The organism is Empedobacter sp. UBA1574, from assembly GCF_002322895.1.
GTDB lineage: Bacteria > Bacteroidota > Bacteroidia > Flavobacteriales > Weeksellaceae > Empedobacter > Empedobacter falsenii_B.
In genome coordinates this window covers 1-44,031 of the sequence record NZ_DCOI01000016.1, presented here as the reverse complement: position 1 = coordinate 44,031, position 44,031 = coordinate 1, and the positions used below count along the sequence as shown (strand labels likewise).

At 32.9% G+C, this 44,031-nt stretch carries 33 protein-coding genes; 16 read left to right on the top strand and 17 right to left on the bottom strand.

What is annotated here, in order from left to right; translation table 11 throughout:
* Positions 1 to 288: 288 nt before the first annotated feature.
* Positions 289 to 1,386 (top strand): hypothetical protein, encoded by a 1,098-nt coding sequence (locus B3578_RS03450; protein ID WP_291047058.1) that lies wholly within the window; start codon positions 289 to 291, stop codon positions 1,384 to 1,386.
* 1,324 nt (positions 1,387 to 2,710) lie between these two features.
* On the opposite strand, the gene B3578_RS03445 is transcribed toward B3578_RS03450, so the two are convergent.
* The 3 genes from B3578_RS03445 to B3578_RS14365 all read right to left on the bottom strand — a co-directional run bounded on the left by B3578_RS03445 (position 2,711) and on the right by B3578_RS14365 (position 8,764).
* Positions 2,711 to 3,955, bottom strand: coding sequence for an efflux RND transporter periplasmic adaptor subunit (locus tag B3578_RS03445; RefSeq protein WP_180906104.1), 1,245 nt, complete (start codon positions 3,953 to 3,955; stop codon positions 2,711 to 2,713).
* 1 nt (position 3,956) lies between these two features.
* On the bottom strand, positions 3,957 to 8,318 hold the full coding sequence (locus B3578_RS03440) for a CusA/CzcA family heavy metal efflux RND transporter (protein WP_291047061.1): 4,362 nt from the start codon (positions 8,316 to 8,318) through the stop codon (positions 3,957 to 3,959).
* A 125-nt stretch (positions 8,319 to 8,443) separates the two neighbouring features.
* A complete protein-coding gene (locus B3578_RS14365) occupies positions 8,444 to 8,764 on the bottom strand; it encodes a DUF6660 family protein (protein ID WP_280061562.1) in 321 nt (106 codons plus the stop codon).
* A 340-nt stretch (positions 8,765 to 9,104) separates the two neighbouring features.
* Here B3578_RS14365 and katG point away from each other — a divergent pair, with 340 nt between their 5' ends.
* The gene (katG, locus tag B3578_RS03435) at positions 9,105 to 11,324 is read left to right on the top strand and encodes a catalase/peroxidase HPI (RefSeq protein ID WP_286474491.1); all 2,220 of its coding nucleotides are present in this window, start codon (positions 9,105 to 9,107) and stop codon (positions 11,322 to 11,324) included.
* 72 nt (positions 11,325 to 11,396) lie between these two features.
* Here the strand turns inward: katG and B3578_RS03430 are convergent, their stop codons facing one another.
* The 4 genes from B3578_RS03430 to B3578_RS03415 form a co-directional block, all read right to left on the bottom strand.
* A complete protein-coding gene (locus B3578_RS03430; protein ID WP_291047055.1) occupies positions 11,397 to 13,745 on the bottom strand; it encodes a BamA/TamA family outer membrane protein in 2,349 nt (782 codons plus the stop codon).
* Positions 13,742 to 18,790, bottom strand: a complete 5,049-nt coding sequence (locus tag B3578_RS03425) for a translocation/assembly module TamB domain-containing protein (protein WP_291047053.1) — start codon at positions 18,788 to 18,790, stop codon at positions 13,742 to 13,744. Before B3578_RS03425 ends, B3578_RS03430 begins: the two co-directional genes overlap by 4 nt.
* Before the next feature lie 300 nt (positions 18,791 to 19,090).
* Positions 19,091 to 19,417, bottom strand: coding sequence for a serine hydrolase (locus tag B3578_RS03420; protein WP_291047051.1), 327 nt, complete (start codon positions 19,415 to 19,417; stop codon positions 19,091 to 19,093).
* Positions 19,414 to 20,127 (bottom strand): serine hydrolase domain-containing protein, encoded by a 714-nt coding sequence (locus B3578_RS03415; protein ID WP_291047049.1) that lies wholly within the window; start codon positions 20,125 to 20,127, stop codon positions 19,414 to 19,416. Before B3578_RS03415 ends, B3578_RS03420 begins: the two co-directional genes overlap by 4 nt.
* Positions 20,128 to 20,266: 139 nt before the next feature.
* Here B3578_RS03415 and B3578_RS03410 point away from each other — a divergent pair, with 139 nt between their 5' ends.
* Positions 20,267 to 20,593, top strand: coding sequence for a hypothetical protein (locus B3578_RS03410; protein ID WP_125349744.1), 327 nt, complete (start codon positions 20,267 to 20,269; stop codon positions 20,591 to 20,593).
* A gap of 40 nt (positions 20,594 to 20,633) precedes the next feature.
* On the opposite strand, the gene B3578_RS03405 is transcribed toward B3578_RS03410, so the two are convergent.
* The gene (locus tag B3578_RS03405) at positions 20,634 to 21,701 is read right to left on the bottom strand and encodes a patatin-like phospholipase family protein (RefSeq protein WP_291047046.1); all 1,068 of its coding nucleotides are present in this window, start codon (positions 21,699 to 21,701) and stop codon (positions 20,634 to 20,636) included.
* Between the two features lie 78 nt (positions 21,702 to 21,779).
* Here B3578_RS03405 and B3578_RS03400 point away from each other — a divergent pair, with 78 nt between their 5' ends.
* Positions 21,780 to 22,661: an AraC family transcriptional regulator gene (locus tag B3578_RS03400; RefSeq protein WP_291047045.1), complete on the top strand. Its 882-nt coding sequence runs from the start codon at positions 21,780 to 21,782 to the stop codon at positions 22,659 to 22,661.
* On the opposite strand, the gene B3578_RS03395 is transcribed toward B3578_RS03400, so the two are convergent.
* Entirely contained in the window at positions 22,662 to 23,096 is a 435-nt protein-coding gene (locus B3578_RS03395) for a hypothetical protein (RefSeq protein WP_291047044.1), read from the bottom strand.
* 144 nt (positions 23,097 to 23,240) lie between these two features.
* Between B3578_RS03395 and ccoG the strand changes: the two genes are divergently transcribed.
* The gene (gene ccoG / locus B3578_RS03390; RefSeq protein WP_291047043.1) at positions 23,241 to 24,695 is read left to right on the top strand and encodes a cytochrome c oxidase accessory protein CcoG; all 1,455 of its coding nucleotides are present in this window, start codon (positions 23,241 to 23,243) and stop codon (positions 24,693 to 24,695) included.
* A gap of 58 nt (positions 24,696 to 24,753) precedes the next feature.
* Here the strand turns inward: ccoG and B3578_RS03385 are convergent, their stop codons facing one another.
* The gene (locus tag B3578_RS03385; protein WP_291047042.1) at positions 24,754 to 25,959 is read right to left on the bottom strand and encodes an IS256 family transposase; all 1,206 of its coding nucleotides are present in this window, start codon (positions 25,957 to 25,959) and stop codon (positions 24,754 to 24,756) included.
* Positions 25,960 to 26,121: 162 nt separating this feature from the next.
* Positions 26,122 to 26,445 (bottom strand): HopJ type III effector protein, encoded by a 324-nt coding sequence (locus B3578_RS03380; RefSeq protein WP_180906117.1) that lies wholly within the window; start codon positions 26,443 to 26,445, stop codon positions 26,122 to 26,124.
* A 157-nt stretch (positions 26,446 to 26,602) separates the two neighbouring features.
* On the opposite strand from B3578_RS03380, the gene B3578_RS03375 reads away from it, so the two are divergent.
* Positions 26,603 to 26,923 carry a hypothetical protein gene (locus B3578_RS03375; RefSeq protein ID WP_291047041.1) on the top strand — a complete coding sequence of 107 codons (321 nt, stop codon included), beginning with the start codon at positions 26,603 to 26,605 and terminating at the stop codon, positions 26,921 to 26,923.
* A gap of 117 nt (positions 26,924 to 27,040) precedes the next feature.
* Here the strand turns inward: B3578_RS03375 and B3578_RS03370 are convergent, their stop codons facing one another.
* Entirely contained in the window at positions 27,041 to 27,232 is a 192-nt protein-coding gene (locus tag B3578_RS03370; RefSeq protein ID WP_291047040.1) for a hypothetical protein, read from the bottom strand.
* Positions 27,233 to 27,250: 18 nt separating this feature from the next.
* Positions 27,251 to 27,739, bottom strand: a complete 489-nt coding sequence (locus B3578_RS03365) for an SPOR domain-containing protein (protein WP_291047039.1) — start codon at positions 27,737 to 27,739, stop codon at positions 27,251 to 27,253.
* Positions 27,740 to 28,153: 414 nt separating this feature from the next.
* Here B3578_RS03365 and B3578_RS03360 point away from each other — a divergent pair, with 414 nt between their 5' ends.
* The 6 genes from B3578_RS03360 to B3578_RS03335 are packed head-to-tail and all read left to right on the top strand — an operon-like array spanning position 28,154 to position 36,780.
* Complete coding sequence (locus B3578_RS03360; RefSeq protein WP_291047038.1) at positions 28,154 to 29,572, top strand: c-type cytochrome; 1,419 nt, start codon at positions 28,154 to 28,156, stop codon at positions 29,570 to 29,572.
* A gap of 22 nt (positions 29,573 to 29,594) precedes the next feature.
* The gene (locus tag B3578_RS03355) at positions 29,595 to 32,756 is read left to right on the top strand and encodes a TAT-variant-translocated molybdopterin oxidoreductase (protein WP_038336918.1); all 3,162 of its coding nucleotides are present in this window, start codon (positions 29,595 to 29,597) and stop codon (positions 32,754 to 32,756) included.
* Positions 32,757 to 32,790: 34 nt separating this feature from the next.
* A complete protein-coding gene (nrfD, locus tag B3578_RS03350; protein WP_038336919.1) occupies positions 32,791 to 34,194 on the top strand; it encodes an NrfD/PsrC family molybdoenzyme membrane anchor subunit in 1,404 nt (467 codons plus the stop codon).
* Positions 34,175 to 34,744, top strand: a complete 570-nt coding sequence (locus B3578_RS03345) for a DUF3341 domain-containing protein (RefSeq protein ID WP_221627898.1) — start codon at positions 34,175 to 34,177, stop codon at positions 34,742 to 34,744. The genes nrfD and B3578_RS03345 overlap by 20 nt, the downstream gene beginning before the upstream one ends.
* On the top strand, positions 34,744 to 35,424 hold the full coding sequence (locus B3578_RS03340; RefSeq protein ID WP_219035261.1) for a c-type cytochrome: 681 nt from the start codon (positions 34,744 to 34,746) through the stop codon (positions 35,422 to 35,424). Before B3578_RS03345 ends, B3578_RS03340 begins: the two co-directional genes overlap by 1 nt.
* Before the next feature lie 18 nt (positions 35,425 to 35,442).
* On the top strand, positions 35,443 to 36,780 hold the full coding sequence (locus B3578_RS03335; RefSeq protein WP_286496026.1) for a hypothetical protein: 1,338 nt from the start codon (positions 35,443 to 35,445) through the stop codon (positions 36,778 to 36,780).
* A gap of 79 nt (positions 36,781 to 36,859) precedes the next feature.
* On the opposite strand, the gene B3578_RS03330 is transcribed toward B3578_RS03335, so the two are convergent.
* Positions 36,860 to 37,171, bottom strand: coding sequence for a hypothetical protein (locus B3578_RS03330; protein ID WP_180906125.1), 312 nt, complete (start codon positions 37,169 to 37,171; stop codon positions 36,860 to 36,862).
* 124 nt (positions 37,172 to 37,295) lie between these two features.
* On the opposite strand from B3578_RS03330, the gene B3578_RS03325 reads away from it, so the two are divergent.
* The gene (locus B3578_RS03325; protein ID WP_260509629.1) at positions 37,296 to 37,601 is read left to right on the top strand and encodes a hypothetical protein; all 306 of its coding nucleotides are present in this window, start codon (positions 37,296 to 37,298) and stop codon (positions 37,599 to 37,601) included.
* Positions 37,602 to 37,654: 53 nt separating this feature from the next.
* Here the strand turns inward: B3578_RS03325 and B3578_RS03320 are convergent, their stop codons facing one another.
* A complete protein-coding gene (locus B3578_RS03320; RefSeq protein WP_219035263.1) occupies positions 37,655 to 38,146 on the bottom strand; it encodes a septal ring lytic transglycosylase RlpA family protein in 492 nt (163 codons plus the stop codon).
* Between the two features lie 247 nt (positions 38,147 to 38,393).
* Entirely contained in the window at positions 38,394 to 40,340 is a 1,947-nt protein-coding gene (dnaG, locus tag B3578_RS03315; RefSeq protein WP_291047035.1) for a DNA primase, read from the bottom strand.
* Between the two features lie 165 nt (positions 40,341 to 40,505).
* Between dnaG and B3578_RS03310 the strand changes: the two genes are divergently transcribed.
* The 3 genes from B3578_RS03310 to sucD all read left to right on the top strand — a co-directional run bounded on the left by B3578_RS03310 (position 40,506) and on the right by sucD (position 43,340).
* A complete protein-coding gene (locus tag B3578_RS03310; protein ID WP_291047033.1) occupies positions 40,506 to 41,288 on the top strand; it encodes an META domain-containing protein in 783 nt (260 codons plus the stop codon).
* 88 nt (positions 41,289 to 41,376) lie between these two features.
* Entirely contained in the window at positions 41,377 to 42,303 is a 927-nt protein-coding gene (locus B3578_RS03305) for a UDP-3-O-(3-hydroxymyristoyl)glucosamine N-acyltransferase (RefSeq protein WP_114999484.1), read from the top strand.
* A 167-nt stretch (positions 42,304 to 42,470) separates the two neighbouring features.
* Positions 42,471 to 43,340 carry a succinate--CoA ligase subunit alpha gene (gene sucD / locus B3578_RS03300; RefSeq protein ID WP_280035736.1) on the top strand — a complete coding sequence of 290 codons (870 nt, stop codon included), beginning with the start codon at positions 42,471 to 42,473 and terminating at the stop codon, positions 43,338 to 43,340.
* A gap of 106 nt (positions 43,341 to 43,446) precedes the next feature.
* On the opposite strand, the gene B3578_RS03295 is transcribed toward sucD, so the two are convergent.
* Complete coding sequence (locus B3578_RS03295; protein ID WP_291047031.1) at positions 43,447 to 43,923, bottom strand: hypothetical protein; 477 nt, start codon at positions 43,921 to 43,923, stop codon at positions 43,447 to 43,449.
* Positions 43,924 to 44,031 lie beyond the last annotated feature (108 nt).

Genomic DNA, 44,031 nt, shown 5'->3' with positions numbered 1-44,031 from the left:
ACTATATTTTTAAACGTTCCGGTTTTTAGGGAAGATTACAGATGTTAAGAACCTTATAAATAGTCATGATGTATTCGTGTCTAAAAAGAAAACAGTTTCCGAGGAAAAGGCACCAAATCAAATGACCGAAAAACAATCGTTGATTTTAAAGCTTCGATTCGAAATGAAACAATCGTTTACAACCATTGCCAAGACATTAGAACTTTCTCAGAAAGAAGTGCACAATGAATTTGTCGTCGCTTATAAATTGACTCAACAAAACAAGTTTAAACCCCTAAATAACTAAATATGGAAAATTCTACAGTTTTTTTAACACGTAAAATACAGTTAATTGCTGATTTACCGACTCAAGAAGAACGAAAAGAAGTTGTGAGTACGCTTTATAAATGGCAAAATAGATGTTTTATAGCGGCTAATATGATTGTTTCTCATTTGTATGTGCAAGAAATGGTGAAAGATTTTTTTTATTTCTCTGAAGGAATCAAATACAAATTAGCAGACGAAAACAAAGATGATGCTGGTATACTCAAATGGTCACGGTCGACTATAATTTATCGTGTGCTCTCAAAACGTTTTAAGGACGAAATTCCGATGTATATATTGTCTAGTTTGATCAATACGTTATACCTGTCCTTCAAGAAGGATTGTGTCAAGTATTGGAAAGGGGAACTTTCATTAAAAATTTTTAAACGAGATATAGCAATTCCTTTTAACATAGCGAGAATAAGTAAATTCTCGTATGATAAAGATAAAAAATACATTTATTTTAAACTTTATAAAATTCCTTTTAAAACGTATCTTGGAAGAGACTATATTGATAATTATAAGCTATTGGAGCAAATAGTAAGCAAAGAAATTAGAATTTGTAGATCACATATTAAATTAGAAAAAAATAAAATATTTTGGGTATTCACGGTAGAAATTGAAAAAGAAAAAAATCAATTACAACCCGATATTATTGCAGAAGTTTCTTTGTCATTAGAATATCCGTTGGTTGTAAAAATAGGTAGATCTCAGCTTACCATTGGTAGCAAAGAAGAATTTCTATATAGAAGATTAGCCATACAAGCTTCTCGTAAAAGAATACTAGAAGGAGTGCCCTTTTGCAAAGGAGGGAAAGGAAAAGCAAGAAAATTAAAAATAGCAAAAAAATTAAAAAATACAGAGAGTAAATATATTCATCATCGGCTACATGTCTACAGTAGAATGTTAATTGATTTTTGTGTGGAAAAAAAAGCAGGAACGATAGTTATTGTAGATCAAGAAGAAAAAATACAAATTGCCAAAGAAGAAAGATTTGTCTTAAGAAACTGGAGTTATTATGAGCTCATACATAAAATAAAATACAAAGCTGATAAAGCAGGTATTGAGCTTATAACAGCTTAAACCATAATTTTGGAGGGTGATTTGTACACCCGTAGGGTGGGGTGATTGTTAACGCTCATCAAATGTGAAAAACATATACAAAGGGGGATTTTTAGGTTTTATTGAAACACGTTAGATGGTCCCAAGTTAAAGGCAGGATAAAGGCAGGATAAAGGCAACATAGTGGCAGTAGGGTGGCAGTAGAATGTATGTATAAGATTTTTGATAAGGGATTTACGATGTAAAATGTTTTTATGAACAATTAGATATGAGATTCTTTGAAAGTTCTGAATGACAAGGAATTTGAATATTGAAAAAGAATTAGAAAAATCCGGCATTAAAACTCTCAGGTTAAGAAAATGGTTGAATGCAGCGTTAAAAAGTTTTTAGCCCGTAGGGTTTGTAAAATCTTTAGTGGAATGAGAACATTTTTAGTAGAGAGGTTTACGGCCAAGTCTTTTTTCGTTAGTTTTTTTGACTATTCCCCGAAGGGCATATGAATACCTATAATTAAAATAGATAAGCTATGAATAAAAAAATGAAAGTAATAGATTTCTCGATACCTCAAATTAACAACGAGTTGAGGTTCTGAACATAATTACGTGAATAAGAGAATAATTAGTAGTTCTTTATTTATTACTTTTTGCTTGATCAAAAAGTAATCAAAAAATCAAGTCCGTGCTTACAAGTCGGTCAATAATGGCTATTCGCTAAATGCTTTAAATCATTCACATAAAAATGTGAACTGTAAATCATTTTTAACGCTCTTTACGCCGAATTGACGCTCGACTTTTCAGCAATAACAGTTTATAAATTCTTTGTTGAAAGTGGATTTGAATATTGAAAAAGGATGAAAACCCGGCATTAAAACTCACACGTTAAGAAAATGGTTGAATAAAACGTAAAAAAGGTTTTAGCCCGTAGGGTTTTTAAAATCTTTAGTGAAATGAGAACATTTTTAGTAGAGAGGTTTACGGCCAAGTCTTTTTTCGTTAGTTTTTTTGACGAAAAAAAGTGACATAAAAGAAAAGGAATACCTGAGCCATACCATGGCTCCTCCTCTTAATCTCAAATTCTTTATTTCAAATATTTTTTTAAATGACAACGATTCGTCAAGTTGAATTTATTTCAGCTTCTCAGTATCGCGTCAGTCTGAGTGACGTTTGTAAAACGTTGTATCGAAGAATTAGACGATGATAACGAATTATTAAAAAGTATTTGAGATTTTTGAATTACGAATTAAATAGTTACTTATTTATTACAACTATAAAAAGTCCAATAAACATATTGTTTATCGGACTTTTTATTGGAAGTTAGGGAACAACTCAATTTATTTGAATTGTTTTTAATGTCCGTGATCGCCAGAATTACTTAATTTAGCATTAACGAAAAAGGCTCCTTTTACAACAATCTGTGTAGTTGGATCAATTTCATTTACGGTTGTAATAGCTGTGTAACCCATATCTGAAGAACCTTTTACAACTTCGATTTTTTCAAAGTTCATCAATTTTTCATTTTTATGTTCTTTGTTCTTTTCGTTCGGATCTTTACTTTCTTCGTCTGTATGCTCTTCTACTTTTTTGTTTGTTTTGACAAAGATGTAAAATTTACCATCCGCTTCTACAATTGCTTCATTGGGAACAGCAGGTGTAGAGGAATTACTTAAGCTTACGGCTCCTGTAATATTCATTCCATTTATCAATCCAGATTTATTTCCTCGTACTTTGCTATGTACTGCAATGGTTTTACTTTCATTTTCGAAAGAAGAACCAATACTGTACACGACTGCTTCGTAACTGTTTCCTGGATTGTTTGTTAATTCAAATTGAATGACTTGACCAACTTTCATTTTAGGTAAATCTTTCTCGAAAACTTGCAAATCTAAGTGAATAGAACTATTATCAATGATTTCAGCGACGGGAGATGAGACATCTACATAACTTCCTATTTGCGCAATAATTTTACTTACTGTTCCACTAATTGGTGCTGTAATTACCATTCCATTTCTCAAATTTGCATTGGTTACTTTAGAAGGATTAATTCCCATCATTTGAAGTTGACGAGATAAAGATGCTTTTTGAGAACGTAATGTTTTCAATTCGGCAGAAGAGTTCTGAAGATTCTTTTTTGCACCAGCATCGTTATCAAACAATTCTTTTTGTCGTCTAAATTCTTGCTCTGCATAGGTAATTCGACTCAAAACAGTTAAGTATTGCTCTTGTGTAATAATAAATTCTGGGTTTGAAATTGTCGCAATTACTTGTCCTTTTTTGACATACGAACCTTCCTGAATTGGCAATGTTTGTATTACTCCACCAAACATAGATGCAACACTTGCCATATTGCTATTCGGAACATTCAAAAGTCCATTTGCTTTAATCATAGCCGTTAGCTCCTTTACTTCAATAGTTCCCAGTTTTACACCAACAGCCTTCATTTGTTCTTCTGTTAGCGTAGCAACTGTTTGTGGCGCTTCTTCGTGCTCAGCTTTTTTTTCCTCGATTGGTTGTTCCGTTTTTGTTTCTTTGGTACAACTACTTAGAAATAATATGGCTAACACGCTATAGATAATGATCTTTATTTTTTTCATTTTATTGATTGATGATAGAATTAATATTGACAACAGTTTGATTGACTTGTTGTATCGATTCAAGATATTTTAATTGAATATCCGTTGCGGTTTGTAAGGCAAAAAGATATTCGACATACGAAATTTCACCAGTTTTATAACCCAATTGAGCTGCTTTTACAATTTTTTCTGCATTTGGAATGGCTTGGTTTACATAATACTCATATTGTTCCCAATCTTGTTGATATTGATTAATTGAATTATCAAGTTGAATCGTTAACTGTTGTTTTTGAAAATTGGCTGTTTCTTGAATGGCTTGTTTATCATATTCCAAAGCTTTGATTTTTGCCTTTGTAGCACCAAACGTTAATGGAATTGCAACACCAAGGTTTACAGAAGTAAAACGATCAAGGCCATTGTAATACCTTTGTACTCCATTTTTTTCGTGCATTCCAATCATCGATAAACTGTTTACACCAAGTGAAAATTCTGGTAAACCTTCGGCTTTTACGACTTCTTTGTTTCGTTCTGTAATTTCCATCTGTTGGTAAAAAGCTTTGAGAGTAGGATTATTATCAATTGTAGAACCGTCTAAAATTCCACTCAATTTTAATGGAATATAATTTGTCTCTTTGGTAATTGTAAAATTCTCTTCGGTATTCAATAATACGTTTAGATTTTTGTACGCATTTGCTAAATACACTTTGTTTTGTTTCAGCAACAAATTGATTTCTCCTTGTTGTGTTTCTGCTGTATTAATTTCGATTTTCTTAATATCACCTGCATTAAATCGAACCGAAGCAATTCGAATAAATTCTAAATAAAGTTTATTTAATTGTTCGAGTTGATCATGGTTATATTCTAAATATTCGATCTGATAGAAATAGGTTCTCACTTGTTTCAACAATTCGTTTGTTGTCACTTCCTTTTGTATCTTCTTGTTATTCACTTCTGATTCTAACACTGCCTTTCGGTGTTTAAAAATCGTTGGAAATGGAATACTTTGAGAAATAGATAAACCATAATCAAATTTTGGACTCGCATATTGCCCAAGTTGTGCTTCCACATTTAATTTTGGTAATTCATTTGCGGTTCCTTTTAAAGCTTCACTTGATGAAATACTTCGTTCATTTGCTTTGATTAATGGATTATTTTCAATTGCAATTTGTTGAGCTTCTTGAATATTAATTGAACGAGTTTGCGCTTGAATAGATTGTCCCATCAAAAACATTCCGATGACAAGGAATGGAAGTGAATTTTTTGAATTCAATTTTATTTTCGGAAGTTTTGAATTAAATATTAAATATAACATTGGTAATACAAATAAGGTTAAAAAAGTAGCTGTGATTAATCCTCCAATGACAACTGTTGCTAAAGGTTTTTGAACCTCGGCACCTGCGCCTGTGGAAATTGCCATCGGTAAAAATCCTAACGATGCAACTGTTGCTGTCATTAATACTGGTCGTAATCGGATATTGGTTCCTTCCATTATTCGTTTTAGAATATTTTTTTCTCCTTCTTTTTCTAATTGATTGAATGTTCCAATTAAAACAATCCCGTTTAAAACAGCTACTCCGAACAAAGCAATAAAACCAATTCCGGCACTAATACTAAATGGCATATCGCGAATAATTAATGCAAAAATACCTCCGATTGCACTCATTGGAATTGCTGTGAAAATTAATGCTGCTTGTTTGAATGAATGAAATGTGAAATACAATAACATAAAAATTAATAATAAGGAGATTGGTACAGCAATCATCAAACGTTGACTAGCTGCTTGCAGATTTTCGAACTGCCCTCCATAGGTGAAATAATAGCCAGAAGGTAATTTGATTTCATTGTCTAATTTTGTCTGAATATCTTTTACAACCGATTGTACATCGCGATCTTTTACGTTGAAACCAATTACAATTCTTCGTTTTCCTTCTTCGCGACTAATTTGTGAAGCGCCTAATTTATAACTCACATTTGCCACCTGAGAGATCGGAATTTGATTACCAGAACTTGTAGGAATCATTAAATTGTTAATGTCATCAATGCTTTTTCGATGCGCACTATCCAATCGAACAACCAAATCAAAGCGTCGTTCATTCTCGAAAACTTGTCCAGCTGTTTTTCCAGCAAATGCTGTACTCAACATATCATTTACATCTTGAATGTTTAATCCATAATTTGCCATTCGGATTCGGTCATATTCAACATTAATCTGAGGCAAACCACTTACGCGTTCCACTTGTGGCGCTGTAACACCTTCAACAGATTGAATTGCTTTTGAGGTTTTATCTGCATAATAAGAGAGAGAATCTAAATTTTCGCCAAAAATTTTGACAGCTACATCTTGTCGAATTCCTGTCATCAATTCATTAAAACGCATTTGGATTGGTTGATTTTTTTCAAAGAAAACACCAGGAATAACCTCTAGTTTTTCCATCATTTCATCACCTAATTCTTCATAAGAAATGTTACGTTTCCATTCGTCCTTTGGTTTTAGAACCACAATCATATCTGTTGCTTCAGGAGGCATAGGATCTGTAGGAACCTCAGCGGAACCTGTTTTACCAACGACCATTTTTACTTCATCAAATTCTTTTAAAATTCGAGAAGCTTGCATGGATGTTTCTAAACTTTGGGTTAAGGAACTTCCTTGTGGTAAAATACAGTGAAAAGCAAAATCACCTTCTTGTAATTGTGGAATAAATTCGCCACCCATATTTCTGAATTGAATAATTGATACTGCAAAAATTGCAACAGTAATACCAACTAACCAATATTTGATTCGGATTGCTTTTTCTAATAATGGTTCATAAACTTTATGGATTTTCACCATCATTTTATCTGAAAAAGAAGCTTTGAGAGTAGGCTTTTTTGATAAAAATAAAGCACTCATCATTGGGATGTACGTTAACGAAAGAATCAATGCGCCTAGAATTGCAAAGCCAACTGTTTTAGCCATTGGTGTAAACATTTTTCCTTCTACACCAACCAAAGTAAGAATAGGAATGTAGACAATAAGTATGATGATTTCCCCGAATGCGGCTGAATTTCTAATTTTTGAAGCTGAAAGAAAAACCTCTTCATCCATTTCTTTTTGGGTTAATCGATGCGTTGATTTTCTAAGCCCTAGATGATGTAAAGTCGCTTCTACAATAATAACTGCTCCATCGACTATCAATCCAAAATCAATAGCTCCTAAACTCATTAAATTCGCACTCACACCAAAAACATTCATCATTCCTAATGCAAATAATAAGGATAGAGGAATGGCAGATGCAACGATTAAACCAGCTCTTAGATTACCAAGAAAAATAACCAATACAAAAATGACAATTAATGCACCTTCGATCAGATTTTTTTCTACTGTTTTAATTGCACGATTTACTAAATTCGTTCGATCAAGGAAAGGCTCGATGACGATATCATCTGGTAACGATTTTTGAATTGTTGGTATTTTTTCTTTAATTAGATTAACTACTTCATTAGAATTCGCACCTTTTAACATCATCACAACACCACCAACAGCATCTACTTCACCATTGTAAGTCATTGCTCCGTATCGTATGGCATGTCCTAGTCTTACATCAGCTACATCTTTTATAAAAATAGGAACAGTTCCCGTCGCATTTTTTATAGGAATTAATTTTACATCATCTAAAGAAGTTACCATTCCAATTCCTCGAATAAAGTAAGCATTTGGCTTCTTATCGATGTAAGCTCCTCCAGTATTTTGATTATTTTTTTCTAAGGCATCAAAAATATCCGATACACTAATTCCCATTGCGCGCAATCTATTCGGATCTAAAGCAACTTCGTATTCCTTCAATTCTCCACCGAAACTATTGATCTCAGCAACACCAGGCGTTCCGTTTAATTGTCTACGAACAATCCAATCTTGCATTTCGCGCAATTGTTTTGAATTGTATTTTTTCTCACTTCCCTTTTTAGGATGTAAAATATATTGATAGACTTCTCCAAGACCAGTACTCACAGGTGATAATTCGGGAATGCCAACACCTTGCGGAATGTCTTCTTGTGCTTCTTTTAATTTTTCGTTGACTAATTGACGCGCAAAATAAATATCTACATCTTCTTTAAACACTACCGTAATCACAGATAAACCAAAACGAGAAATACTTCTTGTTTCTTCGATATCAGGAATATTCGCAATACTTTGCTCAATTGGAAAAGTGACCAATTGTTCTACTTCTTGACCAGCTAGAGTAGGGCTGACCGTAATAATTTGGACTTGATTGTTGGTAATATCGGGTACCGCATCTATTGGCAATTTTGTTGCGCTCCATACGCCCCAGATAATCCACAATACAGTCATAATTCCAATAACAATTTTGTTTTGGATACTAAATTTTATGATTTTATCTAACACAGATAATTTGATTAATTGTATTAACATTACCCACTTATTATCAAAATAAATGAGCACAGAAAAGTGTTGACTTCAATTTTATATCAATTGAAATCAATGTGTAGACGAAAAAAGAAATCGTCTCGTTAAGCAATATTTATTTTAGGAGGTTGCCAGATATCGGCATACAATTGGTTTTGAATTGTATTCTTTTTGAATTGTATTTTCTTGGAAGTATTTGGTTCAAAAACTTTAGGAGTTTTTAGTAATCGTGTAAATTTCATTGATGAAATTGTAATTTGACAACAATTACAAACGCACAAAGGACTACATTGATCTTTATGATCTGAATTATCTTTCTCACTATGCACCATAGAAACTTGCGTTCTATTAGTATTTGTGTCTTGACATGGCACAAATGATAGAACATTAACATATAATGCAATTATGAGAATTATAAATTTCATTGTTACAAATGTATAAACATTTTTTTGACTATAATAATTTTACGATGTTAAGATATATTGAAGTTAAGATTGAAAATTTCTATGCATTGATATTATGTGAAATGTAGTTTTATCTTGATACAGATATAAACTTAAAAGCTAGAGGATTCTCGAAATCTCTTTACTCATTAAAAATAAACGAATCAATTTTTATAATATAATTAATAACTATTTAATTTACATTCTATATAAAATAAATTGATTGATTGATAAAACAATTTGATTTTTAATTGATAAGACAAATTACTATATTTATGATATTTACAAAACAAAAATTATTAAACATAAAAAAATAGTATTCATGGAGAATCAAGGAGGTGATATTTCAAAATGCCCTTTCCACAATGGTACAATGTCAAAACCAGTGGCAGGAGAAGGAACACAAAATCAAGATTGGTGGCCAAATCAATTAAAAGTTGATATTTTACGTCAACATTCAAACAAATCGAACCCAATGGGGGAAGATTTTAATTACGCCGAAGAATTTAAAAAATTAGATTTAGAAGCTGTTAAAGCTGATTTAAAAGCTTTGATGACTGATTCTCAAGATTGGTGGCCAGCAGATTTTGGGCATTATGGTCCATTTTTCATTCGTATGGCGTGGCATAGTGCGGGTACATACCGTGTGCAAGATGGTCGTGGTGGAGCAGGTGAAGGACAGCAACGTTTTGCGCCGCTTAACTCATGGCCAGACAACGTTTCGTTGGACAAAGCGCGTCGTTTAATTTGGCCTATCAAACAAAAATATGGTAATAAAATTTCGTGGGCAGATTTAATTATCTTAACAGGAAATGTAGCATTAGAGTCGATGGGATTCAAAACGTTAGGTTTTGCTGGTGGTCGTGCTGATGTTTGGGAACCAAATATGGATGTTTATTGGGGTTCTGAAAAAATATGGTTAGAAGAGAGTGGTGGTGCAAATAGCCGTTATTCTGGTGATCGCGATTTAGAAAATCCGTTGGCTGCGGTACAAATGGGATTAATTTACGTGAATCCAGAAGGACCAGATGGTAATCCAGACCCTTTGGCTTCTGCACGCGATATTCGTGATACGTTTGCGCGTATGGCGATGAATGATGAAGAAACATTGGCGTTGATTGCCGGTGGTCACACTTTCGGAAAAACACATGGTGCGGCTTCGGCTGATCATGTAGGACCAGACCCTGAAGCTTCTGATTTGGAAATGCAAGGTTTGGGTTGGAAAAACTCGTACGGAACAGGAAATGCAGGTGATACAATTACATCTGGTATTGAAGTAACTTGGACAAGTAAACCAACAGAATGGTCAAATTTATTTTTAAGTTATTTATTTGGTTTCGAATGGGAATTAACAAAATCTCCTGCAGGTGCTCATCAATGGGTAGCAAAAGATGTAGGCGAAATTATTCCACATGCGCATGATGCTTCAAAAAAATTAAGACCAACGATGTTGACTTCGGATATTGCGTTACGCATGGATCCAGCTTACGAAAAAATTGGACGTCGTTTCTTGGAACATCCAGAAGAATTTGAAGATGCTTTCCGTAAAGCGTGGTTCAAGTTAACGCACCGTGATATGGGACCACTTTCTCGTTATTTAGGTGCAGATGTACCGAATGAAGTATTCACTTGGCAAGATCCAATTCCAGCTGTTACGCATGAATTAATTGACGAGGCTGATATCGCTGATTTGAAAGCGAAAATTTTAGCTTCAGGATTATCTGTTTCAGAATTGGTTTCTACAGCTTGGGCTTCGGCTTCTTCTTTCCGTGGATCGGATAAACGTGGAGGAGCGAATGGTGCGCGTATTCGTTTGGAACCAATGAAAAATTGGGAAGCAAATAATCCAATTCAATTGAATAAAGTCTTAACAGCTTTAGAAAATATTCAACAAGAATTTAATTCAGCGAATTCGTCAAAACAAGTTTCGATTGCCGATTTAATTGTCTTAGGAGGAAATGCAGCGATTGAAAAAGCAGCAAAAGATGCTGGAAAAACAATTACAGTTCCGTTTGCAGCAGGTCGTGGAGATGCAACGCAAGAGGAAACAGAGGTTGAATCTGTAGCGTACTTAGAAACAATTGCAGATGGGGTTAAAAACTACCGCAAAAACACAAGAAGATCTGTTTCGACAGAAGAATTGGTGATTGATAAAGCACAATTGTTAACGTTGACTGCTCCAGAATTGACAGTTTTAGTTGGTGGAATGCGTGCGATGAATGCGAATTATGATGGTTCGAAACATGGTATTTTCACTGATCGTCCAGGTCAATTGACAAATGATTTCTTTGTGAATTTATTGGATATGGGTACTGTTTGGAAAGCGACAGATGAAACGAAAGAAATCTACATGGGATCTGATCGTAAAACTGGAGCACCAAAATGGACAGGAACTCGTGCGGATTTAGTATTCGGTTCAAATTCTGAATTACGTGCCGTAGCAGAAGTTTATGCACAAGCTGATGCGCAAGATAAATTTGTACATGATTTCGTTGCCGCTTGGAATAAAGTGATGAATGCAGATCGTTTTGATTTGAAATAAATATATGATTAAATAAAAAAAATGAGCGTCCATTGTGACGCTCATTTTTTTTATTTTTGCTTTACGCTTTGCTTAGAACGGATATCCAATGGCAATATTCAAAATTAAATTATCTTTTCGCCATGCTTTATCTCCGAAATCAATCTTATCAAATGTCCATCGATCATTTTTTTCATAATATGGGACACGAAGCGGTGTTGCTAAATCTAATCTTAAAATTAAGATATTAAAATCTAGACGTAGTCCTAAACCAGCTCCAACTGCAATTTCATTCATAAACTCTTTTGAAAACTTAGCACCTGGACGTGTTTCATCTTCGTTAATTAACCAAATGTTTCCAGCATCAACAAACAAGGCGAGATTAAGAAAGCTGAATAATTTTTGTCTAAATTCTGCATTTACTTCTAATTTAATATCACCCGATTGATCATAAAAGAAATTTGCATTTTGGTTACGTGGATCATAACTTCCTGGTCCTAATGTTCGCGCTCTAAATGCGCGAATACTGTTGCTTCCTCCGACAAAGAATTGTTTCGAGTAGGGAACAAATTCTGAATTTCCGTACGGATAAGCGATGCCACCAATAAATCGTGTGGCAATTGATGATTTATCTGAAAATTTATGATAAAAACGGAAGTCGTGTTCCATTTTTGCGTATTGACTAAATGGAATTTTGAAAATCTTTTTTTCCTTGTCTTTTTTTACATTTGCACCTGTAATCAAACCAGTTAAATTTCCCGCTAAATCGACAGATCCACGGTAGTAAAATGTGCTTTTTCGTGGTAACATCGTGGTTGTATACGTGTATGAATATTGTGGTCCAAAGATTAATTGTTTGTCCACTACACGTTTTAAACTTGGGTTGATGATATTTCCAATTGAATCGTAAATCTTGCTGTTATATTCATCTGTTACTTTTTCTGGAAACAATAAAGTCGCACTAAAAACTTTTAAATTGTGTTCTTTTTGAGCATTTTCTTTCCAAACATATCCAAATGACGTATTGAAATTATGAAGCGTATATAATCTCGATCTGTTTTGGTATTCGTAACCAATCTCAATATTGGTTCTCGGTACAAACGCACTTGACGAATGAAATTTGAAAGGTGCTACAATTCTTGGAATCGAAAGTTGCGTATTAAAACCAGCTCTAAAAATATTATTCGCATCTTTTTGTCCGCCCAATTGCATATCAAACGCACCATATAACGCCATTTTTAGTTGTTCCGCACCTTTGAAAATATTACGATGTGTCCAGTTTAAATTTAACTCACCACCACCATAATTCGCCGAGTTTGTTCGTCCTAAAACTTCTAATCTCAATGATTGGAATTCGCGTGGTGTTAAGGTATAATACACATCAAATTTATGGTTAACCGAATCAGAAATCACGAAATCATTTTTCACAAATTTGAAAACACCCAAATTAATTAATCGATTCAGGGTTAAATTATGATCTGCTCGGTTGTAAATCTCTCCCGTTTTAAAATATAACACACGGTCAAAAACTTTTGGTTTGAAACTATTTTTTAGATCAACCATGTAAAAACCATTTTGCTCATATTTCGATAACGAATCGTTGTTCATGGGCATTTTATAGATTCCTTTTCGCGCTTCGCGAATGTTATAATCTGGGAAAACAATTACTTTGTCAATGCTATATTGTTGTTTGGCTTGTTCTGGTGTTTTATCTTTTAACTTTACAAAAAGTTCGACATCTTGCTTATTGGTAACCGTACTATCCGCTTGTACAATGATGTTATCGGGATGAAAATAATAGTAACCATTTTCTTTCAGACGTGCATCTATTCGTTCTCGTTCAGCTTTGATCACATCTAAATCGAAAGGTTGCTTATCTTTCAGTAACGTATTTGCTTGTGTTTTTTTAATTTCTTTGTTGACCGCTAAAGTGGTATCTTTTGGAAAATTAACTTGGTTGATGTAATAACGTTTGCGCGGTTGCAAAACATAATGTACTTCCGCTTTTTTGTTTTTACTTATTGTATCATCTTGTGCTTTGGCATTGAAAAATCCTTTGTTTTCTGAATAATTGACCAGAATTTTTTTATTGAATTCGATGTCTACATCTCCCAATAAAACAGGTTTTTCACCCACTTTATATTTTAACCAATATTTCAGTCCTTTTTGCTTTTTAGGTTCGCTGGTGATGTTGTAAATGTACAAACGCGGACGAAGTCCAAAAAAACTTGAATTAGGTTTTGGAATGATATTTTTTTCGAGATTATCTTTTAGTTCAGCTTTGTCGGCTTTGCTTAACGAGTCGCCTTCTATTGTTAATTTAGAGCCCGTGTAAAGCATTTCACCTTCTTTCAGAAAACGTGTATTGCTACAAGAAGAAATACCTAAAATAGAAATTGAACAAGTTATAAATTTGATATAGGTTAAAACTGATTTTTTCATGGTTTCACTTCTTGATTTTGTGTAATTCTATTTGCTCTGTTCGTTCTATTTTTTCTTCTTTTCTCGAAAATTTCTTTGAATTTATCGTAATCTAATGTGATGATAAATCCAACACCTGTTTCTACAATTTGTCCTTGTAATGCAACTTGGTATTCATCTTTTCGATAAGCTCTCAACATGTATCGACCATCACGAGATAAGCTATAATCAATTGTGATATCACCCGCAATATTAGTCATGTTTTCATTTTCTCGTGCATCACCATCTAATCCAAAATTACTTCCAACCGAAACTTTCAATCGGTCGTTTAGTAATCGTTTGCTCACGGCAACATTCAGATCAGTACGTGTGTTTTTAGATCCTGAAGAATAATCGTCTTGTGTATCTAATCCCAAATCGATATCAATTCCTTGGATTAAATCATCCGCCAAATTATTCAATTGTTGCGACAAAATATTACTTACACTTTGTAGCGCCATTGTTTCTGCAGAAACACTTGTTTTACTTTCGAATGGATTTTCGCCAATAAAACGATTCAATAATAACAAGGCAAATACTTGCTTGTTCATTTCGGCTTCATCATTTTTCAACTGATCCAATTTCAATTGTGTATTTTCGATCACCGCAGTTGCAATGGAAGGATTCTCTTTATCCATTGAAATATTGAATTTAATATCAGGTTTTAATAATTCACCTTTCAAAATTAACTCGGTATTAAACGGAATTCGTTGTTTGTACATGTTCATTTCAGAAGAAGAATAGCCCGAAATTTGTTGTTCGATTAAATCAATAGGAGCGGCTTTTGTTTTGTAAATCGCCGTAATGTCTAAATTGGCTGTAGTTGGCTCACCAGTCCATGTAATGCTACTTCCTTTCTGAATATCAAAACGACGTTTTAACAAGCTCACCGAAAGTTCGTACGCACCTTTTTCTACTTGATAAACGCCAACCAACGTCATTTTTCCTGAAGGATCCATTCCGCCTGTTAATTCGGCTTCACCTTGTATTTCTACAAAATCTCCGTTTGCTTTGTCGATGATAATTGATGTCTTGGCTTCTTTGCTAATTTCAATATTGACACTTACATCTAACCCTTTTATTTTAGATTCGGCTATTAATTCATCTGTTTTAATTGTTTCTTGAAGCGCCACTTGATCTTGATCGATGAATTCGACAATTCCTTCTCGCTCTTGTAAAGAAGGCGAGGATTGAGGTAAAACAAATGTAAAATTCGTGTCATCAGTTACGGTTAAAATTCCGTTTACTTTAGGTAAATCTAAATCACCTTTTATCGTTAAGTTTGCATTGACAGCTAACTTTCCATACATGATCGCATCGTTCGATTTTTCTGAATTTACCACATTGAAATCTCGTGCATTTGCTGTTAAATTGAAGGCGAAGTCACGGTAAGTTTCCGTTAAAATTTCTCCTCTTATCGTTAATGAATTGCCATCGTTGTCATTAATTTTGAATCGATTGAACTCAATTCCTTTGTTCGTGAAATCAATCGCGTCATCAATTTTTCTGAAATTACTTCCTGTTTCAGCAATCGTTAAACCAACTTGATTAAATTTGACTTGACCTAAAATGCTCGGTTTATCCATTGTTCCAACGATTTTTAGATTTCCAGAAATATAACCTTCTGTATCTTTGATTCGATTCATTGTAAATCCTTGCACTGATTTCATTTCTAATCGATTGATATCTAAAGCTAAATCAAACGCACTTTCTTTGGTATTATAATCTCCAAAAATCTTCATGTTGTTGCTGTTTCCATCTAAGGTAATATCAGCGTTAATCATGGTTGGAGAAGTGTTTTGTACTTTTGCTATAATATTTCCAATAGGATTTCCGAAAGCTTTTAAATCTGAAACGGTCAAATCAGCATTGAAGGTCATTTCTTTGTTTAAATCTCTAATTTGAGCTGTTCCATTGATTATTCCTTCGGCAGGTAAATCATCTTTTTTAATGATTTCTGCAATGGTTTCAATTTTGAAATCTTTGATGGTAATATTCAGCGGACTTGTTCCTTTTTCCGATTCAGATTGCAATAAAATTTGACTTCCATTGTTCATCAAACTGAAATTATTCGCCACAATTCCATCTTTTCTCAACTGAATTAAATTTCCTTCACCAACTTGCCATTCATCGTAGTTTAAGACCAATCCATTCGGATTAAGACTAATTTCCGTGATATCGTTTAGCGTTTTTAGATTTCCAGCCACCAAAAATTGTGTTGCATCTTTCGCATCCTTTGTCGAAACGTTATAATTGATCACATTATTTGTAATATCACCATTCAAATCAATTTTTTGTAATTGAAAACTTTCACTTTTTAATGCATCCACATTCAACGAATACAATAAGGATTCGTCTTGGTTGGATAGTTTTATCAATCCATTGTTAATCGTATTTGTTCCGTACGTTAAATTCGGAATTTTTCCATCAACATTGATTTGTTTTGAATCGGCATTATAAGTTGCGTCAAGTGTTATGGTTTCGAAGCTTTTCAAATCGGGAACAAATCTTCGAATCAACTCATCATCTTTAATTTTTGCATTCAAAGTAAAGAATTGATGAGGTTCTATTTTTTCGTCTTTATTTGGTTTCTGAAATTCATAATATTGGTTAATTGTTGAAGTTATCGAACCAAAAATTTGTGTCAATTTAAATTTTCCTTTCATATCCAAATCGGCCAATTGTGAAGTCAAACTAATTTGATTTGAATCAGCAGTTGAAGTCGCAATCAAGCTTACTTCTTGCATTGGAAAAATATCTTTTGTATTGGATAATGCAAAGTTTTTTAGATATAAAGAACCATTTAAATAATCTGGATTTAAATCAGCGAAATTGGCATCAATTTCTCCTGCAACAATCATCGGTTCGTTGTAAAAACCAAGTTTTTGAACATCTAATTTGACAATATTTCCATTCAATTTTACATTAGATAAATCTTTTTTGTACACGCCAGAAGCTGTCAAATTAAGATTCGCGTTTGGATCTTTTGATAAAATATGTGCATCAAATACTCCATGATTCACTTTTGCATCGAGTGTAATATTTTGATAAGTATATTTATTGTAATAAGCTGATGAAACGGTTCCTGAAAGTTTTGTAACCATTTTTTCTGGGTTGAAACTTGTTCCAATAGCATTAATTTTTCCTGTTATTTTGCCTAAATCCTTGTTGCTAATAAGCGTTCCAATATCCAAATTTTGTAGGTCTGCTTTGACATTATATTTCTCGGCATCCTTTTTTTGCATGTCCACAATTGCATCAATTTTCGCATTTCCCAACGTAGAATTTATTGCCAATTGTGTATTGATGATTTCGGTTGTTCCTTTCGCTTTTCCTTTGACAGAAAGCTTTGAAGGAATTCTAATGTTAGTTGGAATAGTATTTTTCGGAATTAAATTGTATATCGTTTTAGAAGATGTTGAGAAGTTTTTGATGTTCAAATCATAAAATAAATTCTTTGGATTCATCGCATTTTTCACTCTTCCAGAAGCCGAAAGTTGCAAATCATCTAAACCAGAAACTTGGAGATTATTAATCAATAAATCGTTTACTTTTCCTTTTACATTGGTGTTAACACTCAGAATGGCGTTTGGATATTTGTCGAAAGGCGTCGTATTTCTAAGCGTTGGAGCAATATTTAAAATATCTGCCAAACCAATTTTTGAATTTTTGATATTCGCATTAACCAAAACATTTTCTGGATGAGAAGTTAACTCATTAATCGTATTGTAACGCAAAATAACTTCGTCACGAAGAACGGTTCTTGGTGTTTGTAAATAAAGGTTTTTCAGATACGCTTGTGTATCTGCGTACAAGAAATCTGTTGTTAATTTCTGAATATTCAATCCTCTTGATTCTTTTATTTCAGCACTTTTTACTTGTCCAGCAAATGTGTTATTTTTCATTTCGAAATCGCGCAAATCAAGATTTAATTTAGAAAAATCCAAATGATTAAAATCCATTCCTTGAGCTGTTCGGCGTTCTGCAGTATTGTTGTATTTTACTTTTACATTTTCAAATTTCGTTTCGTTCAAAACCAAATTCATTGGGGCTGAAGAAGTGGATGAAGTAGAAGTAGAATTGTTCGAAGAAAGGAATAAATTCGCTTCGATATCAGCGTCTTTCAACAAAATATTTTCGATGTCGAAAATTGAATTTTCAAGATCAAGTTTATTGACTTGAGTTTCAAATTCGTTTAGGTTAACTTTGGCAAAAGTCTTCGAATTTTCGTCACCATAATTGACTTTGATATCATTCAAATTAATCTTATTCAACCCAATTTGAAATGGAGTTTGTTTTCTAGTTGGATCAATTCTATCCACATTATTTTCTTGAATTTTTTCAACCATTTTTTGATTAAAATCAACCAACAAACCATTCACCAAAATATCATCAACCCCATAAGAATTTTGTTGTAAATCAAGTTTTTTAACACGCGTTTTGAAATCTTTGAATTTGACTTTTGCAAACATTCCCGAAATATCGTCGCCATAATCGATGTCAAAATTGGTTAAATTAATTCCGTTCAACTCAATTTTCATTGGCTTTTGATCATTCAAAGAATCAACTTTTTCTTCTACTTTTTTCGCAACTTCTTTTACAATATCTTGTTTCAATTTTAGCTTTAAACCATCCAAATTGATATCACCAATTCCATAAGAATTTTGCTCTAAATCGAATTTTTTGACACGTGTATCAAACGAATTTAGATGAACTTTGATGTTATTTGCCGCTTGCTGATCATTGAATGAAACATTAATATCATTCAGTTTTATTTTATCTAACGAAATGATAAATGGCTTTGAAGGACTTTCGTCTTTTTCGTCAGTTGCAAAAGCATTGATAATATAATCGAAATTGAATTTTCCATCTGGTTTACGGATAACATTGGCATGAACACCGTTCAAATTAACAGATTTTATATCTGCTTTACTTTTGGTCAATTGCCAAATATCCAAACCAACGTCAAACTTTTTGACCGATAAAAGCGTGTCCACATCTTGTCCTTGCAAAAAAAGATTTTCCATGACCAAACTGTTTGGAAAATCGATATAAACACGATCTAATTGAACCTTTGTATGTATTTTATTTTCGAGGTAATCGACTAATTTATTTTTTACAAAATTTTGTACAGCAGGAAATTGTAAACTAAAAATTGCAATGGTCAACAATAGAATTATCGAAACCAGTGTGATAGAAAAATATTTTAGTATTTTTTTTATATTGAATTTCAATTGGTTAGTTTTTATTCGTTTTAGTTGGAATTAAGATACAAATTTTCTACAAGGATAATACCAAAAATGTTGTTTTATAGTAACTTAATTGAATTATTGTGTCAAATCGTTTTTTAAAAGCAAATTTTTGAATTTTTTTTCATAAAAATAATAGTCTTCCGAATCATCTGGCATTATATTTTGCAAGACAACCAAACAAACTTTTGATTTTGGGAAATAGATATTTATCGCAGAAAAACCATCTCCTAATCCCGTATGTCCAATGTAATTGATGTTGTTTTCGGTTATATTTCTGATGTTATAGGCATAACCTTGTGGCATTTGTCCAAAAACATCGTGTAGCGAAAGAGTAGAAGGTGTGATCAAAAGTTGATATGTTTCGGGGTGTAGAATTTTACCATTGTGTAATAAATTATTCATTTTACTAAATCATTCGCAGTAGAAATAATTCCATCCGCAGGTAAATTTTCTTCATTAATCAGGGTTTGATAATTTGGAATAAGCGAATCATTTCGATAAAAATATGCTTGAGCCAATTGATACTTTTCGGTTTTGGAATACACAAAAGTTTCTTTCAAACCAATTTCTTTGAATAAATTTGTTGCCAATTCTCTGAAAGTTTTATGCGTTACTTTAGTCAAAATTTTACCTAAAAGAACACACGAATAATTTCCATATTTGAACTCTGTTCCTGGTTTGAACAACAAAGGTTTTGTGATATCTTGAATTTCATGTGTATGATTAAGCAATTGATGAACTGAAACAGAATCTGCCCAAGATTGAGTGATTTCTGGTAAATATGTCTTAATCGATTTTTGCAAATTGATATTCCATTTTTCGACTTCTTTCAAAATTAATACTGACGTAAACAATTTCGTATTTGACATAATTTCAAATTGATTTGATTTATTTAGTGCAATTTTCTCTTCAAAATTCTTAAATCCGTGTACTTTTTCATAAATCGTTTTGCTATTTTTGGAAACTATTACCGCTCCATTAAAAGGAAATGAATGTTTTGAATGGATAATTTTTTCGAAGTCGAGTTTTAATTGTGCGTTTTTTTGCGCAAAAATTGGTTGACAAATAAGGCAAATTAATCCTAAAGTTAAGATTTTTAGAAGAGTTTTCATTTTTGTGTTTTGGTTGATGTAAAAGTAAAATATAATCTGTTTTGAAATTGATAATATTTTAAAATTCTCATAAAACTTTTTAATTTTCATTGGTAAAACCAATATTCTTTTATTAAATTTGAGTCAAACAATTGAAGCTATGAGAAGAATTTTTTTTGAAAAAGATAGCCACAAAGACTACTTATTTGTTATAATTGATCACGAAAGAGAATTGGATCAAATTTATAAAGTGGATAATTTTACGGACGAAACTGGACGCGAATATGTGTACACGTTGATTGGTGAACGCAAAAAACTGAATGCAGATTTGTTAAAACCGCATGTTGTTGCGCTAGAAAATGGAAGTTATACAAATTACAATGGAGAGGGAATTGTAACAGATTGTCACGCTTGTTTAGAGAGTATTGTGGATAATAGAGGATTGAATCGAGAACAGGAAATATTTGTTTATGTTCGAAATAAATAGAAATTAGAAAAGGCTTTGAAATTTTGTTCAAAGCCTTTTTTTATGAGATTTCAACTTGATTGAAAATTAATTTTTGAACCACTTCGTCCAAATGTTCTTTGTGTTTTGCTACATAATCATTGGCAACGTCCAATAACGTTTTAATATTACTGTTGGAAACATTTCCTAAATCCAATGCAGATTCTGGAATTTCAGGATTAAATCGATAATAATTTTGTTGGTATTTTGGCTTCAATAAAGAGAACATGCTTCTCATTTCCTGATCGACCATATCAACGCCAGTCGAAATAAAAATGTCTACCAAAGGATCTACCCATTTAGATTTTGAAATTCCTGTTAAATGTTCGTGTTTATAAGATTTTGCACGCGAACCATTTCCGAGAGAAATGATAATAAATTCTTGTAAAGGAGCTGTTCCATTATACTTTAATTCATCTTTGAAGTATTTATTGAAATTTATTTTTTGCGTTTCGATAAAACCAACAAAAGTCGGATTGTTTGCAAAAACACCACCATCAATACAACTAAATTCTTGATCAGCGAATGATTTTATTTTTGCAGGTTCAAAATAAGTTGGCGCAGCTGATGAAGCACGACAAATATCTTTTACATAAAAATTTCGGAAAGGAGAAATTCCATCAATCGAATTGAAAATTTTTGGTTTTTGATGCTCAGTATCATAAGAAACTATTGCGCAAGGACGAATCAAATCTTTTAACTCTGTCTCTCCAAAAACGATTTTTAATTGCTCTTCCAATACAAGTGTTGGTAAATTATCTTTCAGCACACTCAACGGATTATTGAGAATTGTCCAGAATGTTTTTGAGAAAATATTTTTTCCTTCTCCCAAATAAATATTCAACGCATCTGTAATCGAGTGTTTTGCTTTTTTAGGATTATCTTCCGAAGGCGATAACAACAAAGAAGCGATTAAAGCACCAGTACTTGTACCTGCAATAAAATCGACATAATCGCCTATTTTAGCATTTTCGTCATGAATTTCCTTTAATTTATCTTCGATGTATTTTAAAATGACACACGATATAATTCCTCTAATTCCTCCGCCATCCAAAGAAAGTAAGACAATTTTTTTCTCTTTAAATTCCATTTTTGATGTTCTATTGTTTAAAGTTAAATTTTTCCTTTCAAATATTCTTTATTTTTACACTTGATAATTTGTTTCAAAATGACTAAAAGACTTTTTCCAACATACGATATCTGTAACCTGAATACCGAAAAAAATAGCAATGAGTTGTTTTCCATCGATCGTTTTAGAGGTTATGTTGATAGTAATCCACATTTACAGGAAGTTCACAGTCATAATTATTACCATTTGGTCTATTTTACAGAAGGTAGTGGCGAGCATTTGATCGATTTTGAGAAATTTGAGGCAAAATCTGGAACAATGTATTTTATGAAACCAGGGCAAGTGCATCAATGGTATTTTAAGGAAGAATATGATGGATTTGTCGTGAATTTCTTTGATAATTTTTTCGATTGGATTGGAATTAATTCTTCCATTTTACAGAAATTTAGATTTTTACAATCTATTTTGGTGAAAGATCATGTGGTTGAAATTTCGCCAGATGTACAAGAAAAAATTTCAAGTTATTTTGAAGAAATGATAAATGAAAATCAAGAAAATAATCAATTCTCGAATTTAAAAATTGGTTTTCATTTGATGAATTTATTCATTGATATTGAACGTAGTTTGGAAGCTGTAAATGTCAAAAAAAATGATTATCAATCGGTGTTGTTGCGTAATTTTCAGTCACTTATTGAACAAAATTTCAAGATCAAAAAATTACCAAAAGAGTATGCCGAATTGTTGTACATCACACCCAATCATTTGAATGCACTTTGCAAAGATGTGTTAGCTACTTCGGCAGGTGAATTAATAAGAAGTCGCATTGTTTTAGAAGCAAAACGTTTGTTGGTAAATAAAGAAATTTCGGTCACAGAAATTGCGTATTTACTCAATTTTCAGGATGCTTCTTATTTTGTGAAATTCTTCAAAAAATACACTGAGTTTACGCCCGAACAATTCAGAAAACAATATTATTCGTAGTTACTTTAAATTGTATTTTACTGGAATATTAAAACTAACTTTTACAGGATTTCCGTCTACTAAAGCAGGTTTTATTTTGGTTGCACTTTCTTCTTGTTCACGATTTATTTTGTATAAAATATGTGTCGAAATTCTTGCTAAAGTTTCATTTCCTTGGGAAGTTACATTTGTGAAGTTTCCGTTTTCATCAATCACAAAAAATAATTTTGCGAAATAATCTCCTGAACCTTTTAAGATTTTATCCAATTTTATATTCGCTAATCGCTGTGAAACATCTTCTGTTAGTTTGTTTTCAAAACACCCCGAATAATTGTCTGTAGAATCTTCGCAGCTCGGATAAATAGCTAATTGAGAGACATTTTTTGTGTTATGTATTTCTTGCGCATATAAACTATTTGCAAAGCATAATGTGATAAAATAAATTAAAATTCTCATACTAGGTAGTTTAGGGGGGTAGGTCTATGTTTTTATGAATTAATGATTTATATCAATCCGTAAATATTACCATAAATACCATAAATAGTGCCAAAGTTTAGCGTAGATGTAGCGGTAAATTTGCATAGATATTAAGTAAATGGTATGAGTGATGTAAAGCATGATACAACGCAACTTGGGTTCGAAAAAGAGAATGAACAGTTTAGATCCGAAGTCGCTACAATGGATAAAAAAGGGACACGAAAATGGGTGTATGCTAAGAAACCTTCTGGTAAATACACGAATTATCGTACAATTGTTTCTTCGGTTTTATTGATTTTATTGGTTGGTTTACCTTTTATAACATTACCGAATGGAAATCCTATTTTTAAGTTTGATGTGTTCAATACAAATTTCATTTTATTCGGTTATCCTTTTTTTACCACAGATTTTTTCTTATTGGCATTCGGAATGATTGTGAGTGTTGTTTTTATTATTTTATTTACGACAGTTTATGGACGATTATTTTGTGGATGGTTATGTCCTCAAACGATTTTTATGGAAAGTGTTTTCAGAAAAATTGAATATTGGATAGAAGGCGATCGAAGCAAACAAATTCGATTAGATAAACAAGAATGGAACGAAGAGAAAATTCTGAAAAGAGGAGGAAAGTGGATTGTATTTTATGTGTTGTCATTTTTCTTTTCGAATATCTTATTGGCGTATATCATCGGAATGGATGAATTAATAAAAGTGATTACCGAAGGTCCATCAGAACATGGTGGTTTATTATTCGGAATATTTATTTTTAGTATTTTTTTCTATTTTGTTTTCGCTTGGTTTCGTGAGCAAGTTTGTACGTTGGTTTGTCCTTACGGGAGATTTCAAGGTGTTTTGATTGACAAAAAAACGATTCAAGTTTCGTATGATTTTAAACGTGGGGAAAGCACAAATGGTCGTTCAAAATTCAGAAAAGGTGAAGATCGTGTTGCTGCAGGAAAAGGAGATTGTATCGATTGTGGTCAATGTGTGGCGGTTTGTCCTACGGGAATCGATATCAGAAATGGTTCTCAGTTAGAATGTATCAATTGTACAGCTTGTATGGATGCTTGTGATGATATTATGACGAAGATTAATTTGCCAACAGGATTAATAAAATATGCTTCCGAAGAAAATATTGAACAAGGAAAATCATTCAAAATAACTGCAAGATTAGTCGCGTTTACATTAGTTTTGGTTGCGATGATTTCTGCTATGACGATTTTTATGTTGAATAGAAGTGATGTAGAGGTGAAATTTTTACAAGTTCCAGGAAAAGATTATGTTGTAGAAGGCGATTATATTATCAATACGATGCAATATAGTTTGATGAATAAAACGAATGAAACGTACAAATTAGTTGTAAATGTGAACGGTTTCAAAGGTGGAAAAACCGTATTGCTAGTAGAACCTGATAAATATATAAAGATAGACGAAGGCGAATTGAAGCAAGGTTTAATTGATATTAAAATTCCGAAAAGCGAGCTAAAATCGTATAAAGTACCAGTTATTTTGGAATTGAAAGATTTGAATGGAAAAACCATAGATCATTATACGATTAGTTTTATGGCGCCTTTTTAGTTAAATAAGACACTATCTAAAATTTTGTGTAAATAGATTTCAGATGGGTTTGACTATTTTATAGTTGAACCCTTTTTTCAAAAATAGTTAAAAATTGATTTAAAATTATCCCCCAATTATGAATAGGTTGTGTCCACTTTTTAGAAATTTGCATTAAGGATAGATAAACCGACTTTTTCAGCGCGTCGTCCGTTGGGAATACCATCTTATTTTTGGTGTATTTACGCACTTTTCCGTTCAAATTTTCGATAAGATTGGTGGTGTAAATAATTTTTCTGATTTCAATGGGAAAGTCAAAAAATACAGTCAATTCGTCCCAGTTATTTCTCCAAGATTGTATCGCGTAAGGATATTTTTGATTCCATTTTTCGGCGAATCGGTCTAATTCATGAGCTGCCATTTCTCTATTTGTCGCATTATAAATCAATTTCATATCTGAGGTAAACTCTTTTTTATCTTTCCAAACCACATATCGAGCCGAGTTTCTAATTTGATGAACTACACAAATTTGTGTGTTCGCTTGAGGGAAAATATTGGTGATTGCCTGAGTAAATCCGTTCAAATTATCGGTTAAAGTAATCAAAATATCTTCAACTCCACGAACTTTCAAATCAGTCAGCACACCTTGCCAAAAAGCAGCAGATTCGTTCTCTCCAAGCCACATTCCAAGGATTTCTTTGTGACCTTCACGATTTAAACCAACGGCTAAATAAATCGTTTTATTGATTACTTTTCCACCTTGACGTACTTTGAATACAATACCATCCATCCAAACAATGCAATAAATCGATTCAAGAGGACGATTTTGCCAATCCAATACTTGACTATTCACTTTATCAGTAATGATGGAGATCGCTGATGTAGAGAGTTTGTAGCCATATAATTCGTAAAGTTCCTGCTCAATATCCGAAACACTCAGACCTTTTGCGTAAAGCGAAATCACCATGTTTTCAACGGAAACGGATTTGGATTGATGTTTTGGAACGATAATGGGCTCGAAACTACCTTCACGATCCCGAGGAACCTCTATTGTCGTTTCTCCATATTCACTTTTTAAACGTTTTGAAGTAGTGCCATTTCGCGCATTTGGATTGTCACTTTTCTCATTTTTGGAATAGCCTAAATGAGCTTCAAGCTCCCCATGAAGCATGGCTTCTAATAAGTCTGAATGTAATTCTTTTAATAATTTACTTAGGTCTTCTTGGGTTTTGATCCCCTCTAAATGACCTTGATCTTGAATGAATTGTGCTACAGTTTTTTTCATAATAAACTGTGTTTTATAAATTTAATAAAATAAATAAGGTGAGTTACTAAAAACCACCTTATTTTATATTTACACAGTTTTTGGGATACTGCCTTAAATTAACAAAAAACGTCTTACATTATGTAAGACGTTTTTTGTTTATTCTAATTATTCTTATCGAGATTATTTCTTTCTCAATACTTCGTTTTCAAATTTGACACCATTCCAACCGTTCTTCATAAATTGACGAATGTTGTTGTGGTCTGTTCCTTCTGGCGTATCTAAAACCGCTTGATAATGTTCTGCAAATAATTTTAAGGTATCATCTTCCGAAAAATTATTCAATTTTGCGAACGCAAAAACTTTTGCACTTCCTTGGTTTTGATCAACAGCATTTTCCTGATTTCCATTTACAAATGCAGAAGCTGTATAAGTATAATTTTCTTCGATATGTGCGATAACATCAGCAAAATTTGCTTCGTTTTGGTTTAATTTTTCTAAAATCATTGTATCTTTTTGTCAAAAATAAGAACTTATTTCGAATACAATAAATCATTAAGTATGTTAAATTTTTTATGTCATCAAATTGTTAACGTATGTTTAACAACTTTCTGTCTATTAATTAATTAGATTTATAATTATTAACAAAATAAAAATAAATTTTATGTTCGAAAGAAGGCAATTTAATTATGAAACGTCAAGTGTTGCGCTAAGCGAGCTTGCCAAAAAAGGATATCAAGAAGATTTTAATTTATTAGAAAGTGATTTGATTGATCATCCGCATGATTTTAAGATTATTTACATCTATCGTTACGAAGGAAATTCGAGTCCAGAAGATGAATCGAGTGTTTATGGAATCGAAAAAATATCGACTGGAGAAAAAGGTGTTTTAGTTGCAGGTAATTTAGGATTTGTACAAACTAATTTAGCATCGATACTTATCCAATTAGAAATTGAGGGCAGAGTTAGAATTCTGAACAACTAAAAACAAAAGCATGAATCAACTACTAAATATTACCATTAAAATATAAAAAAGCGTTACCAAGATTATTGATAACGATTTTTTTATGTTTTCGAATAAATTTTAAATCTCTAAAAGAAGTTAATCGTTTTCTATTTTTAGTAATTGTCTATATTCAGAAAAACGATGCTCGCGAATATGTCTTATAAAAGGTTCTGTTTTGAAATATAAAACTAAACATGGAGAAATATTTTTATATTTTTCTACAAACTCAAACGAAACTAATTCGCCATTATTTATTCGTTGTTTTATTTTGTTGTGATAAGGATACATTTTCCTTTTTATAAACTATTACTTCGCTTTTCTACACAAAACCTTGAACGGAATAGAAAAAGCACTGTTATATTTTGATTTTAAACGACGAATATCTCTCGAAGCTGATGCTCTTGTGAAATAATCTCCAACCAAAACACGATAATCTGGCGAGAAATAAGCAGTCTGAGCCGATAAATGTGGATAAGAATTAGAAAATTCATTTCTTACTTTCTCCGCATCTTTTCTATCTTTTGAATAATAAATCTGAATTTTGAAACCACTTACTTGTGGCGTTCCCGCACAAGGATCATTAGATTGTATAACTGGTTTTTTCTCTGTCGGTTTCTTTACAGTAGTGGTATAACTACAAACAGCATCTTCTTTTGCTTTTAATACATTATTTATTCTACTATCAATTTCCATATTCAATGTACCATTATTGATGATTTGAACAGTATCAATTTTATCTTGAGCAAAAACACAAGAAGAAAAAGTAATAAGGAATAAAAAGATAAATTTTTTCATAAGATGAAATTAATTTGTGCAAATATACTTTTTACAATTAAGTTATTAAATTTTATAGACTTTTATTTTCTTACAACGAATATTGTTCCAATTTTTTTATGAATACTAATTAATGATGATAAAACTATAAAATTGATTGGCAGATTCTAATAAAAAGAACTTTGATTATTTTTAAAATTATGTTAAATAGCAATTTTTCTTGTTCTAAATCTTTTCTACAAAACCAAATAGATAATATTTATAGACCCATATTTTTTAACAATTAATTTAGAAACGTTTTAAATTAAGCTCAATGACAAAGTTCAGTATGTAAACTTTATGATTTTATTAAGTATTGAAGCTATTTTTGCTGTTAGTTAAGTGTTCAAATAAAAACGAGTTAAAAGAAACAACGAACTGAGATTATTTAAGTAAATGAAGGCAAGATTTCTAAAAAGAATACGTTTATGGAGCTGCGCGATAATACTATCGACGTTCTCCTTAGCAAATGCCCAAGATGCAGGTAAAGGTTACGAATTATTCGAAGCCAACTGTACTGCATGTCACCAGATTGATGGTAAATTAATTGGGCCGGAATTACGTAATGTTGAGAAACGCGTACAAGAACAAGCTGGACTTGGAAAAGAGTGGTTACACGCTTGGATTAAGGACAACAAAGCTTTACGTGCGTCTGGAGATGCGTATGCAAACAAAATTTTCGCTGAGTACAATAACACTGAAATGTTAGCTTTTCCTAACTTATCTGACGGTGATATTGATAATATTCTAGCGTATACTGCCGATCCTGATGGTGGTAAAAAGGCTTTTGATGATGCAAAAGCTGCAAAAAAGAAAGAAGCTGCTGCTGCTAAAGCTGCTGCTGCCGGAAACGGAGGCGGTGCTGGAACAGGAGTTATCGCAGTTGGATTTGTTGTATTAGCAGCATTATTATTGTGGATTTTGGTTCGCGTTAATGCATTAGTTAAAGCAACTGCAACTGATGATTTAGATTCTAAAGAAGAAAAAGCTGCTTTTTCTTTCGCAAACTTCTTCCAAAAATACCAAAAAGTTGGTGGTGTGTTAATCGCAGTATTAGCATTCTTTGCATTGTACAACGTGTATTGGGGATTAATGGGAATTGGTGTTGATAAAGGTTACGAGCCAGAACAACCAATCTATTTCTCTCACAAAGTTCACGCAGGTGTACAAGGTATCGACTGTCAGTACTGTCACAGTTCTGCTAAATACGGTAAAGTGTCTGGAATTCCTTCACCAAACGTATGTATGAACTGTCACAAAACAATCAAAGAATACAAAGGAGATTACTTCGAAGAAGAATTAATCACTTCTGGTAAATTCGCTGATGAGGAGGCGGTTAAGAACTTCTATACAGGAGAAATCCAAAAAATGTATAAAGCGATTGGATGGAATCCAGAAACGAACAAATACGATGGTCCACAAAAACCAATCGAATGGGTACGTATCCACAATATGCCAGATTTCGTATTCTTTAGCCACGCACAACACGTTGTAGCTGGAGAGAAAGCGATTAAGAAAGCGATTAAAGATGGAACTATTCCAAATGCTAAAGAATTGAACATTGGATCAGGAGACCAAGTTTGTTTTGCATGTCACGGACGTGTTGATGAAATGAACGAAGTGAAAATGGCGAATGATTTCACAATGGGATGGTGTATCGAGTGTCACAGAACTACTGAGGTAGATATGGACAACGAGTATAACAAAGAATATTACGCAGAACTACACGAAAAACTGAAAAAACAGTACGGTGACGCAACTAAGATTACAGTTGATGCTATCGGAGGTTTAGAGTGTGGTAAATGTCATTATTAATATAAAAAAGAGAGGAGTATAAATGGCTTCGAAGAAAAATTACTGGAAAAGTTTTGAGGAGTTAACTGACAATACATTAAATGAAAAGTTAACTACCAACGAATTTGCAGAAGAAATTCCTGTAGATAATTTCTTAGGGAATGATAACGCCATGGAGAATAGTCAAACTTCACGACGTGACTTTTTGAAGATTTTAGGGTTCAGTACAGCTGCTGTTACTTTAGCAGCCTGTGAAGCTCCAATCGTAAAATCTGTTCCTTATGTAGTGAAACCAGAAAACATTATGCCTGGTGTACCTACTTATTATGCATCTACAATTTTTGATGGATACGATTACGCGAACGTATTAGTACGTACAAGAGAAGGTCGTCCTATTAGAATTGATGCAAACAAAGGCGCAAAATATTATGGTTCTACAAATGCACGTGTTCAGGCATCTGTATTATCATTATACGATTCTGATAAAATAAAATCACCTTTAACAAACGCAGGTGAAAACTTCAAAGCAACATCTTGGAAAGAGCTTGATGCCCGTGTAACAAAAGCATTAGCATCAGTAGGAGGGAAAAAAGTAGTTATTTTAACTTCATCTTTACCTTCACCAACAACTAAAAAGTTGATTGCTGAGTTTGCAACAAAATATCCAACAACTCAACACGTTGTTTATGATGCAATTTCTTCTACGAATGCATTAGACGCAGCGCAAGAAGTTTATGGAAAAAGAGAATTGCCATTCTACGATCTTAAGAATGCTGAATTAGTTGTTTCTTTCAACGCAGATTTCTTAGGTGATTATAATGGTGGTGGAATGGAAGGTGATTATGGTATTGCTCGTAAACCAGGAGCAAAAATGATGCGTCACATCCAAGTAGAATCTGTTTTATCTTTAACAGGAGCAAATGCTGATACACGTTATCCATTAAAACCAACTGATACTGAAAAAGTATTGGCTGAAGTTTATAATAAATTAGCAGGTGGTTCAGCTTCATCTAAAGAAGCATTAGCTATTGCTGCTGAATTAACAGCAAAAGGTTCTAAAGCGGTTGTTATGGCTGATGGTTCGAAAGAAGCATACGCAATTGCATACGCAATTAACCAATTGTTAGGATCAGCTGCAGTTTCTGATAAAGCTGTTTTATTAAAAGAGTCTAACGACGCTGTATTTAATCAATTTGTTGCAGAAGCTAAAGCTGGACAAGTTGGAGTTTTATTAAACTTCCAAACAAATCCAATTTATAATGCTAAAAATGCAAAAGAAATTGAAGCAGCTTTCAAAAACATTGGACTTAAAGTTGGTTTAGTTGAAAAATTAGACGAAACTGCATCAGTAATGGACGTTATTGCTCCAGTTACTCACGGTTTAGAGTCTTGGAATGATTTCAACCCATTAACAGGTGTTTATTCATTACAACAACCAACAATTCCACGTGTATTTGATTCTCGTCAATTCCAAGATTCATTAATCGCATGGATGACAGGAGTAACTAAAGTAACAGAAGTAGAAGATCCAAATGATCCAATTATGGTGATGGCGGTTTCTGCAACTAGACAAAAAGTTTCTCCATATTACTTATATGTAAAACAAAACTGGGAATCAGCTATTTTACCAAAATTAGGTGTAGATTTCAACAAAGCATTATACAATGGTTATAATGAAGCGACTGAAACTTCTACATTTACTGCTAACACTGGTGTTGCTGCAGCTGCTGCTACAAAATTAGCTGCTGGTAAAGCGACAGAATGGGAGATTCAATTCTATTCTAAAGCTGGTTTAGGAGATGGTACACAAGCAAACAATCCTTGGTTACAAGAATTACCAGATCCAATTACACGTAACTCTTGGGATAACTATTTAACAGTTAATCCAAATGATGCGGAAAAATTAGGAATCAAAATTCAAGATAACTACAACGTTACAAACGGAAGAATGCAATTTGACGGTGAGTATGTAAACTTAACTGTTAATGGAGTAGTTTTAGAAAATGTTCCAGTATTCATCCAACCAGGTCAAGCAATCGGAACTGTAGGTTTAGCTTTCGGTTACGGTCGTACAAAAGCTGGTAAAGTTGCAAATAATGTAGGGGTTAACGCTTTCGCATTATACACTGGTAATGTAGGTGCATCTAACGTTAAGATCGAAAAATCTTCTCGTTCAGATAAACACGAATTTGCTAACATGCAACAACAACCAACATTGATGGGACGTTACGAAATCGCAAGAGAAGTTTCTTTAGCAGATTTCATCAACACAGATCGTCAAGAATGGAATCCAGTTGCGAAGATGCCAACATGGAGAGGAGATTCTCCAGTAGGTGAAGTAGATTTATGGGCTAGTTTTGATCGTTCAACAGGACCTCACTTCAATTTAACAATTGATATGAACTCTTGTACAGGATGTGGAGCGTGTGTGATTGCTTGTCAAGCAGAAAACAACGTACCAACTGTTGGTAAAGAGCAAATGCGTATGTCGAGAGATATGTATTGGTTAAGAATTGACCGTTACTACTCTGATGTTACTTACCAAGATAAAGACGGAAAATTAACTCAAAAAGTTGCGTTAGAATCTGATCCAGATAACGAACCACAACAATATACACGTTTAATTAAGCCAGAGGCTGAAAATCCAGATGTGATTTTCCAACCATTAATGTGTCAACACTGTAACCACGCTCCTTGTGAGACTGTGTGTCCAGTAGGTGCAACATCTCATGGTCGTCAAGGTCAAAACATGATGGCCTATAACCGTTGTGTTGGTACTCGTTATTGTGCAAATAACTGTCCTTATAAAGTACGTCGTTTCAACTGGTTTAACTGGGCGAACAATGATAAATACGACTTCCACATGAACAATGATTTAGGTCGTATGGTACTTAATCCAGATGTTGTTGTACGTACACGAGGAGTAATTGAGAAATGTTCATTCTGTATCCAACAAACTCAAGCTGCAATCTTAAAAGCTAAGAAAGAGAACAGAGTAGTTAAAGACGAAGAGTTTATGGCTGCTGCTGCTTGTGCTGCTGCTTGTGGAACAGGTGCGATGAAATTTGGTGATATCAATGATGATAAATCTGAAGTAAGAGCAGCATCGAAAGATAAACGTTCTTATGTTTTATTAGAAGAAATTGGTACAAAACCAAACGTTATCTATCAAGTAAAAGTTAGAAACAGAAAAGAACAAGCTTAATTAAATTAGTAAAGAATTAATAAGGTAAACAAATATGTCACATTACGAATCACAGGTAAGAGAACCCCTTATTTTAGGACATAAAACCTACCACGATATCACAGTAGACATTGCTCGTCCAATTGAGACGCCAGCAAGTAAATTGTGGTGGACATGTTTCAGTATAGCAATGGTTGCATTCATCTTTGGTGTTGGAGCAATTGCTTATACAGTAGGAACTGGTATTGGTGTATGGGGATTGAATAGAACGATTAACTGGGGTTGGGATATCACCAACTTCGTATGGTGGGTAGGTATCGGTCACGCTGGTACGTTAATCTCAGCCGTTTTATTATTATTCCGTCAAAAATGGAGAATGTCGGTTAACCGTTCTGCGGAAGCCATGACAATCTTCGCCGTTGTACAGGCAGCGTTATTCCCTGTAATTCACATGGGTCGTCCATGGTTAATGTACTGGGTATTCCCAATTCCTAACCAATTTGGATCTTTATGGCCTAACTTTAACTCACCATTATTATGGGACGTATTCGCGATTTCTACGTATTTCTCTGTATCAACAGTTTTCTGGTTGATGGGATTAATTCCTGACTTCGCTATGGTACGTGACCGTGCAACAAAACCATTCGCTAAGAAAATCTACGGAATCTTATCATTCGGATGGGGTGGTGGAGCAAAACACTGGCAACGTTTCGAAGAGTTATCTTTGGTATTAGCTGGTTTATGTACACCGTTAGTATTCTCGGTACACACGATTGTATCTTTTGACTTCGCAACGTCGGTAATCAAAGGATGGCACTCAACAGTATATCCTCCATATTTCGTTGCTGGAGCTATTTTCTCTGGTTTCGCGATGGTACAAACATTATTAAGTGTAATGCGTAAAGTTTTACACTACGAAGATTATATCACACGTAAACACATCGAGTACATGAATATTGTAATCGTTGTAACAGGTGGTATGGTTGCAGTAGCATACTTAACAGAGTTATGGATCGCTTGGTATTCAGGATCTCGTTACGAAGACTTTACATACTTCTCTCCAGGAGCAGCAACAGGACCTTATTGGTGGGCATTCTGGGCGTTAATTATCTGTAACGTTTTAGTACCAGGATTATTATGGATTCGTCCAATCAGAAGAAACTTCTTCTGGACATTCGTTATCTCTATCGTAGTTAACATCGGTATGTGGTTCGAGCGTTTTGATATTATCGTTATCAACTTATCTCGTGACTATTTACCATCGAGCTGGACAATGTTTATGCCTTCATGGGTAGACGTAGGTATCTTCTTAGGTACTATGGGATTCTTTTCTGTGTTATACTTATTGTACGCACGTACATTCCCAGTTATTTCACAATCTGAGTTAAAAACTATTTTGAAATCATCAGGCGAAAGCTATAAAAAACATCATACTGAAGATGAGCATCACGAACACTAAAATCGTTTATGGTCTTTACGGAGACGATGATGATTTATTAAAAGCAGTAAAATCTATTCGTAAACAAGGTATTACGATAGATGAAGTATATACACCTTTCCCTGTACACGGTTTAGATAAAGCTTTAGGATTAAAGAAAACTCGTATTTCTGACCTTGCTTTCTTCTACGGTGCATTTGGTACAACGTTAGCATCTTTGATGACATGGTTTATTATGAACCATGACTGGGCTCAAGATATTGGAGGGAAACCATCTTTTTCTTGGGGTGAGAATATGCCAGCTTTCGTTCCTATTATGTTCGAGTTGACAGTATTCTGTGCAGCGCACTTTATGTCATTAACATACTTAGTGCGTAACAAAATGTACCCAGGTGCTAAAGCTAAAAACCCAGATCCACGTACAACAGATGATAAATTCTTAATCGAAATCAGAACAGCTGATGTTGAGAAAATCAAAAATGTATTTGTAGAAACTGGTGCTGAAGAAGTAACTGTAAAAGGTGATGTAGTCGTAGAACCAAGTGTTAACAATTTAGTACAAGAAGCATAATGAAAAAGATAGCATTACTTATAGGATTAGGAAGTATTATTATCACTTCTTGTTCTGATAAAAAACGTCACGCAAGTATCGTATATATGCCAGATATGTATTATCCTACGGCATATGATCCTTATGAAAAGGCAACTTTTGGTTACCCTCATGACGAAGAAAACTCTGAAGTTCCTGTATTAAGTAAAAATCATAATATGTCTGCATTAGAATCTGTAGAAGGTGCTGTTGCAAGAACAGATGGTGATATTTTACCATGGACTTTCAAAAACAATAACGCTGGTTATGCACAAGCAAAAGCAGTAACTGTTTCTCCTTTGAATGCGGCTAACAAAGCTGCAGACTTAGAAAGAGGTAAGTTATTGTTTGGACAAAATTGTGCAGTTTGTCACGGTGAAGCTGGTGATGGACAAGGTTCAATTGTAAAATCTAAAGCTTATTCAGGTGTTCCTAATTATAGCGAAAGAGATGTTACAGTAGGTTCTGTTTATCATGTAATTATGTACGGAAAAAATGCGATGGGTTCTTACGCATCTCAATTGACTCCTGCAGACCGTTGGAGAGTTGCTGAATATGTAATGAGTTTGAAAGGTGCTACTACAGCTGCCGCTGCTCCTGCTGGAGACGCAACTGCTGAAGCAAAACCTGCAACAGAAACTGAAACAGCAACTAATAAATAATAAAATAAGTTAATTATTATGCAATATACATTTTCCCCAAGATTAAAAAATGCATCACTTATCTTAGCTGTTATAGGTGTTGTACTTTACGGGATAGGATTTTTCTTACATCAACAAGATGTTGCTAATTCAACTGAATATATTAACGGTTTGATTGAAGCTCACCCAACTCAATTTTTTGGTGACTACATTTCAGATTCTTATGCATCTATGAACACAGATCATGCTGGACACATGGAGCATTTGACAAATTTATTGAAAAACAGACCTTGGGCTGCTTTCTATGTACCAGCTTATTTATCGTTTGGTATTGCGGCATCTGCGTTGTTTTTCTTATGTATTCAATTCGTAGCTAACGCTGGTTGGTCTATGGTAGTATCTCGTGTTATGGAGGCTATCGCGTCATTTTTACCAGTTGGTTCTGTACTTGTAGCTATCATCGTTTTAGGATCTTATTTTCATATGAATCACTTATTCCACTGGATGGATGCTGATTTAATAAATCCTGATAGCGAGAAGTATGATATCTACATGGCAAACAAAGCTCAACTTTGGTTAAGCCCTAACTTCTGGTTAATACGTTGTGTTATTTACTTAGTAGTATTATCTTTAATGTTACCAGTAATTAAAAACGCAACACGCAAATTAGATGAGACAAACGGAGACTTAAAAGTGTACGCTCAATTGTACAAAAAATCAGTAATTTACTTAGTGATTTTCGCAATTTGTTCTGCAGCATTTGCTTGGGATTTCGTGATGTCTTTAGATCCACACTGGTTCTCTTCATTATTTATGTGGTACGGAATGGTTTCATACTTAGTTTCTGCGGTTTCTATTATGGCAATTATTTCTATCTACTTAAAAAGAAAGAACGCTTTACCATTATTCAATGATAACCACTTACACGATTTAACAAAATTCATGTTCGGTTTCTCATTATTATGGTCATACTTATGGTTCTGTCAATTCATGTTACAATGGTACGCAAACATTCCTGAGGAAGCTCAATACTTCCAACAACGTATGGCGCAATACCCATTATATTTCTGGATGTTGATTATTAACTTAGTAGCTCCATTCTTGATTTTAATTTCTTCAAGCATGAAACGTCGTTATCAAATCGTTTTCGCGATGGGATTTGTTATCATTTTTGGACACTACTGGGATTTCTACAACCAAATTATGCCAGCAGCTGTTGGACCATTCCACAACTTTGGTTTAATGGAAATTGGAGCATTAGTTGGAATCGGTGGATTATTTACATTCGTAGTTATGAATGCAGTTTCTAAATTAAACTTAGAAGCAAAAGGTCACCCTTACTTCCACGAATCAAAAATTTATGAATATCCTTTCTAATTAGAAAGATGTTATAAAATCTAAAAAGCTCGATGCATTTGCATCGAGCTTTTTTATTTGATTAATAATTGTAATATTCTTATTCTTGAATTGTTCTACGTTTTATTTCCAAATCAACCAAGAAATGATCGACATCGTCATCTGTTGATAAATTTCCAACCACGTAAACACCTTTATCTCCGTTTTGATTATTGATTATACCATAAACCGAAGATTCGTCATCAGGATCAGACATTCCTTCGTAACGATAAATACACACGATATCAAAGATTTCAGGAGCTTGTTTTAATTGATCTTTTTCGATATTATAGTCAATCGTAAAACCATTTTCTTTTAGTTCGTCTAAGGCTTCGTTTGTTGTTTTGTAGCGGTATTGGATTTTTTCTTTCATAATTTTAATAGTTTAATTATTGATTCTCAAATACTATTCCAATCAGTATATTCATTAAAATATAGTAAAGTATTTTTTGGTAAGGTTATTGTATTATCCCAAAGTGAATATAATGAATATGATTATGAAACTAATAGTATTAAAAAAAATTAACTTGATTGCGTTTTTTGCCCTCGCTGCTTTATTTTTGGTATCGTGTGATGGTTCTACAACTATATATGGATTAGAGCATCAGCATAAACACAAAAAGAAGTATAAGAAATATCCGAAGTACGAAGTAAGATATGATGACCATCGTAGCTTACCACCAGGTCAACACAAAAAAGTACACGGTGATAAATCTGCAAAACGATATGCACCAGGTCAACAAAAGAAAAATAATGGGAATTATTATAAAAAGAAAGGGCATCATAAACATCATAATGATTAAAAAAGAAAAGGATTGANNTCAATCCTTTTCTTTTTTAATATCTAAAAATTGTTTTACTCTACAACTTCCATTTCTACGTTTAATGTTCCCGCATTAATAGAACCTATAGAAGTAAACGCTGCTTTACTCAAATCCAATAAACGAGATTTTGTATGTGGTCCTCTATCGTTTATTTTTACAACAACAGATTTTCCGTTATTTGTATTGGTTACTTTGACTTTTGTACCGAATGGTAAAGTTTTGTGGGCTGCAGTTAAGTTATTTTTGTTATATAACTCGCCACTAGAAGTTTTTTTACCGTGAAATTTATCAGCATACCATGATACAATTCCACTTACTTTTTTTCCAGCTTTTTCAACAATTTCCGAAATCGCAGTGTTATCTGTTTTATTAAAATCTGAAAATTTATTGATTAAATTAAGTTTCAAATTTTTAGTTATAGTAACTGGTAACGGATTTTCTATTGAAAAGTTTGATTTTCCTTTAGCTTGAGCCATTGGGATAATCATCAGCATTACTAATAATGTTAAAATATTCTTTGTCATTCTTTAGTTCTTTCTGAATCTTTATCTAAAATAAGCATAATAGATTTTGTTTGTACATGCATAGTTTTTTCTAATGATTTTCAGAAAATAAAAGAGACCTAAATGTCTATGTTTAGTAGCTTTAGAAAGAATTGTTAACAATAAGTTAAAAATATAGTCACTTATTAAAATTTTTAAGAACTATTTGTAATTTTTATGTAAATATTTATTAGTCAGTTAGTTGTGATTTTAATCAGTAAATGTTAAATTAAATGACGCGATTAAGATGTTGATTTAAGATATTTTTTAATCCAGTAAAACGCATAATTTGTTGAAGAATTTGATTCGTTTCTTCAATTGATAATTCAGGATTTTTTGTTTGATGCATCAATTCTTTAATCATATTATCTATGTAAATAATTTTGAAGCGAAGTAAAACATCAAATAAATCTTTGTGCACAAATTCTTCTTTTTTCTTAATGTTGATGCCTTGTTTTACTGTCCAGTTTTCACTCAAATTATGTTTTTCCAACATCATTTCTGAAGCAAGCTGTACAATTTCTGGATTGGTTAATCGCGAAAAATAAGTTCCTGTTCGCAATTCATCATTTCTCAAACCAACTTTCACTTCTTCTAAAATAGATTGATAAAGTGGATTACTCAAACTCAACTCGTTTTCATCAAATTGAGAAATAATTTCTTGGTTAACCGTTGTTTTATATAGCTCGTTGTTCTCGTTCTTCAAATCAACTTCCAAATCACCAAATTGCATAATTAGCTTAATGATTTCATTTTCTACAGTTTGTTGAACATTAATTACTTCTTTTGTAGAAGCAACAACCGAAATAGAAGGTTTTTTCGTTCGCGAATTATCTGTAATATGAGAAGACGAAGAAGTTGATTTATCGGAAGAATTTTGCAATTGAGCCAATTCTTTGAACAAAACCTCTTCTCGAATTTCCATAATTTTAGAAGTTTCTGCAATGTAAACCTCCTGCTTGATAATATTCGGAATAAGTGAAATCGATTTGACAATTTCTCTAATTAATTCCGCTTTTTTGATAGGATCATTCTTCGCATCTTCCAACAAAACATTTGCCTTAAAACGAATGAAATCGGAGGCATTTTCTTTTATATACGCTTCGATTTCTGTTGTCGAATGTTTTTTCGCAAACGAATCCGGATCTTCGCCCTCTGGTAACAATAGAATTTTGACATTCATTTCTTGTTCCAAAATCATATCAATTCCGCGAAAAGAAGCTTTGATACCAGCATTATCGCCATCGTACATCACAATGATGTTCTCTGTCAAACGTTTTATCAAACGAATTTGCTCATTTGTAAGTGCTGTTCCAGAACTCGCCACCACATTTTGTATTCCAGCTTGATGCAGAGACAAAACATCTGTATAACCTTCAACCAAAAAACATTGATCGGCTTTTATAATGTGTTGCTTTGCCTGAAATAATCCGTAAAGCGTTTTACTTTTATGGTAAATTTTATTTTCGGGAGAGTTTAAATATTTAGCAGCTTTGGCATCATTTCGCAAAATTCGTCCACCAAAACCTAATGTTCTACCAGAAAAACTATAAATAGGAAACATAACACGTTCGCGAAACTTATCATATTTCTTATTATCTTCTTTGAAAGTTGCTAAACCAGCTTCTTCAATTAATTCTTTTGAATAACCATTTTTTAAAGCATATTCAGCAAAAGCATCCCATTGTTTTGGCGAATAACCAAGTTCAAATTTATCGATAGTTTCTTTGGTGAAACCACGTTCACGGAAATAACTCAGACCAATTAAATTTCCTTCTTCCGAATTATGCAATTGATTAGTGAAGAATTTCTTCGCAAAATCAGTCAAGATATATAAACTTTCTCGGTCTTTTTCTTCTTGTTGTTGCTCAAAAGTATATTCACCATCTTCTTCAATCTCGATGTTATAACGTTTTGCCAGCCATCGCAACGCTTCTGGATAAGTAAATTGTTCAACTTCCATCAAAAAAGTCACAACATTTCCACCTCTTCCAGAAGAAAAATCTTTCCAGATTTGTTTGGCAGGCGAAACAACAAAAGAAGGTGTCTTTTCATTACCAAAAGGCGAGAGTCCTTTTAAGCTAGAACCTGCACGTTTTAGGGTAACAAAATCACCAACAACTTCTTCTACACGAGCTGTTTCGAAAATTATATCTATCGTTCTTTGAGAAATCAAATTGAATTATTTTTTGAAAATTATATAAACAAATTATTTCTCAAAATTAAAACAAATTCTTTACTTGGCTTCATCTTTTCAAAACCTTTGTAGAAACGAATTTTAACATTTTTGAGATTTTGGTATGATATTCGTATATTAGACTGAAACTTGAAATTAAATTTGATGAAATCAACACTTTTAAAAATATCTTTTGCAGCAATTTTAGCAACAGGATTTTTAACATCTTGTTCTACTGTTAATAACGTGATTGGTAATACTGAAAACACAAATGATAACTCTATTTTAGGGAAATGGGAGTTGAGCCAAATTAATTTTATGAAGGCAGGTACTATTGCAGAAGCTTATCCAATAGGAACACCTTATCTTAATTTTGTTTCAAATAGTATGTTAAATGCTTCGGATGGTTGTAACACTATGAATGGAGGAGTTACAATTTCTGGAAATGAAATAACTTTTGGTAATATGATGTCTACGATGAAAGCTTGTCAAAATGTAGAAGATTCTAATTTCAGTTCAAAATTAAATGGAAAATTAAAATATTCTATTTCAGATAATAAATTATTATTAATCCAAGGTGATATTGTCATCATGACTTTTGTTCGTCCTGGTACTTTAGCAGGCTCTTGGGAATTAGAAGAATTTATTGGTAAAGATAGAAGTGCAAAATCATTAGATGATCGTTTCCCAAATCAAAAACCTACATTAACATTCCAAAATAACAAAGTTTCTGGTAATGATGGATGTAATAATTTGACAGGAGCTTATGTAGCGGTTGGTAATTCATTGACTGTAAAAAACATCGCAACTACGCGTATGGCTTGTCAAGGAGTAGATTCTGATGCTTTTGGAGAGCGTTTTAACAATGTAAACAAATACGAAATTATAGACGGAAAATTAGTTTTGTTTGCTAATGATGTTAAAACAATGGTTTTCAAGAAAAAATAATGAAATTCAATTCATAAATCATTAAAGCTGTCATTTTTTGACAGCTTTTTTATTTTTATATTTGTAGACTTTTTAAAAGGAGAGAAAGATGAAATTTCCACAAACACATCAATTAAAAGATATAGCATCAATTATCGATGCAAAATTTATTGGAGACGAAAATTTTCCAGTAGAAGGAATCAATGAAATTCACCGTGTAGAAGCGGGAGATATAGTTTTTGTTGATCATCCAAAATATTATGATAAAGCGTTACAATCGAATGCTACAATTGTTTTGATAAACAAAGAAGTTGATTGTCCAGAAGGAAAAGCTTTGTTGATTTCTGATGATCCTTTCCGTGATTTTGTCAAAATTGGACAACATTTTATGGCGTTTGAAGCTGCTACAAAACAAATTTCTGATTCTGCAGAAATAGGTGAAGGAACAATTATTCAGCCAGGCGCATTTATAGGAAATCATGTCAAAATTGGAAAAAATTGTGTGATTCATTCTAATGTTTCAATCAATGATTATGCAATTATCGGAGATAATGTAATTATTCGTTCGGGAACAGTTTTAGGAGCTGATGCATTTTACTACAAAAACCGCGAAACAGGTTTTGATCGTTTAAAATCTGTCGGAAATGTTATCATCGAAAATAATGTAGAAATTGGTGCGAATTGTACGATAGATAGAGGAGTTTCTGCTTCTACAATTATTGGTGAAGGAACAATAATGGATAATTTAATTCAGATTGGTCACGATACAATTATTGGTAAAAAATGTTTGATTGCTTCGCAAGTTGGAATTGCTGGTTGTGTAAATGTAGAAGACGAAGTTTCTATTTGGGGACAAGTTGGGATTACAAGTGGTGTAACAATCGGTACAAAAGCGGTATTATTAGCACAAGCAGGAGTTAGTAAATCTCTGGAAGGAGGAAAAACATATTTTGGTTATCCAGCTGAAGAGGCTCGAGGATTGTATAAAAAAATGGCTGTCACAGAGATAATGGTTCGCGATTACAAGAGAAAATAAAATTATCTATAGAAAATATTTTATAGCCGACCGTTTGGTCGGCTTTTTTTATGATAAATATCTTATCCTTTTTTGTCCTGTTCCAATAAAGATTTAGTGTATTTTTTACATTGAATATTTTTTAAAATGCAAAACTCCTTTTATATTTGTGTAAATTAAAAATCACAATGTCTGTATTAGTAAACAAAGATTCAAAAATAATCGTTCAAGGTTTCACAGGGAAAGAAGGAACTTTTCATGCTGAGCAAATGATTGAATATGGAACACAAGTAGTAGGTGGTGTAACTCCAGGGAAAGGAGGACAAACTCACTTAGGGTTACCAATTTTTAACACAGTAAAAGATGCTGTTGATCAAGCAGGAGCAGACGTTTCTATTATTTTCGTTCCACCAGCATTCGCTGCTGACGCTGTAATGGAAGCTGCAGAAGCAGGTATCAAAGTAATTATCTGTATTACAGAAGGTATTCCAGTAGAAGATATGGTAAAAGTACAAGCGTATGTTGATCAAAGAGATGTAACATTAATCGGGCCTAACTGTCCTGGTGTTATCACTTCTGAGGAAGCAAAAGTTGGTATTATGCCAGGTTTCATTTTCAAAAAAGGTAAAGTTGGTATCGTTTCTAAATCAGGAACTTTAACTTACGAAGCTGCTGACCAAGTTGTAAAAGCTGGTTACGGAATTTCTACAGCAATCGGAATTGGAGGAGACCCAATTATTGGAACTACAACGAAAGAAGCTGTTGAATTATTTATGAATGACCCAGAAACTGAGTGTATCGTAATGATTGGTGAAATTGGTGGACAATTAGAAGCTGAGGCTGCTCGTTGGATTAAAGTAAATGGAACTAAACCAGTTGTAGGATTTATTGCAGGACAAACTGCACCAAAAGGTCGTACAATGGGACACGCTGGAGCTATCGTTGGTGGAGCTGATGATACAGCACAAGCTAAAATGGCAATTATGGAAGAATGTGGAATCCACGTTGTTGCATCTCCTGCTGATATTGGAGCTACAGTTGCAAAAGTTTTAGGATAAGAATATTCTTAATCAAAATAGTAAAGGAACTCAAATTTGAGTTCCTTTTTTTATTTTAAAATTCTTGTTATGTTATAAATATTATATGTAATAAATCCAACTAATACTACTCCTCCAAACATAAATAATAAATCGAATTGGCTTCGAAATTTATTTGAGGATATTCTTTTAATTTAAAGATTAAATATTCTTTTCGATTTTTTCTTTTTCCACTAAAATCTATTTCTGGTTGATAAGCCATATGACCTTTAATGGTTTTGTATTCTTGTATTTTATCAGGATGATAATTTTCTATGCTAAAAGATAAAATAAATATTATTAAAGAGGAGAAAGTCAATGATGTAATTATAATATATTCTTTTTCTACAAAACTTATTTCAAAATCTTCATTCTTTTTTATTTCAGGATAATTAGTTTTTAAATAAGATAGAATCTCATCAAACACATATTTATTATGAACTTCTTTAATACGACAAACTATTTTATTATCAGCATACAATTGAATTAATTGTCCATTAGATTTCTTTTTATAAGAATCTTTATATTCACCGTTTGTAATACTATAGCTTGTGAAAGCTATCACTTTCTTATATACTAAATTAGTATAAATAAGTCTGTTGTTATTAAATTCATAAGACTCTTTACTATTACTAATTATAAAATAAAGTTGAATGTGTAATCTTCCCTAAAA

What these genes read in the sequence shown, in the direction of transcription:
- B3578_RS03450 (WP_291047058.1), top strand. Translation starts at nt 289, where the DNA reads ATGGAAAATTCTACAGTTTTTTTAACACGTAAAATACAGTTAATTGCT.
- B3578_RS03445 (WP_180906104.1), bottom strand. Translation starts at nt 3,955, where the DNA reads ATGAAAAAAATAAAGATCATTATCTATAGCGTGTTAGCCATATTATTT.
- B3578_RS14365 (WP_280061562.1), bottom strand. Translation starts at nt 8,764, where the DNA reads ATGAAATTTATAATTCTCATAATTGCATTATATGTTAATGTTCTATCA.
- katG (WP_286474491.1), top strand. Translation starts at nt 9,105, where the DNA reads ATGGAGAATCAAGGAGGTGATATTTCAAAATGCCCTTTCCACAATGGT.
- B3578_RS03430 (WP_291047055.1), bottom strand. Translation starts at nt 13,745, where the DNA reads ATGAAAAAATCAGTTTTAACCTATATCAAATTTATAACTTGTTCAATT.
- B3578_RS03425 (WP_291047053.1), bottom strand. Translation starts at nt 18,790, where the DNA reads ATGGAAAATCTTTTTTTGCAAGGACAAGATGTGGACACGCTTTTATCG.
- B3578_RS03420 (WP_291047051.1), bottom strand. Translation starts at nt 19,417, where the DNA reads ATGAATAATTTATTACACAATGGTAAAATTCTACACCCCGAAACATAT.
- B3578_RS03415 (WP_291047049.1), bottom strand. Translation starts at nt 20,127, where the DNA reads ATGAAAACTCTTCTAAAAATCTTAACTTTAGGATTAATTTGCCTTATT.
- B3578_RS03410 (WP_125349744.1), top strand. Translation starts at nt 20,267, where the DNA reads ATGAGAAGAATTTTTTTTGAAAAAGATAGCCACAAAGACTACTTATTT.
- B3578_RS03405 (WP_291047046.1), bottom strand. Translation starts at nt 21,701, where the DNA reads ATGGAATTTAAAGAGAAAAAAATTGTCTTACTTTCTTTGGATGGCGGA.
- B3578_RS03400 (WP_291047045.1), top strand. Translation starts at nt 21,780, where the DNA reads ATGACTAAAAGACTTTTTCCAACATACGATATCTGTAACCTGAATACC.
- B3578_RS03395 (WP_291047044.1), bottom strand. Translation starts at nt 23,096, where the DNA reads ATGAGAATTTTAATTTATTTTATCACATTATGCTTTGCAAATAGTTTA.
- ccoG (WP_291047043.1), top strand. Translation starts at nt 23,241, where the DNA reads ATGAGTGATGTAAAGCATGATACAACGCAACTTGGGTTCGAAAAAGAG.
- B3578_RS03385 (WP_291047042.1), bottom strand. Translation starts at nt 25,959, where the DNA reads ATGAAAAAAACTGTAGCACAATTCATTCAAGATCAAGGTCATTTAGAG.
- B3578_RS03380 (WP_180906117.1), bottom strand. Translation starts at nt 26,445, where the DNA reads ATGATTTTAGAAAAATTAAACCAAAACGAAGCAAATTTTGCTGATGTT.
- B3578_RS03375 (WP_291047041.1), top strand. Translation starts at nt 26,603, where the DNA reads ATGTTCGAAAGAAGGCAATTTAATTATGAAACGTCAAGTGTTGCGCTA.
- B3578_RS03370 (WP_291047040.1), bottom strand. Translation starts at nt 27,232, where the DNA reads ATGTATCCTTATCACAACAAAATAAAACAACGAATAAATAATGGCGAA.
- B3578_RS03365 (WP_291047039.1), bottom strand. Translation starts at nt 27,739, where the DNA reads ATGAAAAAATTTATCTTTTTATTCCTTATTACTTTTTCTTCTTGTGTT.
- B3578_RS03360 (WP_291047038.1), top strand. Translation starts at nt 28,154, where the DNA reads ATGAAGGCAAGATTTCTAAAAAGAATACGTTTATGGAGCTGCGCGATA.
- B3578_RS03355 (WP_038336918.1), top strand. Translation starts at nt 29,595, where the DNA reads ATGGCTTCGAAGAAAAATTACTGGAAAAGTTTTGAGGAGTTAACTGAC.
- nrfD (WP_038336919.1), top strand. Translation starts at nt 32,791, where the DNA reads ATGTCACATTACGAATCACAGGTAAGAGAACCCCTTATTTTAGGACAT.
- B3578_RS03345 (WP_221627898.1), top strand. Translation starts at nt 34,175, where the DNA reads ATGAGCATCACGAACACTAAAATCGTTTATGGTCTTTACGGAGACGAT.
- B3578_RS03340 (WP_219035261.1), top strand. Translation starts at nt 34,744, where the DNA reads ATGAAAAAGATAGCATTACTTATAGGATTAGGAAGTATTATTATCACT.
- B3578_RS03335 (WP_286496026.1), top strand. Translation starts at nt 35,443, where the DNA reads ATGCAATATACATTTTCCCCAAGATTAAAAAATGCATCACTTATCTTA.
- B3578_RS03330 (WP_180906125.1), bottom strand. Translation starts at nt 37,171, where the DNA reads ATGAAAGAAAAAATCCAATACCGCTACAAAACAACAAACGAAGCCTTA.
- B3578_RS03325 (WP_260509629.1), top strand. Translation starts at nt 37,296, where the DNA reads ATGAAACTAATAGTATTAAAAAAAATTAACTTGATTGCGTTTTTTGCC.
- B3578_RS03320 (WP_219035263.1), bottom strand. Translation starts at nt 38,146, where the DNA reads ATGACAAAGAATATTTTAACATTATTAGTAATGCTGATGATTATCCCA.
- B3578_RS03310 (WP_291047033.1), top strand. Translation starts at nt 40,506, where the DNA reads ATGAAATCAACACTTTTAAAAATATCTTTTGCAGCAATTTTAGCAACA.
- B3578_RS03305 (WP_114999484.1), top strand. Translation starts at nt 41,377, where the DNA reads ATGAAATTTCCACAAACACATCAATTAAAAGATATAGCATCAATTATC.
- sucD (WP_280035736.1), top strand. Translation starts at nt 42,471, where the DNA reads ATGTCTGTATTAGTAAACAAAGATTCAAAAATAATCGTTCAAGGTTTC.